Below are 42721 nucleotides of genomic sequence, written 5' to 3'. Positions count from 1 at the left end.
CCCATGCTCCGCGTGGGTATGCCGTTCTGGACGCTCTGCGTCCGGTCTTCTTTGTTGCAGCCGGGTATCAGGACTGAATCGCGGGTTTTTCCGATGCGGCCGGCGTAGAAGGCTTGGCCGCAGGTTTGGCGGCTGGCTTTCTTACCGCTGGTTTTTTCGCTGCGGCAGGCTTTTTGGCAGCCTCGACGGGCTTGGCCGTTACTTTCTTGACGGCTGGCTTGGCCGCTACATTCTTGTCCGCCACTTTGGCGACAGGTTTGGCAGCAGCCTTGACCAACGGTTTTGCCGCGCTCTTCGCCGCTGCCGGTTTGGCCACCACAGTGCGCGAGGCAGCCGGTTTGGCTTTCGCGCCCACCAATAGCTCGATCTGTCGGCTCAGCTGGTCGACCTTGCTGTGCAGCGCCTGCACCTCAGTGCGACTCGGCACACCCAAGCGTGAAATCGCGCCATTCAGGCGCTTGTCGAAAGCCTCTTCCAGCTCGTTCCACTTGCCAACCGCAAGGTCTTTCACGTCGTCCACACGGGACTTGGCCGACTTGCTGGTGCTCTTGACGTCATCGAGCTGCTTCTGCGCTTCTGCCTTGGTCAGCTTCTCGGCTTTTTCGCCGTCCTTCACCAGGGTCTCGAAAAGCTTGCTGCCATCATTGCTGATCTTGGAATACGCGCCCAAACCAGCCAGCCAGATCTGACGAGAGTACTTCTCAACCTCGCCCATCCAGGAGCTGCCATCTTTGTCGGTTTTTTTCTTGCCAGCCATCCTGTTCTCCTTATCGTCCAGACTTGGAACACCCGAGTCGTTTCGGCACGCAGCGTTCGAGCTTTTATCGGCCCGACACGCTCGAGCAATGCCGTCAGCTCATCGAGCCTGGCAAAGAGCGTGTCTACATCATGTTTAGACGGGATACCGACCCGGTTCAAGGCCTTTGCGACTCTAAGGTCGAAAGCACGCTCGATTCTGTCGATTTGCGCTCACAAAAGAGCGCATGGGCATACGGCGGCGAAGAAAAAAATGGGCTGCGTACAACGCTCAGGCAGCGAGCGCCTTGTCCAGAACGCGCTCGACTTCTGTCTTGATCGAACCGCTCATGGCCGACAGGATGAAGTTCAGCTCGATGTTGACGCGGATCAAAGCCTCTTCGACCTCGACCTCACCCTTGGCTCCCTTGCCCTCCAGTTTTACGGTATCGCCAGCCCATTCGTGAGCCAGTCCGTATCGGGTGGACAGCTTCTCGACCAGTTGCTCGGCCTTTTCGCGAGCCTTCTCAAGGCCCAGGGCGTGCGGGCGTTCAACGGTTATCTTGGCCATCGGAGGCTTCCTTGATCGTCATATGAAATGCGGCGCAACTATATACACCCGCCCGCATCCAAGAAAGCGTTGCAGGTGAGCCTTGTCAAGACAAAGCCGGCCTTGGCGATTAGAATGACCCGCACTCTATTCCGGTGAAGCGATATGAACGATCAGCGCAAAGGCAGCGATGCCGAACCTACGACTCACTTCGGTTACAAAAATGTACCGGAAAGCCAGAAGGCAGAAAAAGTCGCTGAGGTTTTCCATTCGGTAGCGGCCAAGTACGACCTGATGAACGACCTGCTGTCCGGCGGTATGCATCGCCTGTGGAAGCGTTTCGCAATCGAGCTGTCCGGCGTCCGCACCGGCAACCGCGTGCTGGATATTGCTGGCGGTACGGGCGACCTGACCCGCAAATTCTCCAACCTGGTCGGTCCGACCGGCCAGGTGGTACTGGCTGATATCAACGCCTCCATGCTCAAGGTCGGCCGTGACCGCCTGCTGGACCTGGGTGTGTCGGGCAACGTCGAGTTCGTCCAGGCAGACGCCGAAAAGCTGCCATTCCCGGACAACCATTTCGACTGCGTGACCATCGCGTTCGGCCTGCGCAACGTGACGCACAAGGAAGACGCCCTGCGTTCCATGCTGCGCGTGCTCAAGCCGGGTGGTCGTCTGCTGGTACTGGAGTTTTCCAAGCCGACCAACAAGCTGATGTCCAAGGCCTACGACGCCTACTCGTTCGCGTTCATGCCGTTGATGGGCAAGCTGGTCACCAATGACTCGGAAAGCTACCGTTATCTGGCCGAATCGATCCGCATGCACCCCAACCAGGAAACCCTCAAGTCGATGATGGTAGAAGCCGGTTTTGACCGCGTGACGTATCACAACATGACTGCCGGCGTCGTGGCCCTGCATCGCGGTATCAAACCCTGATGTTGCTCCGGGGGCTGCTCGCAAGCATCGAGCACGGCATCAATCGGGTGCTGCGCCTGGACAGCACCGCGCTGCCACGCATGGCGCGTCTGTCCGGACGTGTCATTGCGGTGGACTGTCGCGATCCGTCCCTGAAGCTGTTCATCCTGCCCAGCGACGAAGGCTTGCTGCTCGCCGCTGACTGGGCTGCCGAGGCTGACTGCACCCTGCGCGCGCCGGCTTCCAGTCTGGTGCGCCTGGCCCTGAGCAAAGACAAAACCGCTGTGTTGCACGGCCCGGACGTAGAGCTCGACGGTGACAGCGGCGCGCTGCTGGAACTGGTCGGCATTCTTCAGGACCTGGAGCTGGACTGGGAACACGAACTGTCCAACTGGATCGGCCCGGTGGCCAGCCAGTTGTTCAGCAGCCACCTGCGCAACAGTGGGCGCTGGACGCGGGAAAGCTTCAACAGCCTCAGCCAGAACGTTGCCGACTACCTCAGCGAAGAATCGCGCACGCTGGTGGGCAAACACGAAGCCGAAGCACGATTCGCCGAACTCGACCAGATCAAGCTCGATCTGGAACGCCTCGAGGCGCGCTTTGCCCGCCTTGCCCACTCCCTCAATACCAGCGATAACGCATGAAGCTGCTTGCCGTCCGCCGTCTGTTTCGCATTCAACGTGTCGTTATCCGCTATCGCCTCGATGACCTGTTGTTCGCCCTGCCCCTGCCGTGGTGGATGCTCGCGCTGCGTTTCGTGCTGCCCTGGCGCTGGCTGCCACGGCGCAAATCCGAGCTGAGCCGGGGAGTACGCTTTCGTCTGGCGCTGCAGGACCTGGGGCCTATTTTCATCAAGTTCGGGCAATTGCTGTCCACCCGGCGCGACCTGTTGCCCGAGGACATCGCCGACGAACTGATGCTGCTGCAGGACCGCGTGCCGCCGTTCGATCAGCAACTGGCGATCAAGCTGATCGAAGAACAGCTCGGCGCGCGCATCTGTGACGTGTTCAGCCGCTTTGACGAGAAGCCTTTGGCATCCGCTTCGGTCGCTCAGGTGCATGCCGCCTGCCTGAAGACCGGCGAAGAAGTCGTGGTCAAGGTGGTACGCCCCGGCCTCAAGCCGATCATCGGCCAGGATCTGGCGTGGCTGTTCATTCTCGCCCGCACCGCCGAGCGCGTCTCCGCCGATGCCCGCCTGCTGCACCCGGTGCAGGTGGTGATGGATTATGAAAAGACCATCTACGACGAGCTCGACCTGCTGCGTGAAGCGGCCAACGCCAGCCAGTTGCGACGCAACTTCGAAGGCTCCGACCTGCTTTACGTGCCACAAGTCTACTGGGACTGGTGCCGCCCGAAAGTACTGGTCATGGAGCGCATCTACGGGCTTCAGGTAACCGATCTGGCCGCGCTGGCCGATCAGCGCACCGACATGAAACTGCTCGCCGAGCGCGGTGTGGAGATTTTCTTCACGCAGATATTTCGCGACAGTTTCTTCCACGCCGACATGCACCCTGGCAACATTTTCGTCAGCACGGTCAACCCGTGGGCGCCGAAGTACATTGCCATCGACTGCGGTATCGTCGGCAGTCTGACCCCGGAAGATCAGGATTATCTGGCGCGTAACCTGTTTGCCTTTTTCAAACGAGATTATCGTCGCGTTGCGCAACTGCACATCGATTCGGGCTGGGTGCCGGCAGAGACCAAGCTCAATGAATTCGAAGCGGCCATCCGCACGGTCTGCGAGCCGATTTTCGAGAAGCCGCTCAAGGATATTTCCTTCGGCCAGGTGCTGATGCGTCTGTTCCAGACCGCGCGCCGCTTCAATATGGAAGTCCAGCCGCAACTGGTTCTGCTGCAAAAGACCCTGCTCAACATCGAAGGCTTGGGTCGTCAGTTGTACCCTGATCTGGACCTGTGGAGCACCGCGCAGCCTTATCTGGAGCGCTGGATGCGTGAACGGGTCAGCCCGAAGACCCTGCTGGGCAATCTGCAATCACAGGTCGAGCAACTGCCGCACATCGCGGGCATGACCCGTGACCTGCTGGAGCGCATGTCCCGCCCGCACGCCTCGGATCCGCCGCGCCCGTGGCACGATCGCAAGGACGAGCCGGTCCTGCGGCTGATCGGCGCGGCATTGCTGGTCGGCGGCGCGATACAGGGCTGGGTGATGAGCGAGGCCGCTACCCAGTTGCTGACGCTCACCGCGTGGCCGGCGGCGATCATGCTCATCGCCGGGCTGTATCTGATCGTTCGCCGATAGCCAGCAGCGGATGGCGCTGGCACACTGTTCAATCCGCCGGGCATGAACGCCGGCTGCCGGAGTAGATATGAAAGACTGGCTGGACGAGATTCACTGGAACAGCGACGGTCTGGTGCCTGCAATTGCTCAGGATCACAAGACCGGCCGGGTATTGATGATGGCATGGATGAACCGCGAGGCCCTGAGCCTGACGGCGTCCGAGAACCGTGCCATCTATTGGTCGCGTTCGCGTGGCAAACTCTGGCGCAAAGGTGAAGAATCGGGTCATGTGCAAAAGCTGCATGAACTGCGCCTGGACTGTGACGCCGACGTCATTATCCTGATGGTCGAGCAGATCGGTGGCATCGCTTGCCATACCGGCCGCGAAAGTTGCTTCTACCGAGTGTATGAAAATTCAGGCTGGAAGACCGTAGACCCGGTTCTGAAAGATCCTGATGCTATTTACCAGGCAGGCCATTGAACATGACTGATACGTTGTCCCGTCTGGCCGAAGTGCTGGAATCACGCAAGGACGCCGCTGCCGACAGCTCCTATGTCGCAAGCCTGTATCACAAGGGCCTGAACAAGATTCTGGAAAAGCTCGGCGAAGAGTCGATCGAGACCATCATCGCTGCCAAGGACGCTGCGGTCAGCGGTGATTGCAGTGACGTGATTTACGAAACCGCTGACCTGTGGTTCCACAGCATGGTGATGCTCGCCGCGCTGGGTCAGCACCCGCAGGCCGTGCTCGATGAACTGGACCGCCGATTCGGCTTGTCCGGCCACGCGGAAAAAGCCGCTCGCACGGCAGAGTAACGCTCTCCCCTTTCAAGCTTGAAATCTTTTACGAGGACTGTTTCATGGGTATTTTTGACTGGAAACACTGGATCGTCATCCTGATCGTCGTTGTACTGGTTTTCGGGACCAAGAAACTCAAGGGCCTGGGCAGCGACGTCGGCGAATCGATCAAGGGCTTTCGCAAGGCGATGAATGACGACGACAAGCCAGCCGAACAGCCTGCACCTCAACCCCAGCAGGCCCAGCCAGCGCCACAGGGCTCGCCGCTGAATCAGCCGCACACTATTGACGCTCAGGCGCACAAAGTCGACGAGCCGATCCGCAAAGACCAGGTTTAAGCCCATGTTCGGTATCAGCTTCTCTGAACTGCTGCTCGTTGGCCTGGTTGCCTTGCTGGTACTGGGTCCCGAGCGCCTGCCGGGTGCTGCACGCACCGCAGGCTTATGGATCGGTCGGTTGAAGCGCAGCTTCAATGCGATCAAACAGGAAGTTGAACGTGAAATCGGGGCTGACGAGATTCGTCGGCAGTTGCACAACGAGCACATTCTTTCGCTGGAAGACGAAGCGCGCAAAATGTTCGCGCCCAATCAGCCGCCCGAGAACGGCTCCGAGCCGGTAAACCCGTCGCCCGCACCGGCAGCAGCCGAAGCGGCAAGCCCCGCGCACGATGAAGCCGCACACCACGAAATCGGCCCGGCACAACCTGCGGCGCCGAAGACCGAGCTGTCGCTGGAGAAAACCGCGAAACCGGCTGACGCCGGCACACCGGTCCCGACGCCTCCCGCCCACGATTCGTCATTGCCACCGCGAGCACCATGAGCGCTGATATCCCGGAAAACGATCAGCAAATGCCGCTGATCTCGCACCTCACCGAGTTGCGTACACGTCTGTTGCGTTGTGTTGCGGCAGTGTTCCTGATTTTTGCCGGCCTGTTCTACTTCACGCAGAAGATCTACACACTGGTCTCGGCACCGCTGCGAGTCTATCTGCCTGAAGGCGCAACGATGATCGCCACCGATGTGGCCTCGCCGTTCATCACGCCGTTCAAGCTGACCATGATGGTCGCGCTGTTTCTGTCCATGCCGGTCATCCTGCATCAGATCTGGGGCTTTATCGCGCCAGGCCTGTACAAGCACGAGAAGCGCGTCGCGGTGCCCCTGCTGGTGTCGAGTATCATCCTGTTCTACGCAGGCATGGCGTTTGCCTACTTTCTGGTCTTCCCGCTGATTTTCCACTTCTTCGCCAGCGTGACGCCGGAAGGCGTTTCGATGATGACCGACATCGCCAGTTACCTGGACTTCGTGATGACGTTGTTCTTCGCCTTTGGCGTGGCCTTCGAAATCCCGGTGGCCGTGGTGTTGCTGGTGTGGATCGGCATCGTCGACGTCAAATACCTGAAGAAGATCCGCCCTTACGTGATCATCGGCTGCTTCGTGGTCGGCATGATCCTGACGCCGCCGGACATCTTCTCGCAGACGCTGCTGGCGGTGCCAATGTGGCTGCTCTTCGAGCTGGGCGTACTGTGCAGCACGATGATCAAGAAGCGTGGCGAACATCCGGACGACGAGACCGAGGACGCTGACAAGCAGGACCAGCCGCCCGCGACCACACCGTGAACCTGCTGCTGCTTGAGGAAGCCGATTTCATTGCGGCTGACCGGGTGGTCCTGCGTGATCGCCGCCTGAAGCACATGCAGGAGGTGCACCGCGCAGAGGTCGGCGACACTGTGCGGGTGGGCCGCGTCAACGGCCTGCTGGGCAATGCCGAACTGCTGCGCCTTGAACCCCATGAGGCAGAGCTGCGTGTCGAACTGCAGAGTGCTCCGCCGGCAAAACTGCCGCTCACCCTGCTGCTGGCGTTGCCACGTCCCAAGATGTTACGCCGGGTGTTTCAGACCGTCGCGACCATGGGCGTGCCGAAAGTCATCCTGCTGAACAGCTACAGGGTGGAAAAAAGCTTCTGGCAGACGCCGTTTCTAGAGCCTGAAGCCATCCGCGAGCAACTGATTCTGGGCCTGGAACAGGCGCGCGATTCGGTGCTGCCTGAGATTGTGATCGAAAAGCGCTTCAAGCCTTTCGTTGAAGATCGCTTGCCGCAGATCGCGCTCGACACACTGGGCCTGGTTGGCCATCCCGGTGATTTCCCCGCCTGCCCTCGTGCGGTCACAGAGCAAGTCACGCTGGCCATCGGCCCTGAAGGGGGCTGGATACCCTACGAAATCGATCTGTTGCGTCAGTCGGGTTTGCAGCCCGTGCAATTGGGCGAACGTATCCTGCGCGTCGAAACCGCTGTAACGGCCCTTCTCGCCCGCTTGTTCTAAGCTGTCAGTGTCGACTCAATCGCTTCAGTTAACCGATAACTGGCCGATGCAATTGCATACTTAGAGCAAAAGACGTCAAGGAGTGATCATGTCTCGTGGGTTATCCAAAAGCCTCGCCAATGCGAGTGTCAGCCTGAAATTGGCGATCGGCTTTGGCCTGGTGCTGTTGATGACGCTGATGATTTCGGCCACCGGCTGGTTCAGCAATCAGGCTCTGATCGATCGAGGGGACCGTGTTACTGCGATTGCGCAGATCAATGAGCTGACCCTTCAGTTGCGCATCAACCGTATGAGCTACGAGGCGCTGTACAACGCAGAGACCGCAGCGAAGGTCAGAAGTACACTCGATCAGCTGGACGCCGCGCTGCAAAGCGCCAGGAACCTGCTGCGATCCCCCGAGAACCTGCAGTTGCTGGATGCCCAGATTCAGGCCACCCGCGACTATCGCCAGTCGTTTGAGGACATGAGCAAGGCGATCGAAACCCGCGAAGCGAGCCGCAGCCAGATGGGCGAAAACGCCGACAAAGCGGTGGATCAGGCCGACAGGATCGAAGCCGAACTGCTCAAGGAAGATAACATCCTGGCATTCAATGGCATCGTCGGCGTCAGCAAGCTGATTCAGCAGGCGCGTTTTCAGGTACGTGGTTACACCTACAGCGGCCGTCCCGATTTCGAAAAGGACGCCAATAAGGCCATCGATGACGCGGTGACCGGGATCAACACGCTGGCTGGCGACATTTCTTCCACTTATTCGCCCATGCTGCAACAGGCCATCGCCGGGCTCAATGGCTACCGCGCGGCCGTGGGCCGCTACCGCGATGCCCAGGCCGCCTCCAAGGCCGCACTGGATAAAATGACCACGTTGGGCGTCAGCATGCTAGACACCAGCAACGACCTGATCATCCGGCAGAACAAGAGCCGTGACGCAGACAGCGCCAAGTCGGTCACGATGATCGCTGCCGCTACGGCGTTGGCGCTGATGCTGAGCATTCTCGCGGCGTGGGTCATCACTCGCCAGATCACCACCCCGTTGCAGGAGACCCTCGAAGTAGTGGAGCGGGTGGCCTCGGGCGACCTGAGTCGCAACCTCAAGGTTGATCGCAAGGACGAACTGGGCAAACTGCAGGCCACGATTCAACGTATGACGGTGAGCCTGCGTGAGCTGGTCGGCGGGATTCGCGATGGCGTCACCCAGATCGCCAGCGCGGCGGAAGAGCTGTCAGCGGTCACCGAGCAGACCAGCGCCGGAGTCAACAGCCAGAAGGTCGAAACCGATCAGGTCGCCACCGCCATGCATGAAATGACGGCAACGGTTCAGGAGGTTGCGCGCAACGCCGAGGAAGCCTCGGAAGCAGCAGTGGCGGCAGACCGTCAGGCCCGTGATGGCGAACGAGTGGTCAACGAGGCCATTGCGCAAATCGAACGTCTTGCCTCCGCGGTGGGCAACTCCAGCGAAGCGATGGGCGCGCTGAAACAGGAAAGCGACAAGATCGGCAGCGTGCTGGACGTCATCAAATCGGTCGCCGAACAGACCAACCTGCTGGCATTGAACGCCGCTATCGAGGCAGCCCGCGCCGGTGAGGCCGGTCGGGGCTTTGCTGTGGTTGCCGATGAGGTGCGCAGTCTGGCGCAGCGCACGCAGAAATCCACCGAAGAGATCGAAGCACTGATTGCCGGCCTGCAAAGCGGCACACAGCAGGCCACAACCGTCATGGACAGCAGTCGCGAGCTGAGCACCAGCAGCGTGGAACTGACACGTCGGGCCGGAGGATCGCTGGAAAGCATCACCAAAACCGTCTCGGCGATCCAGGCGATGAATCAGCAGATCGCCGCCGCCGCCGAAGAACAGAGCGCCACCGCCGAAGAGATCAACCGCAGCATCATCAACGTCCGCGACGTGTCCGAGCAGACATCGGCGGCCAGTGAAGAAACCGCAGCTTCCAGCGTAGAACTCGCAAGACTGGGCAACCACCTTCAGGTGCTGGTGAGCCGCTTCACCGTCTGACCTGTCAGCACACAGCCCGCGCCCGCACTCGGCGCGGGCCATTTTCCCCAACTAAATGTGACAGCGTTCACCCCTCCTTCGTACTCGGAAATCTCCTACGACCTTCTCAGGTCACGCAATGAGTCACCACGCCGATGCGCTCACAACGCACGTCCCGACGGGTTCGGAACGTGCTTTTGTTCGCTCATTGCAGGAGATTCCAATGTTCCGACTGATCAATCAAGCGCTCGGCAACATGAACGTCAGATTCAAGCTGTCCCTGGGTTTCGGCCTGGTGCTGCTATTGACGCTGATCATCACACTGACCGGCTGGCATGGCCTGTACACCATGATCGACCGCTCGGAGTCGCTCTCGGACATCGCCCAGCTCAACGGTCTGACCAAAGACCTGCGCGCCGAGCGAATCACCGACCGCGTCGAAAAAACGCCGGAGAGCACCGCGCTGGTCACAGAAAAGCTCAATGAAATGAAAGCCCAACTCACCCTGCTGCACACACAGAGTGAGGAGGAGGCAACCATCAAGCTGCTAAACGGCCAGTTCGAGATGCTGAACAGGCTGGAAAAGACCTTCGCGGACGTTCGCACCAACCGACAAACCCGCAACCAGATACGCGCGCGCCTGGAGCAGACGTCCGAACAGGCCTTGCAGGCCATCGCGCAGGTTGAGGTAGAGGTACTCAAAAGCGTCAGCCAGGAACAGGACAGCAGCGAGCGGATGGAGGAGTTCACCAACATTTCCCAACTGAGGCAGCAGGTGCAGACCGCTCGTTATCAGGTGCAGGCGTATACCTTCACCACCCGCGACGCGGATGAGCACGCAGCCATTGCGGCCATCGACGAAGCGCTCAAGGAGATCGGGCAGATCGCTCAGGATCAGGGCAATGAAAGCCTTCAGGGCCTGACCCCGGCGACCGCCGCCTTGCAGAGTTATCGGGAACGGCTTGGCGAGTTCAAGCAGATACAGACCAAGGCCGAAGCGGATCAGGAAATCATGGAAGGTCTTGGCGAAACGCTGCTGGACTCCGTCGCGGCGCTGAACCGCCTGCAGACTGCCCAGCGTGACAGCGAGGCGGCCAACTCCAGCGCCATGCTGAGCAGTGTTGCAGGCCTGGCATTGCTGATCGGATTGCTTGCCGCCTGGATCATGACCCGGCAGATCACCGTACCGTTGCAGCAAACACTCATCGCCGCAGCACGCATCGCTCAGGGCGACCTGAGTCGGGACATATCGGTCACACGCCGTGACGAAATGGGTCAGTTGCAAGGCAGCATGCACACCATGACCATTAGCCTGCGCGAACTGGTTGGCGGCATCAGCGAGGGCGTATCGCAGATCGCCAGCGCGGCCGAGCAGTTGTCAGCAGTGACCAGGCAAACCTGCATCGGGGTCACCAGTCAGAAAGACGAAACCGATCAGGTGGCCACGGCCATGAATGAAATGGCCGCAACCGTGCAGGAAGTCGCGCGCAATGCGCAGGAAGCGTCGCAGGCGGCCGCTCAGGCGGATCAACAGGCGCGCACTGGCGATGAAGTGGTCGGGCAGGCGATCAGTCAGATCGAGCAACTGGCTCTTGAGGTGCTGAACTCCACGCAGTCGATGAGCGCGCTCAAGCAGGAAAGCAACAAGATCGTTGGCGTTCTGGATGTGATCAAGTCTGTTTCACAGCAGACCAACCTGTTGGCCCTCAATGCGGCCATCGAGGCAGCCCGCGCGGGAGAGGCCGGGCGCGGCTTCGCGGTGGTTGCCGATGAAGTCCGTGGTCTGGCGCAACGCACGCAAAAGTCCACCGAGGAAATCGAAGAGCTGATCGCCGCCCTGCAAACCGGCACCCAACAAGTCGCAACCACCCTGGATAACAGCCGCACCCTGACCGACAACACGGTTGAGCTGAGCCGTCGTGCGGGTGGCGCACTGGAGCAGATCACCCGCACCGTGGCGACGATCCAGCACATGAACGAACAGATCGCTACCGCCAGCGAGGAACAGAGCGTAGTCGCCGAACAGATCAACCGTAACGTCATCAGCGTACGCGACATCTCCGAACAGACCGCTGCAGCCAGCGAGCAAACCGCAACCTCCAGCGTCGAACTCGCCAGACTGGGAACGCACCTGCAGGCACTGGTGGGGCGATTCAGGGTGGGTTGAACCCATGCCATCACGCCGGTAGACGTCCGGACAACGCCATCGTGCCCATGCTCCAGCGTGGGCATGCCGGTCTCGGCGCTCCACGTCCTCTTGCGACGCAGAGCGTCGTGAACTGCATTCCCACGCCGGAGCGTGAGGAACGATCGTCGGCAGGAATAACACTATCGTACCCATGCTCCGCGTGGGTACGCCGGTCTGGGCGCTCCACGTCCTCTTGCGACGCAGAGCGTCGTGAACTGCATTCCCACGCTGGAGCGTGAGGAACGATCGTCGGCAGGGATAACACCATCGTGCCCAGGCTCCAGCGTGGGCATGCCGGTCTGGACGCTCTGCGTCCTCTTGCGACGCGATGCGTCGTGAACTGCATTCCCACGCTGGAGCGTGAGGAACGATCGTCGGCAGGAATAACACTATCGTACCCATGCTCCGCGTGGGTATGCCGGTCTGGACGCTCTGCGTCCTCTTGCGACGCGGAGCTTCGTGAACCGCATTCCCACGCTGGAGCGTGAGGAACGATCGGGGTTCTGGAGAACACGTCTTGACCATGTCCTGTGCATGTATGTGCCACAAAGCCCAATAAAAAAGCCCCCGACGCGTTAGGCGTCAGGGGCTCTTTTCGTAGCCGGGCGGTTTTAGACCGGGACCGGCTCCGATGCTTTACCTACAGGCTGCAAAGGCAGCAAAGGCGCATGCGGATCGGCTTCGATGGAAGCTCTCCACGCGGCCAGCCACTCTTCGTGACCTTCGCTCCAGACGCGCTCGTGCAAGCGGCCAAGGGCGACCGGGTCGCTCAGCAGCATCAGGCGTTCCTGATTGCCGAGTTTTGCCGGGCCGACCTTGAGTGCCTGATCAACACGTTCCATACGCACCACTTCAATCGGCTGAGCCTGACGGTGACGCGACGTTGCCAGGGCGCAAGCCAAAGCGTTCTGTCGCGGGTCGACCACAGCCCGAATGAAGCCCTGCTTCAGCGCATGCCAGCGGTTCTCGTAGGTGTACTGATCCGTCGAGATCAGCTCTTGCGGCGGCTCGAACTCTTCAGGAATCAGGAAGAACTTCTCGTCACGCGCCTTGACGCCCAGATTGGTACGGCTGGAAATCACCGACACCGGAATCGACAGCATCAACGACACCACGATCGGCGCAAGCCACCACAGGAAGCTTGGGTTCAACCAGAACACCAGCAAGGCCCAGCACGCGCCCAACAGGGTTTGCGGACCGTGGCGCTTCACAGCCTCGATCCACGGCGTGGAGTCATCGTCGCGTTGCGGCGAGTTCCAGGTCGCGGCCCAGCCCAGGAAAGCGGCCAGTACGAAGCGGGTGTGGAACAGCATGCGCACCGGAGCCAACAGCACCGAGAAGAGCATTTCCAGCAGCATCGAAACAGTGACCTTGAACTTGCCACCGAAGCCTTTCGCGCCCTTGGCCCAGATCAGAATGACGCTGAGCAGTTTAGGCAGGAACAGCAGGACGATGGTCGTCGAGAACAACGCGACGGCTTTTTCCGGGTGCCATTGTGGCCACAGCGGATACAGCTGACGCGGTTCAAGGAAGTAGGTCGGCTCCATCAGCGTGTTCACCGCCAGCAGGGCCGTGGACAGCACGAGGAAGAAGAACCACAACGGTGCCGACAGATAAGACATCACACCGGTCAGGAACACCGCACGGTGAACCGGATGCATGCCCTTGACCAGGAACAGCCTGAAGTTCATCAGGTTGCCGTGGCACCAGCGACGGTCACGCTTGAGTTCGTCCAGCAGGTTGGGCGGCAACTCTTCGTAACTGCCTGGCAGGTCGTACGCAATCCACACGCCCCAGCCGGCACGGCGCATCAGCGCAGCTTCGACGAAGTCGTGGGAGAGGATCGCACCGGCGAACGCGCCCTTGCCGGGCAACGGCGCCAGGGCGCAGTGCTCGATGAAGGGTTTCATGCGGATGATCGCGTTGTGACCCCAATAGTGGGATTCACCCAACTGCCAGAAGTGCAGACCGGCGGTGAACAGCGGGCCATAGACCCGGGTAGCGAACTGCTGCATGCGTGCATACAGCGTGTCCATACCCGACGCACGTGGCGCGGTCTGGATAATACCGGCGTCCGGCGTGGCTTCCATCAGGCGAACCAGACTGGTCAGACACTCACCGCTCATGACGCTATCGGCGTCCAGCACGACCATGTAGCGGTATTCACCGCCCCAGCGACGGCAGAAGTCGTCGAGGTTGCCGCTTTTGCGTTTTACGCGGCGGCGACGGCGACGATAGAAGATCTTGCCGAAACCTTTGGTCTCGCGGCACACGTCCAGCCACGCCTGTTGCTCGGCAACGGCGATGTCGGTTTCGTTGGTGTCGCTGAGCACGAAGAAATCGAAACGATCCAGGTCACCCGTGGCAGCTACCGACTCGAACGTAGCGCGCAGACCGGCGAAAACCCGAGGCACGTCCTCGTTGCAGATCGGCATGACCAGCGCAGTACGTGCGCCCTTTTCGATCGGCTCGTTGCCAGCACTGGCACCCGAGATGCGATATTTGTCGCGACCGGTGAGCAGCTCAAGGAAACCCATCAGCGCGGTCCAGAAACCGGCCGATACCCAGCAGAACAAAATCCCGAACAGCAACAGGATACTGGTCTGCAAGGCATAAGGCATGACCTGCAAGGCGGTCTGCACGAAGGTCTGACGGGTGATTTCGTCGAGCGAAACCAGCGACCAGCCCTGATACGGCAGGATGCCCTTCATGTACCAGCCAGCCACGATCGTCTGGCCCAGCATGAGGATCAGCAGGATGTAGCGACGGATCGAACCGACGGTGCGCCAGCGCGCCTTCGGCAGATCCCGCGGCAGATCATCATGCGCGGGCTTGGGCGGGTTGGTCTTGCCGGTCAGGCGACGCCAGCCGCGCACCAGAATGTTGGTGCGCCATGGCTCTGGCACGACCTTGGTCCGGCGAATCGGCGGTGTCGCCTTGAGGCACAGGCGACCGCTGGCATCGACGCCGAGCATCTCAGCGTCCTCCAACTGATCTGCAGTGGTCAGCGTCAGACGGCGACCCACCGAAGCCTGAGCGGCCTCGGCAGGGTCAGTGACCGGCTGCGCGGAAAGTCGCTCATGCAATTCGGCGAAGGTCGTGCAGCTGGCAAGTTCTGCCCGCTGCTCGTCGCTCATCGGTAAATGCGCCAGGTACTCGTTCAGAGACATTGGCACCGGTAGAGAATTACTCATCGCTCGGCAACTGATAGCTCCAGGTCTCGGTCATGACTTGCAACGTCTTGGCCGGTTCCGGATGGGTGGGCGCTGCCTCGGTTTCAGGCTGCTGAATTTCTTTACCGTCTTTATCCTTGGCTACTTCAGCCTTGGATGCGTCGGCTTTGCTTGCGTCGGCCTTGGCGACTTCGCCTTTGCCTTTGGCTGCGTCAGCTTTTGCTGCGTCAGCCTTGCCAGCTTCAGACTTGGCAGTCTCAGGCTTGGCAGCTTCGGCCTTCGGCGCATCGGCCTTGGCGATTTCTACCTGGTCGTTGGCGGACTCCTTGGCGACTGCCGGCTTGGCAGCTTCCTTGGCGGCAGCCTTCTTCTCTTCGGCCTTGTCAGCCACGAGCAGCGCAGGCTCCTTGCCTGGCTCGGCAGGGATTTCACGCAACAGGTAGGCGCGCATTTCGGTCGGCTTGCTGGAGTCCTTGACCTTCACCCGCAGGGTCAGGCGGTAGCCTTTGGTGACCGGGTTGTAGCGCAGGTTGTTTTCCACCAGTTCGACGTTGTCGTCAGTGGTCACCTGGCTGCGAATGGTCTTGTCTTCCGGCAGTGCGGCGAGAACCGGGCCCACGAAGTCGACCAGGAAGGCAAGGCTGCCGTCCGGCTGACGGATCAGGTTGGACTGACGCACGTCACCGATGGAGCGTTGGGTCTGCTTGACCCAGCCCAGATCCGGCGAGTGGATCGAGTTTTCCTGCATGGTCCAGTGCAAACGGTAGTCGAACGCCATTTCCTGGCCAGGTTCTGCCAGAGTTTCAGGCTTCCAGTAGGCCACGATGTTGTCGTTGGTCTCGTCGGCAGTCGGGATTTCGACCAGCTCGACAGTCCCTTTACCCCAATCGCCCTTCGGCTCGATCCAGGCACTTGGGCGCTTGTCGTAGCGGTCATCCAGGTCTTCGTACTGGCTGAAGTCGCGGCCGCGTTGCAGCAGACCAAAACCACGCGGGTTCTCGACCGAGAAGCTGCTGATGGACAGATGTTTAGGGTTGTTCAGCGGACGCCACAGCCACTCACCGTTGGCCGCCTGGATCGACAGACCGCTGGAATCGTGCAGTTCACGACGGTAGTTAGGCACACGCGAAGGCTGGTTGGCGCCGAACAGGAACATACTGGTCAGCGGAGCAACGCCCAGCTTGTTGACCTTGTCACGCAGGAACATGCGCGACTTCACGTCAACCAGGGTGTTGGTACCCGGACGCAGGGTCAGCTGATAGGCGCCAGTGGCACGCGGCGAGTCGAGCAGTGCGAAGATCACCAGATGGTTGTCATCCGGGCCCGGCTTCTCGATCCAGAATTCCTTGAAGCGCGGAAATTCTTCACCGGACGGCGAGGCAGTGTCGATCGCCATGCCGCGCGCGGACAGGCCATAAACCTGACCCTTGCCGATCACGCGGAAGTAGCTCGCGCCCAGCATGGTCATGATTTCGTCCTGCTTGTCATCCTTGTTGATCGGATACAGGACACGGAAACCGGCATAACCCAGTTTCTCGGTGGATTTTGGGTCGATCTTCAGATCGCCGAAGTCAAAACGACTCGGGTCGTATTTGATCTCGTCGACGCTGGTCGCGGTCACTTCGTTGATCTTGACCGGCGTGTCGAAGTGCATGCCCTGGTGGTAGAAAGACACTTTGAACGGAGTCTTTTCGCCCGCCCATTCGGCCTTGTCATCACGGAAGCGGATCTTCTGATAATCGGCGAACTTCATGTCGCGCAGCTCGTTCGGCAGATTGCTCCTCGGAGCCTCGAACTTCTGCCCGGCCATTTCTTTGGCCTTCGCCGCTACATCATCAAGGTTGAACGCCCACAGCTGACCTGCACTGAACAGGCATACAAGGGCCGAGCTTGCCAGAAGTGCACTACGCAACCGCTTGACAGGTGTCTTTGGAGCATCACAGGGACTAACAATCACGAGCAACCCTCGCCGAAAAACAGATGAAAAAACCAACGGCCAGCTATCAATGCCGGGTTGGCGAGCATTGTTCCGACTCCGAATGGGCTTAATGATTCCCCAACCCGGTGTCAGAACCGCTTTTGTCATACCAAATGGACCAACAGTGTCGATCCCCGTAGCGCGCGATTATCCAGTAGCACGCGCCACAACGCATCAGGTATGACAAAGAAATTTATTCCCGCAAGACAGATGAATTCAGGGGGACAAAGTGAAATCGTAGCTTATGTATCAAACAAAAATGTCACGGGGCCATCATTTATCAGGTGCACCTGCATGTCTGCACCAAACTGGCCCGCCGCTACCGTGGGATGCGCGATTCTGGCCTGGCTCAACAGATAGTCGAACAACTCGGCACCCAGCGCTGGAGGCGCGGCTTTCGAGAAGCCCGCGCGCAACCCGCTTTTGGTGTCTGCAGCCAGCGTGAACTGGGAAACCAGCAACAAGCCGCCACTCACCTCGCGCAAAGACAGATTCATCTTGCCCTCGGCATCGCTGAACACTCGATAATTGAGCAACTTGTGCAGCAACTTATCGGCACTGGCGCGGGTGTCTTGAGGCTCTATTCCCACCAACACCAGTAGGCCCTGTTCAATCGCACCCACGACCTCAGTGCCGACTTCGACGCGCGCACTTCGCACGCGCTGCAACAAACCTTTCATAGATGCCTTTCCAGACTCAAAACCAATACCGGATCACTGTCACGCTTCTTCGGGCGGCAGGTCGAGCAGGTTGCGCGCAACCTCTGCAGCAGCCCGCACCAGTGCGTCGGCGATACCGGGTTCGGCTGCCGAGTGCCCGGCCTCGCGAATCACCTGCAGCTCGCTGCCAGGCCAGTTCTGGTGCAGCTCCCACGCATTGTCCAGCGGACAGATGACATCGTAACGACCGTGGACAATGATTGCCGGCAGGTGCGCGATCTTCGGCATGTCGCGAATCAGCTGGTTGTCTTCCAGAAAGGCGTTGTTCATGAAGTAGTGGCATTCGATGCGCGCAATGGACAACGCACGGTGCGGCTCGGCGAAGCGATCGACCACTTGCGGATTGGGCCGCAAGGTGGCGCAACGCCCCTCCCAGGTCGACCAGGCCTTGGCGGCATGCATCTGGGCAATCTGATCCGGCCCGGTGAGCCGCTTGTGGAAGGCAGCCAGAATGTTGTCACGCTCGTCCAGCGGAATCGGCGCGACATAATCCTGCCAATAATCCGGGAACAGACGGCTGGCACCTGCCTGATAGAACCAGTCGATTTCCTGCTGACGGGCAAGGAATACGCCACGCAGGATCAGCGCATGCACGCGGTCGGGATGGGTCTGTGCATACGCCAGGGCAAGGGTCGAGCCCCACGAACCGCCGAACAACACCCATTTGTCGATCCCGAGGTGCTCGCGGATCGCTTCAAGGTCTTCCACCAGTTTCCAGGTGGTGTTGTTTTCAAGGCTGGCATGCGGAGTGGAACGACCGCAGCCGCGCTGGTCGAACGTGACGATGCGGTACAGGTTGGGATCGAAATAGCAGCGACTGTGCGCATCGCATCCCGAACCCGGGCCGCCGTGGATGAACACCACCGGCAACCCTTCTGGCGAGCCACTTTCATCGACGTAAAGCACATGCGGTTGTTCCACGGCCAGATCGTGCCGGGCGTAGGGTTTGATCTGCGGGTACAAAGTCTGCATAAGTGCTCCATAAGTCCAATTTAGAGGCTTCTATTATTCTGCCGTGGGGCATCATAAACCCGAAACGAAGAATCAGCATGCTGCACGTCATCGATCAGGATGGAACGAACGATGCAAGCGTTTTGCCAATTTCAACGGTGCGCGAACCAGAGCCGTTGCGCTGGGTCGAAGCGAGAGCTGTGCCGTCAATTATTTCTCTTTTTTTCAGGAAATAATTGACGACACGCCTACAGTCTAAGAATCCCGTTTTCCATTCGTCAGACTACTTGAGGTTTTACCGATGTCTCAGGAACCACTTGTTCGTGACGCTGATGTGGCCGCTTTTCGCGCCGCTGTGCTCGCCAAACTCACCTACTCGGTGGGCAAGGACCCCGACCATGCGTTTGAGCATGACTGGTTTGAAGCTGTTGCCCTTGCCGCCCGCGACCACATGGTCGAACACTGGATGGACCACACGCGGCAGATCTATCGCAAGGTTCAGAAACGCGTTTACTACCTGTCTCTCGAATTCCTGATAGGCAGGCTGCTGTACGACAGCCTCAGTAACCTCGGCCTGCTCGAAGTCGCTCGCGAGGCGCTGACCGAACTGGGTGTGGACATCGAGCGCATCCGCCTGCTTGAACCGGATGCGGCACTGGGTAACGGCGGCCTGGGTCGTCTGGCGGCGTGCTTCATGGAAAGCATGTCGACCCTGGGTATCGCGGGTCATGGTTACGGCATTCGTTACGAGCACGGCCTGTTTCGTCAGGGCATCGTCGATGGCTGGCAGCAGGAACAAACCGAGAACTGGCTGGACTTCGGTAACCCATGGGAATTCGAACGCCCTGAGGTGGTTTACTCCATTGGCTTCGGCGGCAGCGTCGACACGGTCCCGACCGAAGCAGGCGACTCGCGTCAGGTATGGCGTCCGGGCGAGACCGTTCGGGCCATCGCCTATGACACCCCGGTGGTAGGCTGGCGTGGCAAGAGCGTCAACACGCTGCGCTTGTGGCGCGCCCGTGCAGTAGAAGACCTGCACCTGGAACGCTTCAACGCCGGCGATCACTTCGGCGCGGTTGCCGAAGTGGTGCGCGCCGAAAGCATTTCCCGCGTGCTTTACCCGAACGATGCAACCGAAGCGGGTCAGGAACTGCGTCTGCGTCAGGAATACTTTTTCGTCTCCGCGTCGCTGCAGGACTTGCTGCGCCGCCATCTGAACCAACACGCCACGCTGACGGATCTGTCCGAGCACGCGGCGATTCAGATGAACGACACGCACCCCTCGATCGCAGTGGCCGAGCTGATGCGTCAGTTGATCGACAACCACAACATCCCGTGGGACACCGCGTGGAAAATCACCGTCGGCACCCTCGGCTACACCAACCACACCCTGCTGCCTGAAGCGCTGGAAACCTGGTCGGTCGGTCTGATGGAGCGGATGCTGCCGCGCCACATGCAGATCATCTACCTGATCAACGCGCAGCACATTGACACACTGCGCGCCAAAGGCGTCGACGACGTCAACGTACTGCGTGCCGTATCGCTGATCGAAGAAGACAACGGTCGTCGGGTACGCATGGGCAACCTGGCGTTCCTCGGCTCGCACAGCGTCAACGGCGTTTCGGCGCTGCACACCCAGCTGATGCGCAAGACCGTGTTCGCCGAGCTGCACAAGATCTACCCGGAGCGGATCAACAACAAGACCAACGGCATCACCTTCCGCCGCTGGCTGTTCCAGGCCAACCCGAAGCTGACCGAGATGCTTGTCGAGTCACTCGGCGAGGATGTTCTGGACAACGCCGAGACGCGCCTCAAAGAGCTCGAGCCGTTCGCCGAGAAGTCGTCGTTCCGCAAGCAGATGGCCGATCAACGCCTGCACAGCAAGCGTGCGCTGGCCGCGATCATTCACGAGCGCCTGGGCATTGCCGTCAATCCTGCCGCGATGTTTGACGTTCAGGTCAAGCGGATTCACGAATACAAACGCCAGTTGCTGAACCTGTTCCACACGGTTGCTCTGTATCAGGCCATTCGCGCCGAGCCGGGTACCGATTGGGTGCCACGGGTGAAGATCTTCGCCGGCAAGGCGGCGGCCAGTTATCACTCGGCCAAGCTGATCATCAAGCTGACCAACGACATCGCACGGACCGTGAACAACGATCCGACCGTACGCGGTCTGCTGAAAGTGGTGTTCATGCCCAACTACAACGTCAGCCTGGCGGAGAGCATCATCCCGGCGGCCGACCTGTCCGAGCAGATTTCCACCGCAGGCCTGGAGGCGTCCGGCACCAGCAACATGAAGTTCGGCCTCAACGGCGCACTGACCATCGGTACGCTGGACGGTGCCAACGTGGAGATGAGCGAGCAGGTCGGGCTGGAGCACATGTTCATCTTCGGCATGTCCTCGCAACAGGTCGAAGCCCGCAAGCGTGCAGGTGAATTCAGCGCGCACGACGATGTGGCCGCCTCCGGACGCTTGAACGATGTCCTGCAGGCGATCCGTGGCGGTGTGTTCTCGCCGGATGATCCGAACCGTTATGTGGGGCTGATCGATCAGTTGCTGGCGTATGACCGCTTCCTGGTCTGCGCTGACTTCGACTCGTATTGGGCGGCCCAGGCCAAGGTCGAAGAGCGCTGGCACGACTCCAAGGAATGGTGGCGCTCGGCGGTCCTCAACACCGCACGCATGGGCTGGTTCTCCTCGGACCGGACCATCCGCGAGTACGCCGGAGACATTTGGAAGGCGCTGGACTGACGTCAGAGCCTGAAAAGACTCACAACCCCAGTGGGAGCGAGCCGGGCGACGCTTCGCTTGCTCGCGAAGAGGCCATTAAGGTCTCCGTAAAGAAGGCGCTCGAGACGACGCCTTCGTGAGCAAGCTCACTCCCACAAGCGCCACGAGGATCTGTCTCAGTCCTGCAGAGACTCTGGTGCCCCCGGCATAAAACATTACAAACGATGTCCGCCCGCCCCTATATACTGCGCTCGATGAACCTTCACACATCGAAAAGGATGTCGTCGCGTGCTTTGGATTTGTCTGGTGTTGGGCGGCGCTGCGCTGGGCTATTCGCTGAGTTATGACGAGTGGGCCGGTGCACTGATTGGTGCAGTCATGGGCTGGGCCGTGTGGGCCGGCATTCGCGTGCGCGTGCTTGGCAGGCAATCGGCTGATCAGCAGCAACAACTGCTCGCAAACCGCAAATCCCTCGACGCCCTTCAACAGCGCCTGAGCGCACTCGAACGTCAGTCCGCGCCTGGCGTACCGCCTGCGCAGGACCCTGCGCCGCTTCCACTCGATGCGATCATTGTCGAAGCACCCGGCGACGGCCCCGAGCTGATCTGGGACCTGCCGGACGAAGCGCCGCAGGTAGCAACACCTGTCGAGCCCGCCCCGCCGATACACGAGCCAACCAACACAGCAAAAACCAACCCGCTGGACAGCGCGATCAACGCCGCAAAAGACTGGCTGTTGGGCGGGAATGCAGTGCTGCGCGTGGGTGTCGTGGTGCTGTTCCTCGGCCTGGCGTTTTTGCTGCGCTATGCCACTGAGGGCATGGTCGTGCCGCTTGAAGCACGCTACGCCGCAGTCGCCGCCAGTGCGCTGGCCCTGCTCGGTCTGGGCTGGTGGCTGCGCAGGCGCAACGGTCCTTACGCCTTGATGCTGCAAGGCGCAGGCGTTGGGGTGCTGTACCTGACCGTGTTCGCCGCGATGAAACTGCACACCCTGCTGGACCCGACCCTGGGCTTCGCGCTGCTGGTCGCAATCACCAGCTTCTCAGCCATTCTGGCGCTGACGCAAAATTCGCTGGCACTCGCCTGCGCTGGCGCGCTCGGCGGCTTCGCGGCACCGTTGCTGGCCTCGACCGGGCAAGGTAGCCATATCTCGCTGTTCAGTTACTTTGCCCTACTCAATGCGGGCATCATCGCCATCGCATGGTTCAAGGCCTGGCGCACGCTCAACCTGATCGGCTTCTTCGGCACTTTCGGCATCGGCTTCGCCTGGGGCCTGCAGGCTTACACTCCGGCATTGTTCTGGAGCACCGAGCCCTTTCTGATGGTGTTCTTCCTGATGTATCTGGCCATCGGCCTGCTGTTTGCCCGCCGCAAACTGCTCGAACTGGACAGCGCGCCACCTGACCATACTCGCGAAGCCATGCTGCGCTGGGCTGCGCGTCAGGGCGATTACGTCGACGGCACGTTGTTGCTGGGCACGCCGATAGTCGGCTTCGGCCTGCAATATGCGCTCGTCGAGCATTTGGAATTCGGCGCTGCGTTCAGCGCGCTTGGGTTGGGCTTGATCTACATGGCGCTGGCACGCTGGCTGGCAGCACGTGCACCGGGCCAAACCGCCTTGCTGATGGAAACCTGCCTGGCGCTGGGCGTGGTGTTTGCCACGCTGGCGATCCCGTTGGGCCTGGGTTCTCAGTGGACGACGAGCGCGTGGGCTGTGGAAGGCGCGGCGATTTTCTGGCTGGGTTTGCGGCAGCAGCGCAAGCTGGCACAGGCTTTCGGCCTGCTGCTGCAACTGTGCGCCAGCGTGATGTTGATCAATGCGTCAGGCAGCGCCGACTCGGCTGACGACTACTGGACGCCGATGATCCTGGCCATCGGTGCGCTGGTCAGTGCCTGGAGTGCGTACCGCTTCAACACCCTGACCCTTATCGATCAAAAAGTCGCCAGAACCGTACTGACCGTATGGGGTGCGATCTGGTGGTCGGTTTCATTGATCAGCGTCGTGCAGTTGTACGTTCCCATTGGAGTGCAAACGTCTGTGCTGTTGATCGCCGCCGCGCTCAGCGTGGCAATCTGGACAGTGCTGTCCGTACGCTTGCGCTGGCCAGACCTCGCCGCGCTGTGCAGCACGCTTACGCCCGTCAGCGCAGCATTACTGTCGGGCTCGCTGAGTGAACATTACCACCCCGCCGCCCACTGGGGCTGGCTGGCCTGGCTGGTGGTGTTCGCCGTGCATCTGCTGACTCTGCGCTATCTGGCAGACCGGCAGCCCATCCTCGCACGACGTGTCGCTCACACCGCGGGCTGCCTGCTGATCATCGCCGTGCTGGCTCTGGAACTGCGCTTCGGCCTGCTGCAACTGTCCGAACATTACAACGCCTGGCGCTGGCTGGGCTGGGCGATTCTGCCGAGCCTGTTCCTGCTGGCGATGAGCTCGGCGCGCCAATGGCCGTGGCCGGTAAAAGCCTGCCCCGAAGCCTATCACCTCGGTGCCGCTGCGCCGCTAGCGGTGTTGATGCTGGCGTGGTTCTGGCTGGCGAATACCTTGAGCGACGGCGCGGCGGAACCACTGCCATATATCCCGCTGTTCAACCCGCTGGAAATCGGTTTGCTATTGTCACTGGCAGGGGTCTGCCTGTGGCTGCGCAAACAGGTCATGCGCCTTGGTAACGCTGCGTTGCTGGTGGCTGGCGCCTCGCTGTTCCCGCTGGTCACGACAATGGTCATGCGCACGGCGCATCATTGGGCTGATGTGCCATGGAACACCGGGGCGCTGCTTGACTCGATGCGCGTCCAGGCCGGGTTGTCGATAGTCTGGACGCTGATGGCACTGGCCCTGATGATCGGCGGTCACATGCGCTCCAACCGCCAGCTGTGGCTGGGCGGAGCAGCGTTGATCGGGATGGTGGTGGTCAAGCTGTTCTTCGTCGAGCTGAGCAATCGTGGCGGCATGGAGCGCATCGTCTCGTTCATCGGTGTTGGCATTTTGCTATTGGTGGTGGGATATTTCGCACCATTACCGCCGAAACACTCTGCCACAGAGGCCGGCGAAGAACCCGGCCCAGGCTCGACTGCCGCGCCGGACACGCTATGAGGAAACCGTTCTTGAGTCATCCTGCCATGAAGATCGCCGTGCTTGGCCTGGCCTTGTGCACGGCGATAACCGCCCTCGCTCAGGACAAACCGGCGGACTTTGCCAGCCAGACGCCGCTGAGCCTGAGCGGCGAAGGGCCGTGGTATCGCATCGAGTTGCCGCTTGCCGTCCAGTTGAATGCCCGGCAGACCGATCTGAGCGATGTACGTGTGTTCAATGCCGAGGGCCAGACGCAGGCTTACTCGATCACGCCGCGCCAACCCGCCCCCGAACAAGAGCCGGTGCCGATTGAGGTCAACTGGTTCGCCCTGTACAGCACACAGGAATCAGCCGACGCCGCGCCGGTCATCCGTATCGAGCGCTCCAGCAACGGCAGCGTGATCGAGGTCCAGCCACAAAGCGATATCGAAGCGGGCGAAGAAGTGCTGCGCGGCTGGTTGCTGGACACCAGCGCAATCAAGGCACCGCTGGAGCAGTTGGTTATCGACTGGAGCACCGAGCGGGAGGGCTTCCAGAACTTCAGCATCGAAGCCAGTGATGACCTGCAGCACTGGCGCAACTGGGGCGAGGGACAGGTTGCACGGCTGTCGTTTGCCGACGAAGTGGTCGAACAGCGCGAAGTCGGCCTGCCCGGCCAGAGCGCGCGCTATCTGCGCCTGCTGTGGCATTCCCCGCACAGTGCGCCGCTGCTGATCTCTGCGCACCTGCTGAGTGCCAGCAGCGACACTCCAGCCACGCCGCTGACCTGGTCGCCACCGGTCAAGGGCAGCGTCGAAAGCCCCAACGAGTATGTCTGGCAACTGCCCACCGGCTTGCCGATAGGCCGCGTCAGGATCGACATCACCCAGCCCAATAGCCTGGCACCGGCGACGCTCTACGGCCGGCTCGATGCCGGGCAGCCCTGGCAGCCAATCAGCAGCGGCCTGCTGTATCGGTTGTCGCAGAACAACAGCGATGTCCTGCAGGACCAGTTGCAATTGTCCGGACGCATCGTTCGGCAGCTCAAGCTGGTGGTGGATGATCGCGGCGGCGGACTGGGCAGTGAAGCGCCGCAGTTGAGTGTGGCCGTGCCTGCCACGGAGGTGGTGTTCCTGGCGCGCGGTAACGGGCCCTTCACCCTGGCAATCGGCAACCCGAGCGTCAAGGCTGCCAACCTGTCGCTGGCCACGCTGATTCCCGACCTGAGCCCGGAGAAGCTCGCGACTCTCGGCACAGCAAGCCCGGCCACGGCTACCGTGGCCAACATGGCCGCTGCGCCGATCGCCGTGCAACAAACTACTGACTTCAAACGCCTGGGGCTTTGGGCCCTTATGCTGCTTGGCGTGGTGTTCCTTGGCTGGATGGCATTCAGCACGCTGCGCGCTGCAAAACGCTAAAACGGGCGGCCTGTCAGGTGCGGTTCGCCTGACATCTGAACTGAAACAGTCTTAAGCCAGTCTCATAGCAGTATTACGTCGCCACTCGCGTTAAACTGCGCGGGTTTTCATACCCCCTATTTTCGGAGCTATCCATGTCCCGCGTTACACTAAGTCGTTACTTGATTGAGCAGACTCGCAGCAACAACACCCCTGCCGATCTGCGCTTCCTGATCGAAGTTGTGGCGCGCGCATGCAAGGAAATCAGCCACGCCGTCTCCAAGGGCGCGCTGGGTGGCGTACTGGGCAGCATGGGCACCGAAAACGTGCAGGGCGAAGTGCAGAAAAAGCTCGATGTGATCTCCAACGAGATTCTGCTCGAAGCCAACGAATGGGGCGGTCACCTGGCCGGCATGGCTTCCGAAGAAATGGACAACGCCTACCAGATCCCGGGCAAATACCCGAAGGGTGCCTACCTGCTGGTTTTCGACCCATTGGACGGCTCGTCGAACATCGACATCAACGCACCGGTCGGCACGATCTTCTCGGTACTGCGCTGCCCGAACGAATACCTGAGCCAGAACGAAGCGCTGAATGAAAAGGCCTTCCTGCAGCCAGGCACCGAACAGGTCGCCGCCGGTTACGCCATCTACGGTCCGCAAACCATGCTGGTCCTGACCCTGGGCGATGGCGTGAAAGGCTTCACCCTGGACCGTGAAATGGGCAGCTTCGTGCTGACTCACGAAGACATCACCATCCCGGAGTCCACTCAGGAGTTCGCGGTCAACATGTCCAACCAGCGTCACTGGGAAGCCCCGGTACAGCGCTACGTGAGCGAGCTGCTGGCCGGTGAAGACGGTCCGCTGAAAAAGAACTACAACATGCGCTGGGTCGCGGCGATGGTTGCCGACGTGCACCGTATCCTGACCCGTGGCGGCCTGTTCATGTACCCGCGCGACAGCCGCGAGCCTTCCAAGCCGGGCAAGCTGCGCCTGATGTACGAAGCCAACCCGATGTCCTTCCTGGTAGAACAGGCTGGCGGCGCGTCCACCGACGGCCATCAGCGCATTCTCGACATTCAGCCTGAAGGCCTGCACCAGCGCGTAGCGGTGTACCTGGGTTCCAAGGAAGAAGTCGAGCGTGCCACCGCGTATCACAAGGCGTAAGACGCCTTCTGCACCGGTAGTGATCGGGCCATGCTCGATCACTGCCGAGTGAGCCAATGCTCTGAAACACGAGCAGTCAGCCATTCGCTCAGCCCCGTCTGCGGGCCAACTATCTGATCCTCGGCACAAATCCTTGCGCCGTCCGGGAACCAGAGTCCCTTTTTCTCTTCTAAGCTTGCGGTACTGCGCCAGCGCCAGACTGCACCGGCTTGCACTGCGACGCGACCCCCTTCCGTTCAGGAGCTACATCCATGTCCTTGCGTTCTGTCGCGTTACTCTCGTTCTGCGTCCTGCTGGCTGCCTGCAGCAAGATCACTCAGGAAAACTATTCCAAACTGTCCGCTGGCATGCCCAAGGCTCAAGTCGAGTCCTTGCTGGGCAGCCCGACGGAATGTTCGGGTGCCTTGGGCATGTCGAGCTGCACCTGGGGCGACCAGAACACCTTTATCAGCGTGCAATACGCAGCGGACAAGGTGGTGCTGTTCTCGGGTCAGGGTCTGAAATAACCCATGATCAAGGTACTGGTACGTTTTGGAATTTGTGTCATGGCCAGCTTTTTGGCCATCGGTTTTGCCCACTCGGCTGACAACCTCGAGCCAAAGACTGTAGGTAACGTCGACCTCAAGCAGTATCAGGGTACCTGGTACGAGATCGCCCGCTTGCCGATGTTTTTCCAGCGCAAGTGCGCTCAGTCCGAGGCGCGTTACACGCTCAAGGACGACGGCAACATCGCAGTGACCAACCGCTGCCGCACGATTGAAGGCAAGTGGGAAGAAGCAACGGGTACGGCTTCGCCGCAGGTTGCGGGCAAGACCGACAAACTGTGGGTTGTGTTCGACAATTGGTTCTCGCGCCTGCTGCCCAGCGTCGCCAAGGGTGATTACTGGATTCTGGACGTCAGCGAAGGCTACCGTACCGCCGTGGTCGGCAACCCGGATCGCAAATACCTGTGGCTGCTGTCGCGTACACCGACCGTCTCCGCATCGGTCAGGGAAGACATGCTGAGCAAGGCCCGCCAGCAAGGCTACGACACCTCACGCCTGATCTGGCGCGAGGATGACTCGAAGATCGGCAAGGGCGAGAAGTAACCAGGCTGGAACAAGCGTCCGCAAGAACACTATCGTGCCCATGCTCCGCGTGGGCACGCCGTTCTGGACGCTCTGCGTCCTCTCTTGCATCAGCCGAGCAATTCCCTCAACACCTGCGCGAACTCGCGGTTGCTTTGTTGTTCTGCGGCGTGTCGCCCCTCACGTATGACCCATCGCCCGTTGACCGCCACGTCGCGGATCTGCCGGTCGCTGCCGGCGAACAGCCAGCGGTTGAGGATGGCGTCTTCCGAGGCCGTGGCGATGTACGGGTCATTGCCATCCAGCACCAGCCAGTCGGCGCGTTGACCCACTTGCAGCGTACCAATCTGCTGCCCCAATGCCTGCGCGCCACCGGCAAGTGCAGCGTCATATAGCGTGCGGCCAACCATGGGCTGATCGCTGCGATACAGCCGGTTGCGGCGCTGATCGCGCAGACGCTGGCCGTATTCCAGCCAGCGCAGTTCCTCGACCACACTGAGCGAGACGTGACTGTCCGAGCCGATCCCCCAGCGACCGCCCTGAGCAATGTAGTCCACCGCCGGAAAGATCCCGTCGCCGAGGTTGGCCTCGGTGGTCAGGCATAACCCGGCCACCGCGCCGCATTGCGCCATCAGAGCCACTTCATCCGCCTCGGCATGGGTCGCATGGACCAGGCACCAGCGGTTATCCACAGGCACGTTTTCATACAACCATTGCAACGGGCGCCGACCGCTCCAGCTCAGGCAGTCATCGACTTCCTTCTGCTGCTCCGCGATATGAATATGCACCGGACACTGCCGGTCGCTGGCCGCCAGCACCTCACTGATCTGCTGCGGCGTCACTGCGCGCAGCGAGTGGAAGCAAAGACCGAGTTGCTGGGCAGGCTGAGCCGCCAGAACCGGACGCAGACGAGCCTGCACATCCAGATAGCTGTCGGTGCTGTGGATAAAACGCCGCTGGCCTTCGTTGGGTGCCTGCCCGCCAAAGCCGGAATGGCTGTACAGCACCGGCAGCAAGGTCAGGCCGATACCGACCGAACCGGCCGCCTGGCTGATCTGCAGCGCGAGCTCGGCAGGATCGGCATAGGGCTTGCCGTCACTGTCCTGATGCACGTAATGAAATTCGGCCACCGAGGTGTAGCCGCCCTTGAGCATCTCGATGTACAGCTGACGAGCGATAACGCCCAACTGCTGCGGGCTGATGCGCCCCACCAGGCGATACATGAGATCGCGCCAGGTCCAGAAACTGTCGTTGGGGTTGCCGGCCACTTCCGCAAGCCCGGCCATTGCACGCTGGAACGCGTGGGAGTGCAGGTTAGGCATGCCAGGCAGCAAAGGCCCGCTGACTTTCTCGGCGCCCTGCTGAGCGGCATCGGCCTCGACGCGGGTCAAAATACCGTCCTGACTGACCTCCAGACGCACATTGCTGGCCCAGCCGTCGGGGAGTAACGCGCGCTCGGCAAAGAAGGCTGACATTGACTTCACACCTCATCACTGTAATTTGTATATACATATACAGACGTTTCAGCGACCGGTAAACCGCCTGCACGCTTGCCGAGCAGCAGGTTAATGGTTAGCGTGAGCGCTTTGCAGCGTCTGAATGCGCTCGAAAACACCGTCTCGAACAACAAGGACTCCCACGTGTCGACTCCGCCCGCCGCTTCTTCCCTGGCAGCCCAGATGGGCGAAAGTCCCGCACCCTTGTACGCCCGCGTGAAACAGATGATCGCTCTGCAGATTCAGAACGGCACCTGGCCGCCGCATCACCGTGTGCCGTCGGAAAGCGAACTGGTGACGCAACTGGGCTTCAGCCGCATGACCATAAACCGGGCACTGCGCGAGCTGACCGCCGAGGGCCTGCTGGTGCGCATGCAGGGCGTCGGCACCTTTGTCGCCGAGCCCAAGAGCCAGTCGGCGCTGTTCGAAGTGCATAACATTGCCGACGAGATTGCCGCGCGCGGCCATCGCCACACGTGCAAGGTCATGGTCCTCAAGGAGGAAGCCGCTGGCTCCGAGCGCGCCCTGGCGCTGGACATGCGCGAAGGCCAGCGGGTTTTCCACTCGCTGATCGTGCATTACGAGAACGACATCCCGGTGCAGATCGAGGACCGCTTCGTGAACGCCCAGGTCGCTCCGGACTACCTCCGGCAGGACTTTACCCTGCAGACGCCTTACGCCTACCTCTCGCAGGTTGCGCCGCTCACCGAAGGCGAGCATGTGGTCGAGGCGATTCTCGCCGAAGCCGATGAATGCAGGCTGTTGCAGATTGAGGCGGGGGAGCCCTGCCTGCTGATTCGCCGTCGGACCTGGTCTGGTCGTCAGCCGGTTACCGCTGCGCGCCTGATCCACCCCGGCTCCCGTCATCGCCTGGAAGGACGCTTTACCAAATGAACCAGACCCGCATTTTGCGCGCCGTCGACTACCCGCGCATGCCGTGGAAAAACGGCGGTGGCAGCACGGAAGAGATCGCTCGCGACGCCGGCCAGGATCTGGACGGTTTCGGTTGGCGGCTGTCGATTGCCGACATCGAAACCTCGGGCGGCTTTTCGGTGTTCGCCGGTTATCAACGCATCATCACCGTCCTGCAGGGCACGGGCATGACGCTGGACGTGGATGGTCTGAGCAGTCGTCCGCTGCTGCCATCGGACCCGTTCGCATTCAGCGGTGACAGCCAGGTCAATTGCACCTTGCTGGACGGGCCGATTCGCGATTTCAACCTGATCTACGCCCCACACCGCTACACTGCACGTCTGCACTGGATAGACGTGCGTCACCCGCAACGCCTGTTCAGCTCTGCCAGCACCCTGGTGCTGTTCAGTATGGCCGAGCAAGTGGCGATCAGCGTCGACAGCCAGCCGTGGGAAATTCTTGGCAAACACGATTGCGCTCAGGTGGACAATGCTGGCGGTCTGCTCGAAGTCGAACTGCAATCGCCTCGCGCCAGCCGTTGCTGCCTGATTGAGCTCACTGCCACAGGCCAGTAACCGCATTCCTGGCATTACGATAAAAAAGTGCTTCGTTTCAAGGACAACCATGACTCAAGTTCCGAACCGGGAAACGCCCAGAGGCATTGCCGTCCTCGCACGCTTCCTCGCCTCCGAATCAGCTGGCGGCATCGTGTTGATGGCCGCTGCGCTGGCGGCATTGATCGTTGCCAACTCGCCTCTTTCTGCCGGCTATTTCTCGATCCTGCACAGCGTCTGGCTGGGCCTCTCGGTCGAGCTGTGGATCAACGACGGGCTGATGGCGATCTTCTTCCTGATGGTCGGCCTGGAGATCAAACGTGAAGTCCTCGCCGGTGGTCTGGCGACCTGGGGGCAACGAGCCCTGCCCGGCTTTGCAGCGGCAGGCGGCATGCTGGTGCCTGCGCTGATCTACATCGCGATCAATTGGGGCAATCCGCAGACCCTGAGCGGCTGGGCGATCCCGGCAGCCACCGACATCGCCTTTGCCCTCGGCGTGCTGTCGCTGCTCGGCAATCGGGTGCCGACCTCGCTGAAGGTGTTTCTGGCCGCGCTGGCGATCCTCGACGATCTGGGCGCCGTGACGATCATCGCCTTCTTCTACAGCTCCGGTCTGAACCTGCCGATGCTGGCCGCCGCCTTCGTGACGCTGGCGGTGCTGATCGTCATGAATCGTTTGAACGTGCGCCGTCTGCTGCCTTATCTGCTGCTCGGCGCGCTGCTGTGGTTCTTCGTCCTGCAATCGGGTGTGCATGCCACGCTGGCCGGTGTCGCCCTGGCGCTGTGCATCCCGATGGGCAAGCCCGAGGAAGAAGCCCGCTCGCCACTGCTGTTCCTCGAAGAAAAGATGCACTACTGGGTGGCCTTCGCCGTGGTGCCGATCTTTGGTTTTGCCAATGCGGGCGTGTCGCTGGCCGGCATTACCTTGGGCAACCTGGTCGATCCTGTGCCGCTGGGCGTTGCGCTGGGGCTGTTCGTGGGCAAGCAGATCGGCGTGTTTCTCGCCGCTGTGCTGGCCATACGCGCCGGGCTGGCGGTGTTGCCGGAGGGCAGCAACTGGGTGCAACTGTACGGCGTGGCGATTCTGTGCGGCATCGGTTTCACCATGAGCCTGTTCATCGGCAACCTGGCGTTCCCCGGCTCGCAACACCTGATCGACGAGGTGAAGGTCGGCGTACTGATCGGCTCGGGTCTGGCCGCGATTGCCGGGATTGTGCTGCTGCGCAGCCGTTTCAGCCGGCGCTGAAAAAATATTTTCAAATCACTGCATCCAGATGGGTTTCTCGCGGGTAGTACATTCAGCAGCCACTTCGAGTTGCTGAGCGCGGTTAAACCTTCTGGAGATTTCTGCATGAACGCAAAACGCTTGCTCTGCCTTGCTGGTACTACTCTGGCCTTCACTTGCCTGTCGTCCGTTGCCATGGCTCAGACCGACCTCCCCGAAAGCGTCCGTGTGCCGGCTGGCAACAAGGTCGGCATGCAAACCACCGGGGTTGGCGAGATCACCTACGAGTGCCGCGCCAAGGCCAACATGCCCAACGAAATGGAGTGGGCGTTCGTCGGTCCCAAAGCAGTGCTCAACGACAAGAGCGGCAAACAGGTCGGCACCTACTACGGCCCACCTGCCACCTGGGAAGCCAAAGACGGTTCCAAAATAACCGGCACTCAAGTTGCCGTGGCCCCTTCGAGCGCCGGCAACCTGCCATACCAGCTGGTCAAGGCCAACCCGGCTGAAGGCAAAGGCGCCATGACTGGCGTGACCTACATTCAGCGTGTAGCCCTGAAAGGCGGCGTTGCCCCGGCCAAAGCCTGCGCAGAGAGCAACAAGGGCGCGAAGGAAGTGGTCAAGTATCAGGCCGACTACCTGTTCTGGACTGCGAGCTGATAGCCATCATTCACCGGGTGACTGCGCAGCCAGTGGTCTATGCTGCTGCGCGGGAGCCTCGTGATGTCAACGAGGCAGTAGTCTTGCATTGATGGCGGATCATCTTGTCTTCGCACGAATCTCTCTTTGATTACGAAGCGACGTTGCAGGCCTGCGCTCGCGGTGAAAAGCAGGCCTTGCAGCGTCTCTATCAACAGGAAAGCGCCCGGTTGCTCGGCGTCGCTCAGCGCTTGGTGCGTGACCGCGCGCTGGCCGAAGACATCGTGCATGACGCGTTCCTGAAAATCTGGTCCCACGCGGCCAGCTTCGATGCCTCGCGTGGTTCGGCACGTGGCTGGATCTTCAGCGTGACCCGCCACCTGGCGCTCAACACATTGCGCAACACGGCTCGCGAAGTGCGTGTCGAGGACGACGGCAGTGAAGATCATCATGAACAGGCGACACTGGAAGGCTGGCAGGAAATCGGCGATGCCTTCGATTGGCAGGTCAATCCAGGGCGGATCACGTCATGCCTGGAGCAGCTGGAGCCGGTAAGACGCAACTGTGTTTTTCACGCGTACGTGGACGGTTATTCGCATCAGGAAATCGCGCAGAAAATTGGCGCGCCATTGGGGACGGTCAAAGCCTGGATCAAGCGTAGCCTGACGGCTTTGCGGGAGTGCATGGGATGACCCGGCCTTTAGACGACAACATTCACGAGCTGGCGGGCGAGTATGTACTCGGCACGCTCTCGGCGCAGAAGCGGCTCGACGTACAGCGTCGCCTGTCGCGCGAGCCCGACCTGCAGGCCGCCGTCGATGCCTGGGAACAGCGTCTGCTGCCCCTGACCGAACTGGCCGAACCGGTGATGCCCTCGCCCGGCCTGTGGGATCGTATCGAACGTAACCTGCTGGACATGACCGCGCCTGCCAGCACGCCGCAAAGACCGCGCGTTCGCTGGTGGGACAACCTGTCGATCTGGCGCGGACTGGCCGGAGCAGGCCTGGCTGCTTCACTGGTACTGGGCATGACGCTGCTGACCCGCGCACCGGCGCAACCGTCTTATCTGGTGGTCCTCGTAGGACCGCAGGACAAGGCTCCCGGCTGGGTCGTGCAGGCCAGTAACCCGCAGGAAATACAGCTTATCCCGCTGGGCGTGTTCGAGGTTCCGACCGACAAGGCGCTGGAGTTCTGGACCAAGGGTGACGACTGGCAAGGCCCGGTTTCGCTTGGGCTGGTCAAGCCGGGAGAGAGCCTGCATGTGCCGCTGGATAAACTGCCGCCGCTGCAACCCAACCAGTTGTTCGAGCTGACACTGGAGAAATCCACCGGCTCGCCAATCGGCAAACCCACCGGGCCGATTCAGTTCATCGGCCGGGCGGTGAAGGTGATCTGACGCGAAGGTCGCCTACTTGCGGCTGCAGTCGTCCTGTTGCAGCAGGTTGGCCTGGGTCAGGTTGCAGTCTGCCGGTACGCTGCGCGTCAGCCAGACATTGCCGCCGATGGTCGAACCCTTGCCGATGGTGATGCGACCCAGAATGGTCGCACCCGCGTAGATCACCACGTCGTCTTCAACGATTGGATGCCGTGCGTGGCCTTTCTGCAACTGACCGTCCTCGTCCGACGGGAAGCGCTTGGCGCCCAGGGTCACGGCCTGATAGATCCGCACCCGCTCGCCGATGATCGCGGTTTCGCCAATCACCACGCCTGTTCCGTGATCGATAAAGAAGCTCGGGCCGATCTGCGCACCCGGATGAATATCGATACCGGTCGCCGAATGGGCGATTTCCGAGCTGATACGCGCCAGCAACGGCAAGCCGGCGCGATACAGATAATGCGCCAGCCGATGGTGGATCACCGCCAGAATGCCGGGATAGCACAGCAGCACTTCATCGACACTGCGCGCCGCAGGGTCGCCGTGATAGGCGGCCAGCACGTCGGTGTCCAGCAACAGACGAATACCCGGCAGGGCCATGGCGAAACCCTGGATCAGCTCGAGTGCTCGCGCATCGATGCTCTTCAGGTCACCGCCCTGCTGATGGGCCACGTAGCGCAATTCAAGCCGGGCCTGAGCCAGCAGTGCGTTGAGCGCCACATCCAGCGTATGGCCGACATAGAAGTCCTCGCTTTCCTCACGCAGGTCCACCGGGCCCAGGCGCATCGGGAACAGTGCGCCGCTCAAGGCTTCAAGAATCTCGCCCATGGCCGCACGCGAAGGCAGCTCACGCCCACCGTGTTCACCGCTCACTCGCCTGTTGCGAGCCCGCCAGTCTTCACGCGCGCTGCGCAACTGGCTGACGATGCGCTGCAACTGCCAGTGGCTGGAGCGGCCGTCGGCGGACGCTTCTGGAATATCGCTCACGCTTGACTCTCCTTGATGTAAAGGGTGGCGACCGACAGTACGGGCCGCTGCTGTTGCCACTCTACGGCAAACATTCAGACGAAAAAAACAACAATTTCTGTCGGAATACGCGAAGAGAGCCGTGCGCACAGATAAGTTGCCGTGCGAGAAACGTCTGCCTATAGTCCGCTGACTCTTTACACGGCTTATCGACCACCATGATCAAAAATCAGCTTGCCCGCTTCAATCGCCTGGACCTGATCAGCGCGCCAACGGCTCTGGAAAAGCTCGAGCGCCTGTCGGTCTGGGCAGATCGTGATATCTACATCAAGCGGGATGACACCACGACGCTGGCCCTGGGCGGCAACAAGGTGCGCAAACTCGAGTACCTGGCCGCCGATGCGCTGGCCCAGGGTGCCGACACACTGATCACCGCCGGGGCCATCCAGTCCAACCATGTCCGCCAGACCGCAGCGCTGGCCGCGCGCCTGGGCCTGGGCTGTGTGGCGCTGCTGGAAAACCCCATCGGCACCGAAGACCCCAGTTACCTGAAAAACGGCAACCGCCTGCTGCTGGAGCTGTTCGATGCCAAGGTCGAGCTGGTGGAAAACCTCGACAACGCCGACGAGCAACTGCACGCCCTGGCGGCACGCCTGCGTTCCAGCGGCAAAAAGCCTTATCTGGTGCCCATCGGTGGCTCGAGCCCGGTGGGGGCGCTGGGTTATGTGCGCGCCGGGCTGGAACTGGCCGAGCAGATCAAGCAAACCGGTATCGAGTTTGCGGCCGTCGTTCTGGCCTCCGGCAGTGCCGGCACGCACAGCGGTATAGCGCTGGCTCTGGCTCACGAGCTGCCGCAATTGCCGGTCATCGGCGTGACCGTGTCGCGCAGTGAAGAAGCACAGTTGCCCAAGGTTCAGGGCCTGGCCGAGCGCACCGCAGAGTTGCTCGGCGCTCCGTTGCCCGAACACTTCAAGGTCGAACTGTGGGATGAGTATTTCGCGCCACGGTATGGCGAACCGAATGCCGGCACGCTGTCAGCTATCAAGCTGGTGGCCAGCCACGAAGGGCTGTTGCTCGACCCGGTCTACACCGGCAAGGCCATGTCCGGTCTGCTCGATGGTATCGGTCGTCAACGCTTTAACGACGGCCCACTGATCTTTCTGCACACCGGCGGTGCGCCAGCGCTGTTTGCCTATCCGGATGCGTTCGACCAGTGACGTTTCAGCCAACGGGTCCTTTATGCTTTTGTGGAGGGAAAATAACTTTTTTTGTTATTTTTCCTCATAAGCTGATGGCTATATAGTCGCGCCCGGCAGACCACAACGCTTAACCTTACACCTGACGTAACTGCCTGAAAAAAAGCTGAATAATCAGCACGAAGTTGCTTGAGTCGGGTCAGAAAATGGCCAGACACTTCCATACCAACAAGGGGCTTGCATGAACATTTCCGCTATTCGTCGTACGTTTCTTTTCTCGGCAATGGGCTTGATGCTCAATGCCGGTATCGCCGGGCAAGCCATGGCTGGCGAGCAACTGCAGAAAATCAAGGACAGCGGTACGCTCAATGTAGGCCTGGAAGGCACTTACCCACCGTTCAGCTTCGTCGATGAGAGCGGCAAGCTCACCGGCTTCGAAGTCGAGTTTTCCGAAGCGCTGGCCAAGGAACTGGGCGTGAAGGCCAAGATCCAGCCGTCGAAATGGGATGGCATCCTGGCCGCTCTGGACTCCAAGCGTCTGGACGTGGTGATCAACCAGGTGACCATCTCCGACGAGCGCAAGAAGAAGTACGACTTCTCCGAACCCTACACCGTGTCCGGCATTCAGGCGCTGGTTCTGAAGACGAACGAAGACAAGATCAAGACAGCCACAGACCTGACCGGCAAGAAGGTCGGTGTGGGCCTGGGCACCAACTACGAGGAATGGCTCAAGGCGAACGTTCCGGGCGCGATCGTCAAAACCTATGACGATGACCCGAGCAAGATCCAGGACCTGAGTGTAGGTCGTATCGATGCGATCCTCGTTGACCGTCTGGCCGCGCTGGAAATGGCTGCCAAAACGAAAAACAAACTCGTCCCTGCAGGCGACGCCTTCTCCCGCCAGGAATCGGGCATTGCCCTGCGCAAAGGCGAGCCTGAATTGCTGGCGGCCATCGACAAGGCCATCGACAAGCTGCGTGCCGACGGTACGCTGAAGAAATTGTCGGAAAAGTACTTCAACGCTGACGTCACCAAATGATTGAAGAGAGCCTTCAGCTCGCGCTGGACTCCGCGCCCTTCCTCCTCAAGGGCGCGCACTACACCGTCTTCCTCAGTATTGGCGGGATGTTTTTCGGTTTGCTGCTGGGCTTCGGCCTCGCCTTGATGCGCCTCTCGCGCATCAAACCGGTGAACTGGATAGCACGCATCTACGTGTCGTTCTTTCGCGGCACGCCCTTGCTGGTGCAGCTGTTCGTGATTTATTACGGCCTGCCGGAGCTGGGTATCCAGCTCGAACCGCTGAGCGCTGCGCTGATCGGTTTTTCCCTGAACATGGCCGCTTACGCCTGCGAAATCCTGCGCGCGGCCATCAGTTCGGTGGAGCGCGGCCAGTGGGAAGCCGCGGCCAGTATCGGCATGACCCGCTGGCAGACCATGCGTCGGGCGATCCTCCCGCAGGCCGCACGCACCGCATTGCCGCCACTGGGCAACAGCTTCATCTCGCTGGTCAAGGACACGGCGCTGGCAGCCACCATCCAGGTGCCGGAGCTGTTCCGTCAGGCGCAGTTGATCACCGCACGCACCTTCGAAATTTTCACCATGTACCTGGCCGCTGCACTGATCTACTGGATCCTTGCCACGGCGCTCTCGCACCTGCAAAACAAGCTGGAAGCCAGGGTCAACCGGCACGATCTGGAGACCTGACACATGATAGTGGTTGAAAAACTCACCAAGGCATTCAAGGGCAATGAGGTGCTCAAGGGCATTGATCTGCGTATCGAAGCCGGGGAAGTGGTGGCCATCATCGGGCCCAGCGGCTCGGGCAAGACCACCCTGCTGCGCTGCCTGAATCTGCTGGAAACGCCTGACAGCGGCAGGATCAAGGTCGGTGACATCGAGATTGATGGCACCCGCTCCATGAACCAGCAACAGGGGTTGATCCGCCAGTTGCGTCAGCAGGTCGGGTTCGTGTTTCAGAACTTCAATCTGTTTCCGCATCGCACCGCACTGGAAAATGTCATCGAAGGTCCGGTGGTGGTCAAGAAGGTGGCCCGCGAAGCCGCCGAGGCGCTGGGCAGAAAGCTGCTCGCCAAGGTCGGCCTGAGCGGCAAGGAAGACGCTTACCCGCGACGCCTTTCCGGCGGGCAGCAACAGCGCGTGGCGATTGCACGGGCGCTGGCGATGGAGCCGCAAGTGATCCTGTTCGACGAGCCGACCTCGGCTCTGGACCCTGAGCTGGTCGGCGAGGTGCTGACCACCATCCGCGCGCTGGCTGAAGAGAACCGCACCATGGTCATCGTCACTCACGAGATGAGCTTTGCCCGGGACGTCGCCAACCGGGTGATCTTCATCGACAAGGGAGTGATCGTGGAGCAAGGCGAAGCCAAGGCGCTGTTCGCCAACCCGAAAGAAGAACGCACCAGGCAGTTTCTCGAGCGTACCCGCTCCTGATCAGGACGATCAGCATCTGCAAAAAGCAGCGTCCATCCAGCGGCGCTGCTTTTTTCTTACATTTCCGGAAGGATTAATCGTTCAATATCCTTGCTGAATTCCCGCGTAATTTCCCGAAAAATCATCGAAATAATAAAATTAGCCCACGTACTTCCTGCTCCTTGATTCGTAGCCGGGCGCGCCACTGCGCGTCCGTGTTGCCAGACTTTCCCTTCCGGACACTCTGCTGTCGGTTACGGCCTGTTGCCATTGATACTTTGTGGTAGGACGGTTGTTTCGTGAGGAGTCAACGGTTCCAAACACACAGCGTAGGAAGTATCCGGTTTTCAAGTAAACAGTCCTTAAATGCACTTCGCACATTGACAAGTTCCCGCAAAGCCCATTAGCTCACCTACTTCACGCATTTCAGTGGGGCAGTAAAGTTTCAAGCACACCTTTAATACCGTTTGTAATGTTTGCCATAGCTTGGATATTTAAGGTAATTATCCCCCTGCCTGAAACGCACACTTCATTACTTGAACATGACAACTTATGACGATTCTTTACTTGAACCATTGATTATCTGGAGTACCCCGACATGCGTCAAAATACTTGCAACGCCAGCCCCTTGGGCTTGCCTATCCCTTCTGTTCCGCTGGCCAGCCGGCATGGCATAGGCGTGAGGAACGCCTCTCAACTCGTTGTTCATGTTGAACCCTATGGCAGCATGGAAGAGGGCGATCTGATCGAACTGTTCTGGGACGGCTGTTACGTCGCGTCAACAATTTTGAAGGCATCCGACGTCGGCAAGCCTGTCGTCCTACGTGTGCCGGAAAGTTTTCTGCAGAATGGCAAGGCGAGAACTTACTACCGGGTCATGAAGATAGGCGGAGTGCCTGTGACCTCGCCCTGCCGCAAGCTATGGGTCAAGCTGAACGCACCGGGAGGGCGGCTGGTCAGCGCCAACACGGAAGAAAACCAGGGGCTGGCGCCACTCTATGTTGCGCCATCGGTCATACGCCACGGACTCTCGCGCAGGCACCTGGAAGGCGGCTTGCCGATGACCATCGAGCCTTATCTGAACATGGCTGTTCACGACGAGATCACCGTGCGCTGGGGCGATCTGCGCATGGACCTGCCGCCGCTCACTGCCGACGATGTCGGTGAGCCGGTCGACCTGGTCGTACCGCCTGAGTTGATACGCGAAGGCGGAGACGAACAACGGCTGGAAGTGAGTTACTGTGTTATCGACCGGGTGGGCAACAACTCGCTCTGGGCGCCACCCCGAATAATAAGGATCCAACCTCTGGGGCATTGAATGCCTGACGACGGCAAGTCGGAAAAACCGCGTCACTCGACAATACTGTTCAATGGACAACACCGCACGGACCATTCTAAAAACGAAGCGTTATTTATTCGCGCTCATTACCTGTATTAAACATTGGCCACGCGTGTAAGAAAGTTCAACGTCGTTCCGGCATACGCCATGTTTCATCCGTACTTGGCTCTGCGCAGACGTCTAACATCGTGCGTTACGCGAGGTGAGGATATGAAGCGGCATTGGCGACTGACAATAACTGTCTATGCTTATTCCAAAAAGCACGTTTTAAAAACTTTTATACACGCTTAGGGTATATGCACCGGACCACCGGACATCGTGATGTTTTCCAGCCGCACCTGATGCGGCCTACTGCTACGAGGTTCCGATGGTCCCTTTCACAACTACCCCTGTGGATAAACCCAGGGTCGTATCGATTGACGGTGAGCGACGCGAGTCTGATCCGGCGACGGTAGCGACCCAACGCGTCGAGGCTTCACAAGAGCCTGACGCTGCTCCCCGCCTGCTGAAGGCCACCGTGTTGCAAAACGACGCGCAAGCCATTGCAGCAGCCCATGAACTGGCCGCAGCCGCACAGATCAATGCTGCCAATCGTGACAGACAACGTGCCTTGCCATGGGCTGAAATCGAACAGTTCACTCGCAGCGGACTGGGCAGTATTTCCGTCCCGCGCGCATACGGCGGCCCGCAAGTATCGTTCGTCACAGTGACTGAAGTCTTCCGGATCATTTCTGCTGCCGACCCGGCACTGGGACAAATTCCGCAAAACCAGTTCGGCATTCTGCATCTGCTGCAGGGCAGCGCCACCGAGCAACAGAAGAAAACACTGTTCCAGAGCGTGCTGGACGGTTGGCGCATCGGCAACGCCGGGCCCGAGCGCGGCACCAAAAACACGCTGGAACTCAAGGCACGGATCACCGCCAATGGCGACCGCCTGGCCATCACCGGACAGAAGTTCTACTCCACCGGCGCGTTGTTCGCGCATTGGGTTGCCGTCAAGGCGCTGGATGACCAGGGGCGGCAGATCATGGCCTTCGTCCAGCGTGGCACACCGGGCCTGCGCATCGTTGATGACTGGTCGGGCTTTGGCCAGCGCACCACCGCCAGCGGCACGGTGCTGCTCGACAATGTTCCGGTGGACGCCGGGCTGGTGGTCGATAACTGGCGCCTGTCCCTGACGCCGAACATTCAGGGTGCCGTTTCGCAACTGATCCAGGCCGCCATCGATGCGGGCATAGCGCGCGGGGCCATCGACGATGCGATAGCTTTTGTACGCGAGAAATCCCGTCCGTGGATCGACGCCAACGTCGAGCGCGCCAGCGATGACCTCTATGTGATCGCCGACATCGGCAAGCTGAAACTCGAACTGCACGCCGCAGAAGCGCTGCTGCGCAAGGCGGGCCAGGAACTCGACGAAATCAGCGCTGCGCCTATCGATGAGCAATCGGCAGCCCGCGCCTCCATTGCAGTGGCGCGGGCCAAAGTCCTGACCACCGAGATCTCGCTGCTGGCCAGCGAGAAGCTGTTCGAACTGGCCGGTAGCCGCGCGACCCTGGCCGAGTTCAATCTCGACCGCCACTGGCGCAACGCGCGCGTCCACACCCTGCATGACCCGGTGCGCTGGAAATACCACGCGGTCGGCACGTGGCATTTGAACGGCACCCTGCCTGCTCGCCATTCCTGGATCTGAACCAGACCACTGGAGAACACCCTTCATGAGTTTCAACCCAAAAGCGCGCGCTAACGCAGCGCTGATCACCAGTGACGCTCAGGCCCTGCACACAGCCCGCGAACTGGCCCTGCAATTGAAAACCGACAGCGCGCAACGCGATCGCGAACGCCGTTTGCCGCATGCCGAACTGGACCTGTTCAGCCAGTCCGGTCTGTGGGGCATCAGTGTGCCGCAAGCCTTCGGCGGCGCGGGTGTTTCCAATGTCACGCTGGCCAAGGTGATCCAGCTGATTTCCGAAGCCGATGGCTCGCTGGGCCAGATTCCGCAAAACCACTTTTACGCCCTGGAAGTGCTGCGCGTGAACGGCAGTCCGGAACAACAGGCGCGCTTGTACGCCGAGGCACTGGCGGGCGTACGCTTCGGCAATGCGCTGGCCGAACTGGGGACCAGAACCGCACATGACCGCACCACTCGCCTGAGCCGCGACGGGGACGGTTATCGCATCAACGGCCGCAAATTCTACGCCACCGGCGCGCTGTACGCGCAACGCATTCCCACCTCGGTGATTGACGACGAGGGTGTGCAGCAACTGGTGTTCGTGCCGCATGACAGCGAGGGGCTCAGCGTCATCGACGACTGGAGCGGTTTCGGGCAGCGCACCACGGGCAGCGGCTCGGTGGTGTTCGACAATGTGTATGTCAGCGCCCGCGATGTGGTGCCGTTCCAGAGCGCCTTCCAGCGCCCCACCACGGTCGGGCCACTGGCGCAGATTCTCCATGCGGCGATCGACACCGGCATTGCCCGCGCAGCCTTCGAGGACGCCCTGACGTTCGTGCGGACGCGTACCCGGCCATGGATCGATTCGGGTATTGAAAAGGCCGTGGATGACCCGCTGACGCTGCACAGCTTCGGCAAGCTGGGTATTCGCCTGCACGCCGCCGAAGCACTGCTCGAG

Annotated in this window: 39 protein-coding genes and 2 pseudogenes (1 of these 41 only partly in view); 32 read left to right on the top strand and 9 right to left on the bottom strand. The window is 60.5% G+C overall.

From position 1 onward, the window contains the following. Nucleotides 1–67: 67 nt before the first annotated feature. The 3 genes and pseudogenes from AO388_RS12475 to AO388_RS12470 all read right to left on the bottom strand — a co-directional run bounded on the left by AO388_RS12475 (nt 68) and on the right by AO388_RS12470 (nt 1306). Nucleotides 68–757, bottom strand: a complete 690-nt coding sequence (locus tag AO388_RS12475; RefSeq protein ID WP_054081256.1) for a phasin family protein — start codon at nt 755–757, stop codon at nt 68–70. A gap of 10 nt (nt 758–767) precedes the next feature. Continuing rightward, nucleotides 768–966, bottom strand: a pseudogene (locus AO388_RS27400) (phasin family protein); the annotation flags it as partial. A 61-nt stretch (nt 967–1027) separates the two neighbouring features. Beyond that, nucleotides 1028–1306, bottom strand: a complete 279-nt coding sequence (locus AO388_RS12470) for a polyhydroxyalkanoic acid system family protein (RefSeq protein ID WP_003316638.1) — start codon at nt 1304–1306, stop codon at nt 1028–1030. Between the two features lie 144 nt (nt 1307–1450). On the opposite strand from AO388_RS12470, the gene ubiE reads away from it, so the two are divergent. The 12 genes and pseudogenes from ubiE to AO388_RS30305 all read left to right on the top strand — a co-directional run bounded on the left by ubiE (nt 1451) and on the right by AO388_RS30305 (nt 11708). Continuing rightward, nucleotides 1451–2221, top strand: coding sequence for a bifunctional demethylmenaquinone methyltransferase/2-methoxy-6-polyprenyl-1,4-benzoquinol methylase UbiE (gene ubiE, locus AO388_RS12465; RefSeq protein WP_002551635.1), 771 nt, complete (start codon nt 1451–1453; stop codon nt 2219–2221). Further along, entirely contained in the window at nt 2221–2844 is a 624-nt protein-coding gene (locus AO388_RS12460) for a ubiquinone biosynthesis accessory factor UbiJ (RefSeq protein WP_003316636.1), read from the top strand. Before ubiE ends, AO388_RS12460 begins: the two co-directional genes overlap by 1 nt. Next, nucleotides 2841–4460 (top strand): ubiquinone biosynthesis regulatory protein kinase UbiB, encoded by a 1620-nt coding sequence (gene ubiB / locus AO388_RS12455; protein ID WP_003365970.1) that lies wholly within the window; start codon nt 2841–2843, stop codon nt 4458–4460. The genes AO388_RS12460 and ubiB overlap by 4 nt, the downstream gene beginning before the upstream one ends. Nucleotides 4461–4527: 67 nt before the next feature. Continuing rightward, nucleotides 4528–4920 (top strand): phosphoribosyl-AMP cyclohydrolase, encoded by a 393-nt coding sequence (hisI, locus tag AO388_RS12450; protein WP_003432368.1) that lies wholly within the window; start codon nt 4528–4530, stop codon nt 4918–4920. A 2-nt stretch (nt 4921–4922) separates the two neighbouring features. After that, nucleotides 4923–5255 carry a phosphoribosyl-ATP diphosphatase gene (locus AO388_RS12445; protein WP_002551631.1) on the top strand — a complete coding sequence of 111 codons (333 nt, stop codon included), beginning with the start codon at nt 4923–4925 and terminating at the stop codon, nt 5253–5255. Nucleotides 5256–5299: 44 nt separating this feature from the next. Then, entirely contained in the window at nt 5300–5575 is a 276-nt protein-coding gene (locus tag AO388_RS12440; RefSeq protein WP_003316632.1) for a twin-arginine translocase TatA/TatE family subunit, read from the top strand. Nucleotides 5576–5579: 4 nt separating this feature from the next. After that, the gene (tatB, locus tag AO388_RS12435) at nt 5580–6056 is read left to right on the top strand and encodes a Sec-independent protein translocase protein TatB (RefSeq protein WP_003365964.1); all 477 of its coding nucleotides are present in this window, start codon (nt 5580–5582) and stop codon (nt 6054–6056) included. Next, on the top strand, nt 6053–6853 hold the full coding sequence (gene tatC, locus AO388_RS12430) for a twin-arginine translocase subunit TatC (protein WP_003365962.1): 801 nt from the start codon (nt 6053–6055) through the stop codon (nt 6851–6853). Before tatB ends, tatC begins: the two co-directional genes overlap by 4 nt. Continuing rightward, nucleotides 6850–7557, top strand: a complete 708-nt coding sequence (locus AO388_RS12425) for a 16S rRNA (uracil(1498)-N(3))-methyltransferase (protein ID WP_003432365.1) — start codon at nt 6850–6852, stop codon at nt 7555–7557. The genes tatC and AO388_RS12425 overlap by 4 nt, the downstream gene beginning before the upstream one ends. A 169-nt stretch (nt 7558–7726) precedes the next feature. After that, nucleotides 7727–9562: a methyl-accepting chemotaxis protein gene (locus AO388_RS12420; RefSeq protein WP_371124299.1), complete on the top strand. Its 1836-nt coding sequence runs from the start codon at nt 7727–7729 to the stop codon at nt 9560–9562. A gap of 118 nt (nt 9563–9680) precedes the next feature. After that, nucleotides 9681–10850, top strand: a pseudogene (locus tag AO388_RS30310) (methyl-accepting chemotaxis protein); the annotation flags it as partial. After that, entirely contained in the window at nt 10833–11708 is an 876-nt protein-coding gene (locus AO388_RS30305) for a methyl-accepting chemotaxis protein (protein ID WP_442963820.1), read from the top strand. The pseudogene AO388_RS30310 and the gene AO388_RS30305, both read left to right, overlap by 18 nt. A gap of 632 nt (nt 11709–12340) precedes the next feature. Here the strand turns inward: AO388_RS30305 and mdoH are convergent. The 4 genes from mdoH to pip form a co-directional block, all read right to left on the bottom strand. Next, on the bottom strand, nt 12341–14923 hold the full coding sequence (mdoH, locus tag AO388_RS12410; RefSeq protein WP_054081252.1) for a glucans biosynthesis glucosyltransferase MdoH: 2583 nt from the start codon (nt 14921–14923) through the stop codon (nt 12341–12343). After that, on the bottom strand, nt 14916–16859 hold the full coding sequence (locus tag AO388_RS12405; protein ID WP_003432358.1) for a glucan biosynthesis protein G: 1944 nt from the start codon (nt 16857–16859) through the stop codon (nt 14916–14918). Before AO388_RS12405 ends, mdoH begins: the two co-directional genes overlap by 8 nt. Before the next feature lie 263 nt (nt 16860–17122). After that, nucleotides 17123–17560 carry a D-aminoacyl-tRNA deacylase gene (dtd, locus tag AO388_RS12400; protein ID WP_058397805.1) on the bottom strand — a complete coding sequence of 146 codons (438 nt, stop codon included), beginning with the start codon at nt 17558–17560 and terminating at the stop codon, nt 17123–17125. Nucleotides 17561–17599: 39 nt separating this feature from the next. Next, entirely contained in the window at nt 17600–18571 is a 972-nt protein-coding gene (gene pip / locus AO388_RS12395; RefSeq protein WP_003365948.1) for a prolyl aminopeptidase, read from the bottom strand. Between the two features lie 77 nt (nt 18572–18648). Between pip and AO388_RS29165 the strand changes: the two genes are divergently transcribed. The 7 genes from AO388_RS29165 (at nt 18649) to AO388_RS12365 (ending at nt 27983) form a co-directional block, all read left to right on the top strand. Next, nucleotides 18649–18786, top strand: a complete 138-nt coding sequence (locus AO388_RS29165) for a hypothetical protein (RefSeq protein WP_154583503.1) — start codon at nt 18649–18651, stop codon at nt 18784–18786. Between the two features lie 65 nt (nt 18787–18851). Continuing rightward, the gene (locus tag AO388_RS12390; protein WP_003365946.1) at nt 18852–21302 is read left to right on the top strand and encodes a glycogen/starch/alpha-glucan phosphorylase; all 2451 of its coding nucleotides are present in this window, start codon (nt 18852–18854) and stop codon (nt 21300–21302) included. A 267-nt stretch (nt 21303–21569) separates the two neighbouring features. Then, nucleotides 21570–24374: a DUF2339 domain-containing protein gene (locus AO388_RS12385; RefSeq protein ID WP_058416536.1), complete on the top strand. Its 2805-nt coding sequence runs from the start codon at nt 21570–21572 to the stop codon at nt 24372–24374. A 26-nt stretch (nt 24375–24400) separates the two neighbouring features. Next, nucleotides 24401–25750: a DUF3999 domain-containing protein gene (locus AO388_RS12380; protein WP_058416535.1), complete on the top strand. Its 1350-nt coding sequence runs from the start codon at nt 24401–24403 to the stop codon at nt 25748–25750. Nucleotides 25751–25884: 134 nt separating this feature from the next. Then, on the top strand, nt 25885–26895 hold the full coding sequence (locus AO388_RS12375; protein ID WP_003341445.1) for a class 1 fructose-bisphosphatase: 1011 nt from the start codon (nt 25885–25887) through the stop codon (nt 26893–26895). Between the two features lie 251 nt (nt 26896–27146). Then, nucleotides 27147–27401, top strand: coding sequence for an outer membrane protein assembly factor BamE domain-containing protein (bamE, locus tag AO388_RS12370; protein ID WP_003403102.1), 255 nt, complete (start codon nt 27147–27149; stop codon nt 27399–27401). A 3-nt stretch (nt 27402–27404) separates the two neighbouring features. Then, nucleotides 27405–27983: a lipocalin family protein gene (locus AO388_RS12365; protein ID WP_003432336.1), complete on the top strand. Its 579-nt coding sequence runs from the start codon at nt 27405–27407 to the stop codon at nt 27981–27983. Between the two features lie 89 nt (nt 27984–28072). Here the strand turns inward: AO388_RS12365 and AO388_RS12360 are convergent, their stop codons facing one another. Next, entirely contained in the window at nt 28073–29437 is a 1365-nt protein-coding gene (locus AO388_RS12360) for a formimidoylglutamate deiminase (protein ID WP_058416534.1), read from the bottom strand. Nucleotides 29438–29641: 204 nt separating this feature from the next. Between AO388_RS12360 and hutC the strand changes: the two genes are divergently transcribed. From hutC to AO388_RS12330, 6 genes are all read left to right on the top strand, one after another. After that, nucleotides 29642–30352 carry a histidine utilization repressor gene (hutC, locus tag AO388_RS12355; protein ID WP_161420743.1) on the top strand — a complete coding sequence of 237 codons (711 nt, stop codon included), beginning with the start codon at nt 29642–29644 and terminating at the stop codon, nt 30350–30352. After that, nucleotides 30349–30945: a HutD/Ves family protein gene (locus tag AO388_RS12350; protein ID WP_058416533.1), complete on the top strand. Its 597-nt coding sequence runs from the start codon at nt 30349–30351 to the stop codon at nt 30943–30945. Before hutC ends, AO388_RS12350 begins: the two co-directional genes overlap by 4 nt. Nucleotides 30946–30994: 49 nt before the next feature. Continuing rightward, on the top strand, nt 30995–32170 hold the full coding sequence (nhaA, locus tag AO388_RS12345; RefSeq protein ID WP_003432334.1) for a Na+/H+ antiporter NhaA: 1176 nt from the start codon (nt 30995–30997) through the stop codon (nt 32168–32170). Nucleotides 32171–32275: 105 nt separating this feature from the next. After that, on the top strand, nt 32276–32809 hold the full coding sequence (locus AO388_RS12340; protein WP_003365928.1) for a DUF3455 domain-containing protein: 534 nt from the start codon (nt 32276–32278) through the stop codon (nt 32807–32809). Nucleotides 32810–32913: 104 nt separating this feature from the next. Next, a complete protein-coding gene (locus AO388_RS12335; RefSeq protein ID WP_003365926.1) occupies nt 32914–33480 on the top strand; it encodes a sigma-70 family RNA polymerase sigma factor in 567 nt (188 codons plus the stop codon). After that, nucleotides 33477–34184 (top strand): anti-sigma factor, encoded by a 708-nt coding sequence (locus tag AO388_RS12330; protein ID WP_044308739.1) that lies wholly within the window; start codon nt 33477–33479, stop codon nt 34182–34184. The genes AO388_RS12335 and AO388_RS12330 overlap by 4 nt, the downstream gene beginning before the upstream one ends. Nucleotides 34185–34196: 12 nt before the next feature. Here the strand turns inward: AO388_RS12330 and epsC are convergent, their stop codons facing one another. Next, entirely contained in the window at nt 34197–35150 is a 954-nt protein-coding gene (epsC, locus tag AO388_RS12325; protein ID WP_003432332.1) for a serine O-acetyltransferase EpsC, read from the bottom strand. A gap of 197 nt (nt 35151–35347) precedes the next feature. Here epsC and AO388_RS12320 point away from each other — a divergent pair, with 197 nt between their 5' ends. From AO388_RS12320 to AO388_RS12290, 7 genes are all read left to right on the top strand, one after another. Beyond that, nucleotides 35348–36346, top strand: a complete 999-nt coding sequence (locus tag AO388_RS12320; RefSeq protein ID WP_054081249.1) for a D-cysteine desulfhydrase — start codon at nt 35348–35350, stop codon at nt 36344–36346. A 220-nt stretch (nt 36347–36566) separates the two neighbouring features. Next, nucleotides 36567–37364, top strand: coding sequence for a cystine ABC transporter substrate-binding protein (gene tcyJ, locus AO388_RS12315; RefSeq protein ID WP_003432330.1), 798 nt, complete (start codon nt 36567–36569; stop codon nt 37362–37364). Then, complete coding sequence (gene tcyL / locus AO388_RS12310; RefSeq protein ID WP_058416532.1) at nt 37361–38029, top strand: cystine ABC transporter permease; 669 nt, start codon at nt 37361–37363, stop codon at nt 38027–38029. The genes tcyJ and tcyL overlap by 4 nt, the downstream gene beginning before the upstream one ends. A 3-nt stretch (nt 38030–38032) precedes the next feature. Beyond that, complete coding sequence (gene tcyN, locus AO388_RS12305; RefSeq protein ID WP_004409156.1) at nt 38033–38776, top strand: L-cystine ABC transporter ATP-binding protein TcyN; 744 nt, start codon at nt 38033–38035, stop codon at nt 38774–38776. A 577-nt stretch (nt 38777–39353) separates the two neighbouring features. After that, complete coding sequence (locus tag AO388_RS12300; RefSeq protein WP_042930404.1) at nt 39354–40073, top strand: hypothetical protein; 720 nt, start codon at nt 39354–39356, stop codon at nt 40071–40073. 388 nt (nt 40074–40461) lie between these two features. Next, a complete protein-coding gene (locus tag AO388_RS12295; protein WP_083515808.1) occupies nt 40462–41784 on the top strand; it encodes an SfnB family sulfur acquisition oxidoreductase in 1323 nt (440 codons plus the stop codon). Nucleotides 41785–41809: 25 nt separating this feature from the next. Then, nucleotides 41810–42721 carry the 5' portion of an SfnB family sulfur acquisition oxidoreductase gene (locus AO388_RS12290; RefSeq protein ID WP_024661616.1) on the top strand. 294 nt of this gene lie beyond the right edge of the window, so 912 of the gene's 1206 nt are visible here — the first part of the coding sequence; the start codon lies at nt 41810–41812; the stop codon falls past the right edge of the window.

It is taken from the genome of Pseudomonas sp. ICMP 10191 (assembly GCF_001467335.1).
GTDB lineage: Bacteria > Pseudomonadota > Gammaproteobacteria > Pseudomonadales > Pseudomonadaceae > Aquipseudomonas > Aquipseudomonas cerasi.
This window is presented reverse-complemented; position numbering and strand designations above follow the sequence as displayed.

Excerpts from the sequence above, each read along its gene's own strand:
- AO388_RS12420 (WP_371124299.1), top strand. The coding sequence starts at position 7,727 with ATGACGCTGATGATTTCGGCCACCGGCTGGTTCAGCAATCAGGCTCTG.
- hutC (WP_161420743.1), top strand. The coding sequence starts at position 29,642 with ATGGGCGAAAGTCCCGCACCCTTGTACGCCCGCGTGAAACAGATGATC.
- tcyL (WP_058416532.1), top strand. The coding sequence starts at position 37,361 with ATGATTGAAGAGAGCCTTCAGCTCGCGCTGGACTCCGCGCCCTTCCTC.
- AO388_RS12340 (WP_003365928.1), top strand. The coding sequence starts at position 32,276 with ATGAACGCAAAACGCTTGCTCTGCCTTGCTGGTACTACTCTGGCCTTC.
- AO388_RS12300 (WP_042930404.1), top strand. The coding sequence starts at position 39,354 with ATGCGTCAAAATACTTGCAACGCCAGCCCCTTGGGCTTGCCTATCCCT.
- AO388_RS12320 (WP_054081249.1), top strand. The coding sequence starts at position 35,348 with ATGATCAAAAATCAGCTTGCCCGCTTCAATCGCCTGGACCTGATCAGC.
- AO388_RS12360 (WP_058416534.1), bottom strand. The coding sequence starts at position 29,437 with ATGTCAGCCTTCTTTGCCGAGCGCGCGTTACTCCCCGACGGCTGGGCC.
- tatB (WP_003365964.1), top strand. The coding sequence starts at position 5,580 with ATGTTCGGTATCAGCTTCTCTGAACTGCTGCTCGTTGGCCTGGTTGCC.
- tcyN (WP_004409156.1), top strand. The coding sequence starts at position 38,033 with ATGATAGTGGTTGAAAAACTCACCAAGGCATTCAAGGGCAATGAGGTG.
- pip (WP_003365948.1), bottom strand. The coding sequence starts at position 18,571 with ATGCAGACTTTGTACCCGCAGATCAAACCCTACGCCCGGCACGATCTG.
- mdoH (WP_054081252.1), bottom strand. The coding sequence starts at position 14,923 with ATGAGTAATTCTCTACCGGTGCCAATGTCTCTGAACGAGTACCTGGCG.
- AO388_RS12350 (WP_058416533.1), top strand. The coding sequence starts at position 30,349 with ATGAACCAGACCCGCATTTTGCGCGCCGTCGACTACCCGCGCATGCCG.
- AO388_RS12470 (WP_003316638.1), bottom strand. The coding sequence starts at position 1,306 with ATGGCCAAGATAACCGTTGAACGCCCGCACGCCCTGGGCCTTGAGAAG.
- AO388_RS12440 (WP_003316632.1), top strand. The coding sequence starts at position 5,300 with ATGGGTATTTTTGACTGGAAACACTGGATCGTCATCCTGATCGTCGTT.
- bamE (WP_003403102.1), top strand. The coding sequence starts at position 27,147 with ATGTCCTTGCGTTCTGTCGCGTTACTCTCGTTCTGCGTCCTGCTGGCT.
- AO388_RS12475 (WP_054081256.1), bottom strand. The coding sequence starts at position 757 with ATGGCTGGCAAGAAAAAAACCGACAAAGATGGCAGCTCCTGGATGGGC.
- ubiE (WP_002551635.1), top strand. The coding sequence starts at position 1,451 with ATGAACGATCAGCGCAAAGGCAGCGATGCCGAACCTACGACTCACTTC.
- AO388_RS12295 (WP_083515808.1), top strand. The coding sequence starts at position 40,462 with ATGGTCCCTTTCACAACTACCCCTGTGGATAAACCCAGGGTCGTATCG.
- AO388_RS30305 (WP_442963820.1), top strand. The coding sequence starts at position 10,833 with ATGCACACCATGACCATTAGCCTGCGCGAACTGGTTGGCGGCATCAGC.
- nhaA (WP_003432334.1), top strand. The coding sequence starts at position 30,995 with ATGACTCAAGTTCCGAACCGGGAAACGCCCAGAGGCATTGCCGTCCTC.
- tatC (WP_003365962.1), top strand. The coding sequence starts at position 6,053 with ATGAGCGCTGATATCCCGGAAAACGATCAGCAAATGCCGCTGATCTCG.
- ubiB (WP_003365970.1), top strand. The coding sequence starts at position 2,841 with ATGAAGCTGCTTGCCGTCCGCCGTCTGTTTCGCATTCAACGTGTCGTT.
- AO388_RS12330 (WP_044308739.1), top strand. The coding sequence starts at position 33,477 with ATGACCCGGCCTTTAGACGACAACATTCACGAGCTGGCGGGCGAGTAT.
- AO388_RS12380 (WP_058416535.1), top strand. The coding sequence starts at position 24,401 with ATGAAGATCGCCGTGCTTGGCCTGGCCTTGTGCACGGCGATAACCGCC.
- AO388_RS12365 (WP_003432336.1), top strand. The coding sequence starts at position 27,405 with ATGATCAAGGTACTGGTACGTTTTGGAATTTGTGTCATGGCCAGCTTT.
- AO388_RS12390 (WP_003365946.1), top strand. The coding sequence starts at position 18,852 with ATGTCTCAGGAACCACTTGTTCGTGACGCTGATGTGGCCGCTTTTCGC.
- AO388_RS12460 (WP_003316636.1), top strand. The coding sequence starts at position 2,221 with ATGTTGCTCCGGGGGCTGCTCGCAAGCATCGAGCACGGCATCAATCGG.
- AO388_RS12445 (WP_002551631.1), top strand. The coding sequence starts at position 4,923 with ATGACTGATACGTTGTCCCGTCTGGCCGAAGTGCTGGAATCACGCAAG.
- AO388_RS29165 (WP_154583503.1), top strand. The coding sequence starts at position 18,649 with ATGCTGCACGTCATCGATCAGGATGGAACGAACGATGCAAGCGTTTTG.
- AO388_RS12375 (WP_003341445.1), top strand. The coding sequence starts at position 25,885 with ATGTCCCGCGTTACACTAAGTCGTTACTTGATTGAGCAGACTCGCAGC.
- tcyJ (WP_003432330.1), top strand. The coding sequence starts at position 36,567 with ATGAACATTTCCGCTATTCGTCGTACGTTTCTTTTCTCGGCAATGGGC.
- hisI (WP_003432368.1), top strand. The coding sequence starts at position 4,528 with ATGAAAGACTGGCTGGACGAGATTCACTGGAACAGCGACGGTCTGGTG.
- dtd (WP_058397805.1), bottom strand. The coding sequence starts at position 17,560 with ATGAAAGGTTTGTTGCAGCGCGTGCGAAGTGCGCGCGTCGAAGTCGGC.